General features: G+C 69.2%; 52 protein-coding genes, 1 tRNA gene and 3 pseudogenes (2 of these 56 cut by a window edge). 25 read left to right on the plus strand and 31 right to left on the minus strand.

The annotated features are described in order from the left end of the window. Both AB0H56_RS11860 and AB0H56_RS11865 read right to left on the minus strand, forming a co-directional pair. On the minus strand, positions 1-2,983 hold the 5' portion of the coding sequence (locus AB0H56_RS11860; RefSeq protein WP_357160886.1) for an amino acid adenylation domain-containing protein. Its footprint begins 2,807 nt before the window's first position; 2,983 of the gene's 5,790 nt are visible here — the first part of the coding sequence; the start codon lies at positions 2,981-2,983; its stop codon lies beyond the left edge, outside the window. 76 nt (positions 2,984-3,059) lie between these two features. Next, the gene (locus AB0H56_RS11865) at positions 3,060-3,752 is read right to left on the minus strand and encodes an alpha/beta hydrolase (RefSeq protein ID WP_357160889.1); all 693 of its coding nucleotides are present in this window, start codon (positions 3,750-3,752) and stop codon (positions 3,060-3,062) included. 82 nt (positions 3,753-3,834) lie between these two features. Here AB0H56_RS11865 and AB0H56_RS11870 point away from each other — a divergent pair, with 82 nt between their 5' ends. Next, the gene (locus tag AB0H56_RS11870) at positions 3,835-4,785 is read left to right on the plus strand and encodes an AraC family transcriptional regulator (protein ID WP_357160892.1); all 951 of its coding nucleotides are present in this window, start codon (positions 3,835-3,837) and stop codon (positions 4,783-4,785) included. Positions 4,786-4,842: 57 nt separating this feature from the next. Here AB0H56_RS11870 and nrdF read toward each other — a convergent pair whose 3' ends face one another. After that, the gene (gene nrdF, locus AB0H56_RS11875; protein ID WP_280307919.1) at positions 4,843-5,805 is read right to left on the minus strand and encodes a class 1b ribonucleoside-diphosphate reductase subunit beta; all 963 of its coding nucleotides are present in this window, start codon (positions 5,803-5,805) and stop codon (positions 4,843-4,845) included. Positions 5,806-5,885: 80 nt separating this feature from the next. On the opposite strand from nrdF, the gene AB0H56_RS11880 reads away from it, so the two are divergent. From AB0H56_RS11880 to AB0H56_RS11890, 3 genes are all read left to right on the plus strand, one after another. Then, positions 5,886-6,968 (plus strand): hypothetical protein, encoded by a 1,083-nt coding sequence (locus AB0H56_RS11880; protein WP_357160896.1) that lies wholly within the window; start codon positions 5,886-5,888, stop codon positions 6,966-6,968. A 16-nt stretch (positions 6,969-6,984) separates the two neighbouring features. Then, a complete protein-coding gene (locus tag AB0H56_RS11885) occupies positions 6,985-7,929 on the plus strand; it encodes a hypothetical protein (protein WP_357160899.1) in 945 nt (314 codons plus the stop codon). Between the two features lie 96 nt (positions 7,930-8,025). Then, positions 8,026-8,997 carry a peptidase gene (locus AB0H56_RS11890; RefSeq protein ID WP_357160902.1) on the plus strand — a complete coding sequence of 324 codons (972 nt, stop codon included), beginning with the start codon at positions 8,026-8,028 and terminating at the stop codon, positions 8,995-8,997. 9 nt (positions 8,998-9,006) lie between these two features. Here AB0H56_RS11890 and mgtE read toward each other — a convergent pair whose 3' ends face one another. Together mgtE and AB0H56_RS11900 are read right to left on the minus strand one after the other, a co-directional pair. After that, positions 9,007-10,452: a magnesium transporter gene (mgtE, locus tag AB0H56_RS11895; protein ID WP_244198095.1), complete on the minus strand. Its 1,446-nt coding sequence runs from the start codon at positions 10,450-10,452 to the stop codon at positions 9,007-9,009. Positions 10,453-10,805: 353 nt separating this feature from the next. Then, positions 10,806-11,387, minus strand: a complete 582-nt coding sequence (locus tag AB0H56_RS11900; RefSeq protein WP_357160906.1) for a TetR/AcrR family transcriptional regulator — start codon at positions 11,385-11,387, stop codon at positions 10,806-10,808. Positions 11,388-11,468: 81 nt separating this feature from the next. On the opposite strand from AB0H56_RS11900, the gene AB0H56_RS11905 reads away from it, so the two are divergent. The 4 genes from AB0H56_RS11905 (at position 11,469) to AB0H56_RS11920 (ending at position 15,652) form a co-directional block, all read left to right on the plus strand. Then, entirely contained in the window at positions 11,469-12,155 is a 687-nt protein-coding gene (locus AB0H56_RS11905) for a DUF899 family protein (protein WP_357160909.1), read from the plus strand. A gap of 228 nt (positions 12,156-12,383) precedes the next feature. Further along, complete coding sequence (locus AB0H56_RS11910) at positions 12,384-13,376, plus strand: LLM class F420-dependent oxidoreductase (RefSeq protein ID WP_357160913.1); 993 nt, start codon at positions 12,384-12,386, stop codon at positions 13,374-13,376. Between the two features lie 220 nt (positions 13,377-13,596). Further along, positions 13,597-15,066 carry a cellulase family glycosylhydrolase gene (locus AB0H56_RS11915; protein ID WP_357160916.1) on the plus strand — a complete coding sequence of 490 codons (1,470 nt, stop codon included), beginning with the start codon at positions 13,597-13,599 and terminating at the stop codon, positions 15,064-15,066. A gap of 133 nt (positions 15,067-15,199) precedes the next feature. After that, positions 15,200-15,652, plus strand: coding sequence for an RDD family protein (locus AB0H56_RS11920; RefSeq protein WP_357160919.1), 453 nt, complete (start codon positions 15,200-15,202; stop codon positions 15,650-15,652). Between the two features lie 52 nt (positions 15,653-15,704). On the opposite strand, the gene nrdE is transcribed toward AB0H56_RS11920, so the two are convergent. The 4 genes from nrdE to AB0H56_RS11940 all read right to left on the minus strand — a co-directional run bounded on the left by nrdE (position 15,705) and on the right by AB0H56_RS11940 (position 19,528). Next, a complete protein-coding gene (gene nrdE / locus AB0H56_RS11925; RefSeq protein WP_357161266.1) occupies positions 15,705-17,786 on the minus strand; it encodes a class 1b ribonucleoside-diphosphate reductase subunit alpha in 2,082 nt (693 codons plus the stop codon). 59 nt (positions 17,787-17,845) lie between these two features. After that, positions 17,846-18,316, minus strand: a complete 471-nt coding sequence (gene nrdI, locus AB0H56_RS11930) for a class Ib ribonucleoside-diphosphate reductase assembly flavoprotein NrdI (RefSeq protein ID WP_186817447.1) — start codon at positions 18,314-18,316, stop codon at positions 17,846-17,848. 22 nt (positions 18,317-18,338) lie between these two features. Continuing rightward, positions 18,339-18,572 carry a glutaredoxin-like protein NrdH gene (gene nrdH / locus AB0H56_RS11935; protein WP_110036239.1) on the minus strand — a complete coding sequence of 78 codons (234 nt, stop codon included), beginning with the start codon at positions 18,570-18,572 and terminating at the stop codon, positions 18,339-18,341. A 386-nt stretch (positions 18,573-18,958) separates the two neighbouring features. Continuing rightward, positions 18,959-19,528 carry an NADPH-dependent FMN reductase gene (locus AB0H56_RS11940; protein ID WP_357160923.1) on the minus strand — a complete coding sequence of 190 codons (570 nt, stop codon included), beginning with the start codon at positions 19,526-19,528 and terminating at the stop codon, positions 18,959-18,961. Positions 19,529-19,614: 86 nt separating this feature from the next. Between AB0H56_RS11940 and AB0H56_RS11945 the strand changes: the two genes are divergently transcribed. Further along, the gene (locus AB0H56_RS11945) at positions 19,615-20,271 is read left to right on the plus strand and encodes a helix-turn-helix domain-containing protein (RefSeq protein WP_357160926.1); all 657 of its coding nucleotides are present in this window, start codon (positions 19,615-19,617) and stop codon (positions 20,269-20,271) included. A gap of 6 nt (positions 20,272-20,277) precedes the next feature. After that, positions 20,278-21,102, plus strand: a complete 825-nt coding sequence (nadE, locus tag AB0H56_RS11950) for an ammonia-dependent NAD(+) synthetase (RefSeq protein WP_357160929.1) — start codon at positions 20,278-20,280, stop codon at positions 21,100-21,102. A gap of 2 nt (positions 21,103-21,104) precedes the next feature. Here nadE and AB0H56_RS11955 read toward each other — a convergent pair whose 3' ends face one another. From AB0H56_RS11955 to moaA, 3 genes are read right to left on the minus strand one after another with little or no spacing between them, the layout of a single operon-like run. Beyond that, positions 21,105-21,473, minus strand: coding sequence for a DUF1801 domain-containing protein (locus AB0H56_RS11955; protein ID WP_357160932.1), 369 nt, complete (start codon positions 21,471-21,473; stop codon positions 21,105-21,107). Positions 21,474-21,478: 5 nt separating this feature from the next. Next, complete coding sequence (locus AB0H56_RS11960) at positions 21,479-21,721, minus strand: MoaD/ThiS family protein (protein ID WP_357160935.1); 243 nt, start codon at positions 21,719-21,721, stop codon at positions 21,479-21,481. Further along, positions 21,714-22,772, minus strand: a complete 1,059-nt coding sequence (moaA, locus tag AB0H56_RS11965) for a GTP 3',8-cyclase MoaA (RefSeq protein ID WP_357160938.1) — start codon at positions 22,770-22,772, stop codon at positions 21,714-21,716. Before moaA ends, AB0H56_RS11960 begins: the two co-directional genes overlap by 8 nt. Positions 22,773-22,913: 141 nt before the next feature. On the opposite strand from moaA, the gene glp reads away from it, so the two are divergent. From glp to AB0H56_RS11980, 3 genes are read left to right on the plus strand one after another with little or no spacing between them, the layout of a single operon-like run. Then, positions 22,914-24,119 carry a gephyrin-like molybdotransferase Glp gene (gene glp, locus AB0H56_RS11970; protein ID WP_357160941.1) on the plus strand — a complete coding sequence of 402 codons (1,206 nt, stop codon included), beginning with the start codon at positions 22,914-22,916 and terminating at the stop codon, positions 24,117-24,119. Positions 24,120-24,177: 58 nt separating this feature from the next. Beyond that, positions 24,178-25,275 carry a bifunctional molybdenum cofactor biosynthesis protein MoaC/MoaB gene (gene moaCB / locus AB0H56_RS11975; RefSeq protein ID WP_357160944.1) on the plus strand — a complete coding sequence of 366 codons (1,098 nt, stop codon included), beginning with the start codon at positions 24,178-24,180 and terminating at the stop codon, positions 25,273-25,275. After that, positions 25,268-25,699 carry a molybdenum cofactor biosynthesis protein MoaE gene (locus tag AB0H56_RS11980; RefSeq protein WP_357160947.1) on the plus strand — a complete coding sequence of 144 codons (432 nt, stop codon included), beginning with the start codon at positions 25,268-25,270 and terminating at the stop codon, positions 25,697-25,699. The genes moaCB and AB0H56_RS11980 overlap by 8 nt, the downstream gene beginning before the upstream one ends. Before the next feature lie 4 nt (positions 25,700-25,703). Here the strand turns inward: AB0H56_RS11980 and AB0H56_RS11985 are convergent, their stop codons facing one another. The 3 genes and pseudogenes from AB0H56_RS11985 to AB0H56_RS11995 form a co-directional block, all read right to left on the minus strand. Beyond that, a complete protein-coding gene (locus tag AB0H56_RS11985) occupies positions 25,704-26,741 on the minus strand; it encodes a CobW family GTP-binding protein (protein WP_357160949.1) in 1,038 nt (345 codons plus the stop codon). A 1,306-nt stretch (positions 26,742-28,047) separates the two neighbouring features. Then, positions 28,048-28,959: pseudogene (locus tag AB0H56_RS11990) on the minus strand (N-acetylmuramoyl-L-alanine amidase); the annotation flags it as partial. A 191-nt stretch (positions 28,960-29,150) separates the two neighbouring features. Continuing rightward, on the minus strand, positions 29,151-29,678 hold the full coding sequence (locus AB0H56_RS11995; protein WP_110036250.1) for a sigma-70 family RNA polymerase sigma factor: 528 nt from the start codon (positions 29,676-29,678) through the stop codon (positions 29,151-29,153). 218 nt (positions 29,679-29,896) lie between these two features. On the opposite strand from AB0H56_RS11995, the gene AB0H56_RS12000 reads away from it, so the two are divergent. Beyond that, positions 29,897-30,223, plus strand: coding sequence for a hypothetical protein (locus AB0H56_RS12000; protein ID WP_357160953.1), 327 nt, complete (start codon positions 29,897-29,899; stop codon positions 30,221-30,223). Between the two features lie 15 nt (positions 30,224-30,238). Here the strand turns inward: AB0H56_RS12000 and AB0H56_RS12005 are convergent, their stop codons facing one another. Next, the gene (locus tag AB0H56_RS12005) at positions 30,239-30,934 is read right to left on the minus strand and encodes a helix-turn-helix transcriptional regulator (protein ID WP_357160956.1); all 696 of its coding nucleotides are present in this window, start codon (positions 30,932-30,934) and stop codon (positions 30,239-30,241) included. A gap of 197 nt (positions 30,935-31,131) precedes the next feature. Beyond that, positions 31,132-35,493 (minus strand): hypothetical protein, encoded by a 4,362-nt coding sequence (locus AB0H56_RS12010; protein ID WP_357160959.1) that lies wholly within the window; start codon positions 35,491-35,493, stop codon positions 31,132-31,134. A 301-nt stretch (positions 35,494-35,794) separates the two neighbouring features. On the opposite strand from AB0H56_RS12010, the pseudogene AB0H56_RS12015 reads away from it, so the two are divergent. Next, positions 35,795-35,992: pseudogene (locus AB0H56_RS12015) on the plus strand (leucine zipper domain-containing protein); the annotation flags it as partial. A gap of 24 nt (positions 35,993-36,016) precedes the next feature. Here the strand turns inward: AB0H56_RS12015 and AB0H56_RS12020 are convergent. Beyond that, complete coding sequence (locus tag AB0H56_RS12020; RefSeq protein WP_195126659.1) at positions 36,017-36,904, minus strand: hypothetical protein; 888 nt, start codon at positions 36,902-36,904, stop codon at positions 36,017-36,019. 305 nt (positions 36,905-37,209) lie between these two features. Continuing rightward, positions 37,210-37,365, minus strand: a pseudogene (locus tag AB0H56_RS12025) (XRE family transcriptional regulator); the annotation flags it as partial. Between the two features lie 134 nt (positions 37,366-37,499). On the opposite strand from AB0H56_RS12025, the gene AB0H56_RS12030 reads away from it, so the two are divergent. Continuing rightward, positions 37,500-38,387, plus strand: coding sequence for an NmrA/HSCARG family protein (locus AB0H56_RS12030; RefSeq protein ID WP_357160963.1), 888 nt, complete (start codon positions 37,500-37,502; stop codon positions 38,385-38,387). 187 nt (positions 38,388-38,574) lie between these two features. Further along, a complete protein-coding gene (locus tag AB0H56_RS12035) occupies positions 38,575-39,552 on the plus strand; it encodes a cation diffusion facilitator family transporter (protein WP_357160966.1) in 978 nt (325 codons plus the stop codon). Positions 39,553-40,022: 470 nt separating this feature from the next. Here AB0H56_RS12035 and AB0H56_RS12040 read toward each other — a convergent pair whose 3' ends face one another. Both AB0H56_RS12040 and AB0H56_RS12045 read right to left on the minus strand, forming a co-directional pair. Then, the gene (locus AB0H56_RS12040; RefSeq protein ID WP_357160969.1) at positions 40,023-41,345 is read right to left on the minus strand and encodes a lipase family protein; all 1,323 of its coding nucleotides are present in this window, start codon (positions 41,343-41,345) and stop codon (positions 40,023-40,025) included. Then, positions 41,342-42,502, minus strand: a complete 1,161-nt coding sequence (locus tag AB0H56_RS12045) for an alpha/beta fold hydrolase (protein WP_357160972.1) — start codon at positions 42,500-42,502, stop codon at positions 41,342-41,344. The genes AB0H56_RS12040 and AB0H56_RS12045 overlap by 4 nt, the downstream gene beginning before the upstream one ends. Before the next feature lie 191 nt (positions 42,503-42,693). Between AB0H56_RS12045 and AB0H56_RS12050 the strand changes: the two genes are divergently transcribed. Next, positions 42,694-43,935 (plus strand): helix-turn-helix domain-containing protein, encoded by a 1,242-nt coding sequence (locus tag AB0H56_RS12050; RefSeq protein WP_357160975.1) that lies wholly within the window; start codon positions 42,694-42,696, stop codon positions 43,933-43,935. Here the strand turns inward: AB0H56_RS12050 and AB0H56_RS12055 are convergent. After that, the gene (locus AB0H56_RS12055; RefSeq protein ID WP_357160978.1) at positions 43,932-44,384 is read right to left on the minus strand and encodes a MarR family transcriptional regulator; all 453 of its coding nucleotides are present in this window, start codon (positions 44,382-44,384) and stop codon (positions 43,932-43,934) included. The genes AB0H56_RS12050 and AB0H56_RS12055 overlap by 4 nt on opposite strands. Positions 44,385-44,488: 104 nt before the next feature. Here AB0H56_RS12055 and AB0H56_RS12060 point away from each other — a divergent pair, with 104 nt between their 5' ends. Then, positions 44,489-45,241 carry a class III extradiol ring-cleavage dioxygenase gene (locus AB0H56_RS12060; RefSeq protein ID WP_357161269.1) on the plus strand — a complete coding sequence of 251 codons (753 nt, stop codon included), beginning with the start codon at positions 44,489-44,491 and terminating at the stop codon, positions 45,239-45,241. 24 nt (positions 45,242-45,265) lie between these two features. Beyond that, positions 45,266-45,760 (plus strand): DoxX family protein, encoded by a 495-nt coding sequence (locus tag AB0H56_RS12065; RefSeq protein ID WP_357160980.1) that lies wholly within the window; start codon positions 45,266-45,268, stop codon positions 45,758-45,760. Positions 45,761-45,850: 90 nt separating this feature from the next. Here AB0H56_RS12065 and AB0H56_RS12070 read toward each other — a convergent pair whose 3' ends face one another. Then, a complete protein-coding gene (locus AB0H56_RS12070; RefSeq protein ID WP_110036257.1) occupies positions 45,851-46,177 on the minus strand; it encodes a transglycosylase family protein in 327 nt (108 codons plus the stop codon). A gap of 417 nt (positions 46,178-46,594) precedes the next feature. On the opposite strand from AB0H56_RS12070, the gene AB0H56_RS12075 reads away from it, so the two are divergent. Further along, positions 46,595-47,101: a DM13 domain-containing protein gene (locus tag AB0H56_RS12075; RefSeq protein ID WP_357160984.1), complete on the plus strand. Its 507-nt coding sequence runs from the start codon at positions 46,595-46,597 to the stop codon at positions 47,099-47,101. Positions 47,102-47,111: 10 nt separating this feature from the next. Here the strand turns inward: AB0H56_RS12075 and AB0H56_RS12080 are convergent, their stop codons facing one another. From AB0H56_RS12080 to AB0H56_RS12090, 3 genes are all read right to left on the minus strand, one after another. Beyond that, the gene (locus AB0H56_RS12080; protein WP_357160987.1) at positions 47,112-47,345 is read right to left on the minus strand and encodes a zf-HC2 domain-containing protein; all 234 of its coding nucleotides are present in this window, start codon (positions 47,343-47,345) and stop codon (positions 47,112-47,114) included. Positions 47,346-47,428: 83 nt separating this feature from the next. After that, positions 47,429-48,061 carry a response regulator transcription factor gene (locus AB0H56_RS12085; RefSeq protein WP_357160990.1) on the minus strand — a complete coding sequence of 211 codons (633 nt, stop codon included), beginning with the start codon at positions 48,059-48,061 and terminating at the stop codon, positions 47,429-47,431. A gap of 43 nt (positions 48,062-48,104) precedes the next feature. Then, positions 48,105-49,274, minus strand: a complete 1,170-nt coding sequence (locus tag AB0H56_RS12090) for a sensor histidine kinase (protein WP_357160993.1) — start codon at positions 49,272-49,274, stop codon at positions 48,105-48,107. A gap of 218 nt (positions 49,275-49,492) precedes the next feature. On the opposite strand from AB0H56_RS12090, the gene AB0H56_RS12095 reads away from it, so the two are divergent. Both AB0H56_RS12095 and AB0H56_RS12100 read left to right on the plus strand, forming a co-directional pair. Further along, a complete protein-coding gene (locus AB0H56_RS12095) occupies positions 49,493-50,053 on the plus strand; it encodes a heme-binding protein (protein ID WP_357160996.1) in 561 nt (186 codons plus the stop codon). 133 nt (positions 50,054-50,186) lie between these two features. Beyond that, entirely contained in the window at positions 50,187-50,591 is a 405-nt protein-coding gene (locus tag AB0H56_RS12100) for a DUF302 domain-containing protein (RefSeq protein ID WP_357160999.1), read from the plus strand. Positions 50,592-50,653: 62 nt separating this feature from the next. Here the strand turns inward: AB0H56_RS12100 and AB0H56_RS12105 are convergent, their stop codons facing one another. From AB0H56_RS12105 to AB0H56_RS12125, 5 genes are all read right to left on the minus strand, one after another. Beyond that, complete coding sequence (locus AB0H56_RS12105) at positions 50,654-50,932, minus strand: hypothetical protein (protein WP_357161002.1); 279 nt, start codon at positions 50,930-50,932, stop codon at positions 50,654-50,656. A 161-nt stretch (positions 50,933-51,093) separates the two neighbouring features. Next, positions 51,094-52,050 (minus strand): ATP-dependent DNA ligase, encoded by a 957-nt coding sequence (locus tag AB0H56_RS12110; RefSeq protein WP_357161005.1) that lies wholly within the window; start codon positions 52,048-52,050, stop codon positions 51,094-51,096. 110 nt (positions 52,051-52,160) lie between these two features. Continuing rightward, the gene (locus tag AB0H56_RS12115; protein WP_357161008.1) at positions 52,161-53,330 is read right to left on the minus strand and encodes an LLM class flavin-dependent oxidoreductase; all 1,170 of its coding nucleotides are present in this window, start codon (positions 53,328-53,330) and stop codon (positions 52,161-52,163) included. After that, entirely contained in the window at positions 53,327-54,490 is a 1,164-nt protein-coding gene (locus AB0H56_RS12120) for a hemerythrin domain-containing protein (protein WP_357161011.1), read from the minus strand. The genes AB0H56_RS12115 and AB0H56_RS12120 overlap by 4 nt, the downstream gene beginning before the upstream one ends. After that, the gene (locus AB0H56_RS12125; RefSeq protein WP_357161014.1) at positions 54,456-55,127 is read right to left on the minus strand and encodes a helix-turn-helix domain-containing protein; all 672 of its coding nucleotides are present in this window, start codon (positions 55,125-55,127) and stop codon (positions 54,456-54,458) included. The genes AB0H56_RS12120 and AB0H56_RS12125 overlap by 35 nt, the downstream gene beginning before the upstream one ends. A gap of 164 nt (positions 55,128-55,291) precedes the next feature. Here AB0H56_RS12125 and AB0H56_RS12130 point away from each other — a divergent pair. Then, a tRNA-Glu gene (locus AB0H56_RS12130) sits at positions 55,292-55,367 on the plus strand. A gap of 113 nt (positions 55,368-55,480) precedes the next feature. Next, positions 55,481-55,817, plus strand: partial view of a QsdR family transcriptional regulator gene (locus AB0H56_RS12135; RefSeq protein WP_357161017.1) — the 5' portion only. Its footprint extends 269 nt past the window's final position; the window shows 337 of its 606 coding nt (coding positions 1-337); its start codon is at positions 55,481-55,483; the stop codon falls past the right edge of the window.

Here is a 55,817-nt window from a genome sequence, read left to right on the forward strand (position 1 = left end):
ACAGGTCGGTCGCATAGGTGATCGCCAGCGCGATGGTGTCGGCGGCGGGGTCCGACATCGTCAGCTGGAGGTCGAATTTCGCGGGCGTGAGCGAGGATTCGACAGGCTCGACGACCAGATCGGCGGCGGTGGTGTCGACGGGGGCGGCGGCGGTGAGCACCACCTGGAACAGCGGATGGTACGCGCGGGTGCGCGGCGGATCGATCGCCTCGACGACCTGTTCGAACGGCAGGTCCGCGTTGGCGAGCGCGCCCAGGTCGATGTCGCGGACGCGGGTGAGCACGCCGGTGAACGAGTCGGCGGGGTCGACGGTCGCGCGCAGCACCACCATGTTCACGAACATGCCGACCAGCTCGTCCAGCTCCGCCCCGCCACGACCGGCCACCGGGGTGCCGATGGCGATGTCGCTTCCGGCCCCCGAGCGCGACAGCGCCACGGCGAGGATCGCGTGCAGCACCATGAACTGGGTCGCGCCGTGCCCCAAAGCGATCCGGCGCAGGGTCGTAGCGAGGTCGGGACCGAATTCGACGGTGAGCACCGCGCCCGTGCCCGACGCCACGGCCGGAAGGGGCCGGTCGACGGGGAGGTCGATGCGGGGAGCGAGCCCGGCGAGCCTGGCCCGCCAGTACCGCAACTGGCCGTCCAGGTCGGCCGCACCGGTCCGGTCGGCCAGCCGGTCACGGTGGGCCAGCGCGTAATCGGCGTAGGTGACCGGCAGCGGCTCGAAGTCGGGTGCGCCGCCGTGGCGCCGGGTCGCGTACGCGCGGAACAGATCGCGCGCCAGCGGGCCGAGCGACCAGCCGTCGGCACTGATGTGATGGACGATCACGGCCAGCACGTGCTCGTCCGGGCCGACCGCGAACACCCGCGCCCGCAGCGGCAGCTCGGACGTGAGATCGAAACCCGCGCCGCCGAATTCGTTCAGCGCCGCGGCGAGCCCGGCGGGTTCGACGGCGACCAGATCGAGTGCGGCGCGCGCGGCTTCGACCGGCAGCACGCGCTGAACACCGACGCCGTCGACCTCGGGATACAGCGTGCGCAGCGGCTCGTGCCGATCGATCACGTCGTCGAGCGCGGACCGCAGCGCCGCGACCGACAGCGAGCCACGCACGCGCACCGCCAGGGCGATGTTGTCCGCGGGCGAGCGGTGGTCGATCCGGTTCAGCACCCACAGGCGCCGCTGGGCGGGCGCCAGCGGCAGGGTGTCCGGGCGTTCGCGGCGGGTCACCGGTGGTCGCGGCGCCGTCCGCGAGAGCTCGCGGATCGCCGCGGCCAGCAGTGCCGCGGTCGGTGCGTCGAAGACGGCGCGCACCGGGACCTGTTTCCCGGTCGCGGCGCCGAGCCGCGCGCCGAGTTGTGCCGCGAGCAGCGAGTTTCCGCCGAGAGCGAAGAAGTCGTCGTGCGCGCCCACCGGGGTGCCGAGCAGTCCGGCCATCACCGTGCTCACCAGGCGTTCGACCGAATCGGACGGCTCGGCGCCGGCGCCTTTGGCGAAAGTGGGCGCGGGCAGGGCGGCCCGGTCGACCTTGCCGACCGGGGTCAGCGGCAAGTCGTCGAGCACGACCACGGCCGCGGGCACCGCGTGCGCGGCGAGCCGCTCGCGGGCGAAGGCCAGCAGGCCGGGGATGTCCACCGCGTGGCCCGATTCGGCGGTCACATAGCTCACCGGAACCAGCGCACCCGCGGGAGTGCGGCAGCCGGTCGTCACCGCGGCACGGACGTCGGCGTGTGCGGTCAGCACGGCATCGATCTCGCCGGGCTCCAAGCGGATGCCGAGGACCTTGAGCTGAAAGTCCGTGCGGCCGAGGAACTCCAGATTCCCCTCGGCATCCGAACGGACGAGGTCGCCGGTGCGGTACATCCGTGTGCCGGACGGCCCGGCGACGAACCGCGCCGCCGTCGCGCCCGGAGCGCGCCGGTAGCCGCGTGCCACGCCCGGACCCGACAGGTACAGCTCGCCGGGCGTGCCCGCGGGCACCGGGCGCAGGCGTTCGTCGAGAACCCATGGGGTCCAGCCGTCGAACACGCCGCCCAGCACGACCGGCTCACCGGCGGCCAAGCGCCGGGCGGTGACGAAGACCGTCGTCTCCGTCGGGCCGTAGCCGTTCACGTAGGTCCGGCCCGGCGCCCACCGCGCGACCAGCGCCGGATCCGAGGCGTCACCACCGACCAGCAGCCCGCGCAGCGTGGTGTGCCTGCGCGGGTCGAGGGTCGCGAGCACGGCGGGGGTGATGATCGCGTGCGTCACCGCCTGTCCGGCGATGAGCTCGTCGAGTTCGCCGCCGGCGGTGATCTCCGGCGGCACGATCACCAGCGTCGCGCCGTGCGCGAAGGCCAGCAGGAGTTCGTTGACGAAGAGGTCGAAACCCGGCGAGGCGATCTGCAGGACGCGCGCGTCGTCCAGCGGTCCGAGGGCGGCCGACACCTCGGCGAGCAGTGTGCCGAGCCCGCGATGGGTCACCGCGACGGCCTTCGGCGGGCCGGTCGAGCCGGAGGTGTAGAGGACGTACGCGAGCTGGTCGAGCCGGATCGGGGCCAGGCGGTCGGCATCGGTGAGCGGCGCCGGATCGTGCTCGGCGCATCGGCGCCGGAGGTCCTCGTCGTCGAGCACGATCCAGGTGATCCAGCTCGGCAGCCCCGGCAGCACGGCCCTGGTGGTGATGCCGATCCGGGCGCCCGCCTCGGCCAGCAGGTGCCTGCGCCTGCTCGGCGGCTGCCGCAGGTCGATCGGGAGGACCGCGGCGCCGCTCGCCGCGACGGCCCACACCGCGCGCACCAGCTCCACCGACCGCGGCACCGCCACCAGCACCACCGTCTCCGGCCCCGCCCCACGCGCCACCAGCTCGCGGGCGAGCCGGTGCGAGGCGTCGGCGAGCGCCCCGTGGGTCCAGCTTTGCCCACCGTCCACCACGGCGACACGCTCCCCCGCCCCACCACGACCGAGGAGCTCACCGAACGTGCCCAACTGCCGGATCGCGGTCATCCCCCGATTAGACCGACAACCGCACGCTTCCGAAAAGCCCGATTTCCATGGGCAACCCGCCGCCGCGGCGCAGCGCTCAGCCGGCCGAGCCGACCGCCTCCTCGATCAGGTCGACCACCGGCCCGGGCTGCGAGGCCAGGGAGGCGTGGCTCGCCGCGAGTTCGACGATCTTGCGCGGGTTCATGCGCTCGGCCATTCGACGCTCGTTGTCCGGGTGGATCATCCGGTCCTCGGTCGAGACCTGATACCAGGTGGGCTTCACCTTCCAGGCGGGCGCGCTCACCGTGTCGCCGAAGGTCGAGCCGAGGGGAGCCTTCTGCGTCACCGCCATCACCAGCGCCTCGTCGGCGGTCAGGTCCTGGCAGAAGCTGTCGTGGAACTTGTCCTGCGCGATCCACAGGTAGCCGTCCGAGTCCGGGGCGATCGCGGCGACCGCGGCGGGCGGCTGCTGTTCGGTGATCGCGCCGGGGCTCTCCCCCGCGTCGGGCGCGAAGGCCGCGATATAGACCAGACCGACGACATTGGGCAGGTCACCGGCCTCGGTGATCACCGCGCCACCGTAGGAGTGCCCGACGAGCACGACCGGCCCGTCGACCTGAGCCACCATTTTCCTCGTCCGCTCGGCGTCGTCGGCGAGCGAGGTGAGCGGATTCTCCACCGCGCGCACGGAGGTGAAACCACGCCGGTTCAACTCGACGATCACCTTCGACCAGTGGGCGGCGCCGCCCCAGAAACCGTGCACCAGAACGATTGTCGGCTTCACAGCCATGAGATGCCTTCTCTCGGGTCGGGTTCACCGTCGTTGACACGACGGCCACTAGCCACGATATTTGGATGATGAGGCAAATACCATGACCGAAAGGCCGGAAAAGTTTGCCGAACAACCGGCCGCGACCGACCCGCTGGCACCCGGCAAAGAGCTCGACGCGCTCTCGGACATCCTGCACGCCGTACGGCTGCGCGGCGACCGGCTCGTTCGCTGCGCCCCCGCGCCGCCGTTCGCCATCGCGATCCCCGCCGGGATCCGGCTGCTCCACATCGCCGAGCGCGGCGAGCTCGCCGTCCGGGTCGACGGTGCGGTCATCGCGCTGCGCGAGGGCGACATGGTCCTGCTCGCGCGCGGTGATCGCCACGTGATCGGATCGGGCGACGCCGTCGAACGCGAACTCACCGCGGCCGACACTCTGCACCGCCTCGAGGAACTCCCGGATCCGGCCACGCCGCGCTGGGTCACCGGCACGTTCCGGGTGGAGGAGGTGATCGCCGAGCCGCTGCTGTCGGTGCTGCCCGCGACCGTGGTGATCCGCGCCGACGCCGAACGCGATTGGCTGACGCTCAGTTCGCGACTACTCGTCGCCGAGCTCACCGACGCCAGACCCGGTGCGGGCGTGATGATCTCGCGCATCCTCGACCTGTTGTTCGTGCACGCCCTGCGCGCCTGGGCCGGCGAGGGCGACACCGCGCCCGGTTGGCTCACCGCGGCGTTGGATCCCGCACTCGGACCGGTTCTCACCGCGATCCACAACAGCCCCGACCGGGCGTGGCCGGTGGCCGAGCTCGCGGCGCTGGCCAGGTTGTCGCGCTCGGCGTTCACCGAACGCTTCGCCCGGCTGCTCGGCCGCTCACCCGGCGCCTACGTCACCGACCGTCGCCTCGAACACGCCGCCCACCTGCTCGGCTCGACCACCGAACCGGTCGGCCACATCGCCGGCGCCGTCGGCTATCAGTCCGAGGCCGCCTTCAATCGCGCCTTCCACCGTCGCTACGGCATGCCGCCCCTGCGCTGGCGCAAGCGCGCGTGATGCGCGACGGCGGCGCACCCGGGCAGGTGCGCCGCCGTCGACACGGTCCCGGTTCGGTCAGAACTCCCAGTCCTCGTCCTCGGTGTTGACCGCCTTGCCGATGACGTAGCTCGAGCCGGAGCCGGAGAAGAAGTCGTGGTTCTCGTCGGCGTTGGGCGACAGGGCCGACAGGATGGCCGGGTTCACCTCGCACTCGTCCTTCGGGAACAGGCCCTCGTAGCCGAGGTTCATCAGCGCCTTGTTGGCGTTGTAGCGCAGGAACTTCTTGACGTCCTCGGTGAGGCCGACCTCGTCGTAGAGGTCCTGGGTGTAGTCGACCTCGTTGTCGTAGAGCTCGAACAGCAGCTCGAAGGTGTAGTTCTTGAGCTCGTCGCGCTCGGCCTGGGTGACCAGCTCGAGGCCCTTCTGGTACTTGTAGCCGATGTAGTACCCGTGCACGGCCTCGTCGCGGATGATCAGCCGGATCATGTCGGCGGTGTTGGTGAGCTTGGCCCGCGAGGACCAGTGCATCGGCAGGTAGAAGCCGGAGTAGAACAGGAAGCTCTCCAGCAGCGTGGAGGCCACCTTGCGCTTGAGCGGGTCGTCGCCGTTGTAGTACGAGAGGACGATCTCGGCCTTGCGCTGCAGGTTGCGGTTCTCCTCCGACCAGCGGAACGCCTCGTCGATCTCCTTGGTGGAGCACAGGGTGGAGAAGATGGAGCTGTAGCTCTTGGCGTGCACCGACTCCATGAACGCGATGTTGGTGTACACCGCCTCCTCGTGCGGGGTGAGCGCGTCGGGGATCAGCGAGACCGCGCCGACGGTGCCCTGGATGGTGTCGAGCAGCGTCAGGCCGGTGAAGACCCGCATGGTGAGCTGCTTCTCGTCGGTGGTCAGGGTGTTCCAGGAGGGGATGTCGTTGGACACCGGGACCTTCTCCGGCAGCCAGAAGTTGCCGGTCAGGCGATCCCAGACCTCGGCGTCCTTCTCATCGGGCACCCGATTCCAGTTGATGGCATGTACCCGATCGATGAGCTTCATTCCGCCTCCACACCTTTCCGCCAGACCGTTTACCCGCACCGCCGCCGTGCGCGAGCCCGTTCACCTGAACACTACTCGTAGTGGGTGACAACGCCAGTAAGCACAACAGCTTGTGTTGCGGCGTGGCGCACCCGGCCAGGACGACCACACCGGCGCACCACACACGCGGCCCCTATTGTGCGCCACGACCGCCGCCACGCCACCATCGCATCGCCAGAGATTCGCCACATGCGCCCGCCGGCGCGTTGCCGCGTGAAGCCGGCCACTCGGTCCGTCGCCGCCCTTTGCTTTCTCCTCGCGCACCCGGCAAACTGCGGCTCGCGCTGTCCACCACCGGACCGCAATGTCCAGGGGGATCACTCATGCCGCGCCATGTCACCCGAGCCGCTGTACCGCTGGCCCTGCCACACGGGCCGGGGGCCGAGACCAAGCAGTCGCCGACACGGCAACGCTTCGGGTGGAAAACCCCTGCGCGACAACTCGTTCTGGCCGCCGCGGCCGTGGTGATGGCCGGGTGCGGAACTGCCGAGTCGTCGCGCGCAGCCGAACCGCCCGCCTTGCCGCCGGTGTCAACGGACTGGTGGCACACCGTTCCGCAGACCGACGAGCAGAAGGCCGAGGTCGCCGCGCGGTCCCGGCAGATCGATGTCTGTGCGCTGGTCCCGCGCTCGGAGCTGGCCGCGCTCGGCAGGGTACGCACGGTCGACAACGACCAAACCGATTCCTGCCGGGTCGCATTCGCGTCGAACGGAGCGGTGGACAAGCTGAGCTGGACGTCGCCACCGCAGGGCACTTCCCCCGATACGCGGCGCACGGCCCTGCACGGCGCGGACCCGTGTGCCGTGCGGGCCCGCCTCGACGGCACCGGCGACTTCGGTGTGCCGACCATCACCGGCTGCGGGTTCACCTATCGCGGCGCGGATGTCGTCATCTCGTACAAGCTGCTCGAGCGCGCGTTCCTGAGCAAGACCGAGCAGAACATCGACGGGCGGACCGTGTACGCGCGCGACACCAGCTTGGTCGCCGTCGTCGGTCCGGAGCTGCCGCCTGGCCCGACCGGGTTCGGCGGTAACGTGGTTCCGGTGGTCGACGTTTTCGCCGATACCGAGGATGTCGCGAAAGACGTGATGCGACAGCTTCTGCCGCTGTTCCCCGCGGCCTGATCCGAAAGGACCCGCCGTGCGACGGACACTCCCGCTCATCGCGGCGGCCCTGCTGCTGGCCGCCTGCCAGGGCGAGTCGGTGGACGACTCCATGCCGCGAGGTGGGTTCTGGTCCACCGCGCCGGTGTCGGACCAGGACCGCGCGGGGGTCTTGCGCAAGGTGCGCGCACTCGATGTGTGCGGGCTGCTGCCGCGGGTGCGGCTGGGCACGCTGGGCAAGGTCAGGGATGTCGAGAACGTGCATCCCCAGCAGTGCAGGCTCAACATCGGCGTCGAGGGGCATCTCACCGGGATCGACGCGACCTGGAGCACCGGCGTGATGTTCTCCGGGGAACCGTCGATGGACCTGCCGGTGCGCGAGCGGTCCATGGGTGATGTGCGGGTGCTGTTCCACGACGAGCCGTCCGGCTCCGACGATCCCCAGGTGCGTGGGAGCTGTCAGGCGTGGGCGCGCTTCATCTCCGGCGCCGATCTGTCGATGAGCGTGCGCGCGCCCGAGGACGCCTGCGCGACCGCGGAGGCGCTGATGCGGATCGCGCTGATCGCGTGGCGCGCCGAACCGGCGCAGGGCAGCTCCCCCGATTCGGACCGGACGGTGGTCACCGGGGCCGATCCGTGCGCCGTCGCCCCGCTGCTCGGGATCACCGTGCCGGTGGCCGACCAGGGCGTCACCACCTGCCGGCTCACCCTCGACGGGCACTCCGCGGTCGTCACCTACGACTACAACGAGGAACGCTCGATCGTCGACGACACCCCGGCCTTCACCGTCGGCACCCGGCAGGTGTACCGCTTCGACGGAACGCAGTCCGAGGTCACCGCGCTGTCGGTGATCGTCGGCCCGCGCATGGCGCCCGGCCCGACCGACGCCCTGCTCGGTCCCCGGGTGCCGACCGTCGCGGTGACCGCCGACTCGGCCGTCGCCGAGCGGGTCATGCGCGAAACCCTGGCCGTGTTTCCCTGAGCAGGGTCACAACATTCCGGGCACGATGTTTGCGGCCCGATTGCCACCCGGGCAGACTCGGTGAGCGGGCCGGTTCCACCGAGGACAGGGGTGCTGATGAATCGTCGGATGGTACTGGCCGCCGCGGTGTTGCTGTGCTGTGCCGCCTGCGGTGACGACGAGGCGAGCGAATCCGCCACGGAAGCCGCGCCGCCCGCGCCGGTGATCCCCGCGCCACCGCCCGAATTCTGGTCGCAGCCCGCCACGACCGAGCAGCAGCGCGCGACCGTCGCCCAGGCGACCAGGCAGATCGACGTGTGCGCGCTGATTCCGCGCGACACCCTCTCGACGCTGGCCGAGATCCACGACATCACCGTCGGCCTCGACTCGTGCCGCGCGGTACTCGGCTCGGCGGCCCCTGGCGAGGGCACCACCCTCACCTGGCACGCGACACTGCTGCCCGACCTGACTCCGGGCCGCGGTGTCAGCAAGAACCTCGGCGACGTGCAGATCCGCCTGGTCCCCGACCGTGACGCGGGCCTGCCCCGCTCGTGCGGCGCCACCGCCCACTTCCCGGCGGGCGCCGCCTTCTACCTCGGCCTCACCACCCCACCCGGACAGGATCCCTGCGCGGTCGCCGACGGCCTGCTGCCCGGCATGCTCGACCGCTGGCGGGCCGCGCCGCCGCAGGGCACCTCCCCCGACACCGTCGCGACCGTACTGCTCGGCGCCGACCCGTGCGCCGTCCGCGCGAAACTGCCCGACACCGCACCCAGCGACGACCAACGCTTGACCCAGTGCCTGTTCGGCTACCGCGGCGAGAAGATCACCGTCGGCTACGAGTACCGCGTTCCCGCCTACCTGGCCGCCAACAGCACCGAGGAGCACCTCGACGGCCGCACCGTGCACCGCTCGGTCTCGGTCTACGACAGCAGGATTCCGATCTACACCGCCGCCGTCGGGCCGGAGCTGCCCGCCGAATCGACCGCGTTCGGCCGCCGGGTGCCCATCGTCGAGGTCGTGGCGAGCACCGACGACGTCGCCAAGGACGTGATGGCGCGTGTCCTCACCCTGTTTCCCCCTGGCTGACCCGCCGGGTCAGATCCCGAGGACCAGCTTCGCCGTCGTGAAGTAGATGATCAGCCCGGTCGCGTCGACCAGGGTGGTCACCATCGGCGCCGACACCACGGCCGGGTCGATGCGGAACTTCTTGGCCAGCAACGGCATCGTGCCGCCGATGGTGGCCGCCCAGCCGCAGATGAGCACCAGGGTGATCGCCACGACGACCGCGATCTTCGGGCCGACGAACAGGGTGCCGATCAGCAGCCCCGCCGCCGCGAGCATGCTGCCGAGCACCAGCCCGACCCGGCACTCCCGCCAGATCACCTTGAACAGGTCCGAGACCCGCACCTCGCCCACGGCCAGCGCGCGCACACACGCGGTGGCGGCCTGCGCGCCCGCGTTGCCGCCCGCGCCGATCAGCAGCGGGATGAACAGGGCCAGGCTGGCCGCCTGCTCGAGGGTCGTCGAGAACACGTCGGTGACGCTCACGGTCAGCGTGGCCGCGAACAGCAGCAGCATCAGCCACAGCGCCCGGTAGCGCGCCAGCTGGAACACCTTGGCGGCCATGTAGTGGCCCTCCCACGGCGCCGAACCGGCCTGCTTGGCCACGTCCTCGCTGTCGGCGGCCTCGAGCACCTCCATCGCGTCGTCGATGGTGAGCAGGCCGACGACCCGGTCCTCGCTGTCGACGACGACCAGGTTGATGTCGTTGGTCGAGCTCATCAGGCGCGCGGCCTTCTCGGCGGAATCGGTGGCGCGCACGAAAGCCGGTTCGGTGACCACCAATTCGGACACCATGGCCTCGGGCGCGTGCAGCACCAGCTCGCGCAGCTCGACGATGCCGGTGAGCTTGCGACCGCAGTCGACCACGGGCAGCGTGTACACCGTCTCGGCGTTGGCGCCCTTGGCGCGCACCCAGCTCAGCGCCTGGGCGACGGTCAGATTGTCGGGCAGCGCAACGACTTCCGGCGTCATGTACTGCCCGACCGAGCCCTCGGGGTAGCCGAGCAGCGCGGCGGTCATCCGGCGCTCGCGCGGGCTGAGTCCGGCCAGGACCTTCTTGGCCACCTTCGCCGGCGCCTCGTGCAGCATGCGGGCGCGGTCGTCGGGGTCCATCGCCTCGACGAGATCGCGGAAGCTCTTCTCCCGCAGGCCCTGCAGGATCTGCTGCTGGTCGACCGGCTCGAGCTCCTCGAACACGGTGATCGCGCGGTCCTTGTCGAGCAGCCGGAACACGACCCCGGCCTGCACGGCGTCCATGCGGGCGAGCGCGTCGGCGATGACGTGCGGCGGGCGGTTGTCGAGCCAGTCCATGGCGCCGTCGACCCGGTGGGTCTCGACGATGTCGCGCACCGACTCCGACAGGATCTCCAGCGCTTCGGTCACCGAATGATCTTCGGCGACAACAGGAGTCGGCTCGGGGCGCGGCGAATCCGCGTCGGGGGTGACGTGACGTGCTTCGATGAGATCGATCTGCGACATGGGAGAGTCCTCTGGCGCGAGTGCGCGCACACCCACGACGAGGTCGCGGGAATGCTACGAGAGTGGATCGGGAAACGGTGTGGCACACCGCGGGCGTCGACCACCACGACCGTGTCGCACAGCCGATCTCACCGGCCGGGAATCAGTGCGAGGACGAAGGGGCGACGCCGCGCGGCCTTCGACTGGGGGGTTCGCTGCGCATCGCAACACCACCTCCTCGCCGTCGCTGCAGGCCATCGCCGATGCAGATCGCTTGGAGTACCCACGCGGGCACACCCTTCCACCTGCAGAATACATGCGGTGGTCCCCTGTTTCATCTTTACCGGACGTACCACTGGTCACAGTGATCCGCGTCACAGTGGATGCGGCAGCCCGGCGACGACCGTCTCGACCGCCCGCTCGGCCAGCGGCCACAGTTCGGCCCGGTCCAGATGGCGCAGCGGGCCACGCAGGGCGAGTTCGGCGAAGCCGTGCACCGTCGACCAGCAGCTCCACGTGGCGGTGGCCCGGGCGGCGGGATCGAGGTCGCCGACGTGGACCATCATGTCCAGCGCGTCGGTCAGCGCGAGGTAGGCGGGCGAGTCACGGACCGATTCGGGCGAGGTGTCTCCCGCGCCGAAGAAGGCCACGGCGAACCACCCCGGCTCCGCGAGCGCGAAACCGATGTAGCCGCGCCCGACCGCGCGCAGCCGGGCGCGCGGGCTGTCGGGCACCTGCTCGGCGGCCATACCAGCCGCCATCGCGGCCTCGATCGCGGCCGACACCGCGCGCAACAGCGCCTGCCGATCGGGAAAGTGCCGGTAGGCGGCATTGGGCGTCACCCCGACGCGCCGGGTGGCCGCCCGGATCGTGAGCGCCTCGGGTCCGCCCGACCTGGTGAGCTCCAGGCCCGCCTCGACCAGGGCGGCGGCGAGGTCGCCGTGATGGTAGGCCAACCCTTGACGCTCCTCTCCGGCGAAGTCTACGGTGTGAACATATCAAATGTGCACACCGTAGACATTGAAGGGTGGTCCACCATGACCGCATTGCCGACGATCGTCGACCACGACACCTGGCAGGCCGAGCTCGACAAGCTCCGCGTGCGGGAGAAGGCAGCGACCCGCGAACTCGACGCCGTCGCGGCGCAGCGGCGCCGCCTGCCCGCCGTCGAGCTGCCGCCGTACACGCTGACAGCCGAGGACGGCAGCGACGTCTCGCTGGCCGAGGTCTTCGACGGGCACTCGCAGCTGATCACCTACCACCACATGTGGACCGACGGGAACACCTGGCAGTGCCCCGGCTGCACCGGCCTGACCGCCCAGTACGCGCGGCTGGACTTCCTCGCCGCCTACGACGCGCGCTTCGTGATCGTCACCCAGGGGCCGATCGACGAGGTGCTGACCTACAAGCGCCGGGTGGGCAACACGATGACCTGGTATTCGACCCACGACAGCCCCTTCGGCGCCGACATGGGCGCGGGCCCCGGCGCGGGCTTCGCGGTGAACACCTTCCTGCGCGACGGCGACACCGTCTACCGCAGCTGGCACACCGACGGCCGCGGCACCGAACAGCTCGCCTACACCTTCGGCCTCGTCGACGCGCTGCCCTACGGCAGGCAGGAGGAATGGCAGGACAGCCCCGAGGGCTGGCCGCAGTCCCCCACCTACAGCCGCTGGCCCAGCTCCAAGGACATCGCCGCCTCCTACGGCGACCCGAACGCCTGACCCGCGAGGTCAGCGCCGATCACCCGCTCGACAGCGCGCCAGTCGAGCGTCGGGACCACCCAGCCGTCGAAGCGGTCCACCAGACGCCTGGTTTCGGTGGGTGCGCCAAGCGAATAACGGCCGGTCCAGGATTCGGCGCGCCCCGCGCCCAATAGTTGCGCCGGTGCGCGAGGGTGGGAAAAGTGGGCGGGGCAGTTCACGTCAGATCCACACACCGAGGAGAAACTCGTGCGCTTCGGCATCTTCGTCCCCCAGGGTTGGCGGCTCGACCTGGTCGGCATCGAACCGGCGGACCAGTGGGCGGTGATGCGTGAGCTGGCGCAGCGCTTCGACGCGGGCTCGGATTGGGAATCGATCTGGGTGTACGACCATTTCCACACGGTGCCGGTGCCGACGAACGAGGCCACCCACGAGGCGTGGACCCTCATGTCGGCGTTCGCGGCGAGCACCTCCCGGGTTCGGCTCGGCCAGATGTGTACCGCCATGAGCTACCGCAACCCCGCCTACCTGGCCAAGGTGGCCGCCACCGTCGACCTGATCTCCGGCGGCCGGGTGGAGATGGGCATCGGCGGCGGCTGGTACGAACACGAATGGCGCGCTTACGGTTACGGCTTCCCCTCCGCCGGTGAGCGGCTGGGCAGGCTCGACGAGGGCGTCCAGATCTTCCGCCAGGCCTGGCAGACCGGCCGTGCCACCCTGAACGGGAAGTACTACCAGGTCGACGACGCCATCGTGCACCCGAAGCCGCTGCAGGAGAACGGCATCCCGATCTGGATCGCCGGCGGCGGCGAGAAGAAGACGCTGCGCATCGCCGCGACCCACGCGAACTACACCAACTTCTCCGGCGAGCCCGCCGAATTCACCCGCAAGTCCGACATCCTGCGCGCGCATTGCGCCGAGGTGGGCACCGATTTCGCCGCCATCACCCGCAGCTCCAACTTCAACGCGATCGTCGGCAGCACCGAATCCGAAGTCCAGGAACGACTCTCGACCGTGATCGACCGCTACACCCCGTTCCTCGGCGCCGACGAGGCCAAGATCCGCGTGCACGAACTGTTCGACAACAGCGCCGCCGTCGGCACGCCCGAGCAGATCGTCGAACGCCTCACCACCGTCAAGGATCTCGGCCTCGCCTACGCCATCCTCAACTTCCCCGAAGCCGCCTACGACACCTCCGGCATCGAGCTCTTCGAACGCGAGGTCATCCCGGCGCTGCGCTGACATCGCGTTCCCCGAACTCACCGGCCGGGAGAGCTGGCACACTCCCGGGCCGAGGGTGTGGTCTTGACCACATCAGCCGGTGGCGGCTATGGTCTCTCGCCAACGGAACTGGACGATCGTTCAATTGAACGGTCGTCCATCCGAGGATCGAGGGAATTGCGTGGCGGACAAGGGTATTCGTCGGACATGGCGACCGCTGTGGCTCGGACGGTTGACGGTGGTGGCGGCACTGGTGGCCGGGGTCGCGGCCGGAAGCGGCGCAACGGTCGGTGCGGACCCGGCGCCGAACCTGCCGACGTTGCGGGCGCAAGGGGCGTCCCTGGTCGACAGCCACGGCCGGACGGTCTTGCTGCACGGGGTGAACAATGTCGACAAGGACGCCCCGTACCTGATGCCCGGCGACGGGTTCACCCTCACCGATTCCGCCGCCGCGATCCTCGCCCGGCACGGGTTCAACACCGTGCGGCTGGGCGTGTCGTTCGACGGCTTGATGCCCACCGAAGGCGTGGTCGACACCGCCTATCTGGAGCGCGTCGAGCAGGTGGTGGACACCCTCGCGGCGCACGGCATCTACACGCTGCTCGACAATCACCAGGACGGACTGTCGGAAATCTGGGGCGGAAACGGCTTCCCGGAGTGGGCGATTCGGGCGCGACCCGGCGCGGACGAACCGAACCCCGGCTTTCCCCTGTACTACCTGATGCCGAGCATGAACGCGGGCTGGGACGAGGTGTGGAACAACACCCACGGCGTGCTCGACCACCTCGGAAACGCGCTCGGCGCGCTCGCCGAGCGGATGGACGGCCGCCCGAGTGTCCTCGGCATCGAACTGCTCAACGAACCATGGCCCGGCTCACCGTTTCTCACCTGCTTCCCCCACGGCTGCCCCGAGTTCGACGCGAAATACCAACGGGCACTGCAACGATTGACCGACGCGGTCCGCGCCCGCTCCGCCTCGGTGCCGGTGTTCTGGGAACCGAACGTCACCTGGAACGAGACCATGCCCAGCCATCTCGGCAAGAACCCGCCGATCACGAGCCCGAATATCGTGTTCTCGCCGCATGACTACTGCATTCCGAGCCAGCTCGCCATCTACCTCGGTCTGCCCGAGGAACTGCGCGCGGTGTGTTCGGTACAGCAGGACAAGACCTGGGCCAATATCGACGCCTTCACCGCGCGCACCGACATCCCCACCCTCGTCACCGAATTCGGCGACGGCGATCCGACCGTCCTGCGCAACACCACCACCCGCGCCGACGAGCGGTTCGTCGGCTGGCACTACTGGCACTACAGCTCCGGCGAGGGCGATCCGTTCCGCGGCGACCTCGGCCGCGAGCTGGTCCGCACCTATCCGCGAGCCACGGCAGGTACACCCGAGGCGATGGTGTTCGATTCCGGCACAGGAGATTTCGCCTACCGCTACCGTCCACGTACCGCTGCGGCGCCGACCGAGATCTATGTCTCCGACCTGGCGCATCCCGAGACCTACGAGGTGCAGGTCATCGGCGGCCGGGTCACCTCGCCGGCGGGCGCGCGAATCGTCACCGTGGAGGCCGACGGCACCGAGCCGGTCACCGTCCGCATCCACCGGCCGGGATCGGCCGGTGCGGACCTGCCGACCGGCGGAACCGGTTCCGGCGGAAGCGGATCGGCGTCCGGATTCCCCTGGTCGACCGGCTCGGCGGGCTGAGCGACTCGTTCCGGCGCCGACTGTCTCCGACTGTGTTCGTATTACGAGCGGGCTTGGGTGCACAGCGCGATCGCGGTGCCACACAAGGTCGACACCGGGTGTTCGTTAAGCGGAGTACCGCACGCTGACTCCCATGACCTACGCAGCACCGCCCCGACGCGCGACGAGGACCGGCGCCTACGAGCGCGACGCCGAAGGCCACCTGAGGTACGTCGCCGCCGAGAGCGCCGAGCCCACCCCGCCGAAGGACGAATTCATCCGCACCGGAACCACTTCCGACGGGTCCGAGACCGGCGTCATCCCCGCCTTCCTCATCGACATGGCACTGCACGCCGCGATCGGTCTGACCGCGTGGTACATCGCCACCGGCACCACCGCCGTCCTCTACGGCCTCGCGGCCTGGCTCGGTGCGTCCTTCCTGCACCGCACAGCGGTCCAGCGCTACACCCGCACGACGATCGGTAAGTGCTCGTTCGGCCTGCGACTGCGCAACGCCGACGGCACCTACCCGTCACTGTGGCAGCTGATCGTCCAGTGGTTCCGCGGCGGCTGGTCCTGCTTCGACCTCTTCGGCACCTTCAGCTGACGCGAAAAAGGGCGGCCCCCAAGGGGACCGCCCTTTTCGACGGGTTTTCAGCTCACAGCATGCAGGACACGCAGCCCTCGACCTCGGTGCCCTCCAGGGCCATCTGGCGCAGGCGGATGTAGTAGAGCGTCTTGATGCCCTTGCGCCAGGCGTAGATCTGGGCCTTGTTCAGGTCGCGGGTGGTGACGGTGTCCTTGAAGAACAGAGTCAGCGACAGGCCCTGGTCCACGTGCTGGGTGGCCGCGGCGTAGGTGTCGATGATCTTCTCGTAGCCGATCTCGTAGGCGTCCTCGTAGTACTCGAGGTTGTCGTTGGTGAGATACGGGGCCGGGTAGTAGACGCGGCCGATCTTGCCTTCCTTGCGGATCTCGATCTTCGACGCCACCGGGTGGATCGAGCTGGTGGAGTGGTTGATGTAGGAGATCGAACCGGTCGGCGGGACGGCCTGCAGGTTCTGGTTGTAGATGCCGAACTCCTGCACCTTCGCCTTCAGCTCACGCCAATCGTCCTGGGTGGGGATGTGCACGCCCGCGTCGGCGAAGAGCTGACGCACCTTCTCCGTCTTGGGCTCCCACACCTGGTCGGTGTACTTGTCGAAGTACTCGCCGCTGGCGTACTTGGACTCGGCGAAGCCGCCGAACGCGGTGCCGCGCTCCTTCGCAATCAGGTTCGAGGCCCGGATCGCGTGGTAGACGACGGTGTAGAAGTACATGTTGGTGAAGTCGATGCCCTCTTCGGACCCGTAGTGCACCCGCTCGCGCGCCAGGTACCCGTGCAGGTTCATCTGGCCGAGGCCGATGGCATGGGACTCGTTGTTGCCCTGCTCGATCGAGGGCACCGAGTAGATGTGGGTCTGGTCCGACACCGCGGTCAGGGCGCGGATCGAGGTCTCGATGGTCTGGCCGAAGTCCGGGGAGTCCATCGCCTTGGCGATGTTGAGCGACCCCAGGTTGCAGGAGATGTCCTTGCCGACCTTCGAGTAGGACAGGTCGTCGTTGAACTCCGAGGGCGTGGAGACCTGCAGGATCTCCGAGCACAGGTTCGAGTGGGTGATCTTGCCCTTGATCGGGTTGGCCCGGTTCACCGTGTCCTCGAACATGATGTACGGGTAGCCCGACTCGAACTGCAGCTCGGCGATGGTCTGGAAGAACTCGCGCGCCTTGATCTTCGACTTGCGGATGCGCTTGTCGTCGACCATCTCGTAGTACTTCTCGGTGACGTCGACATCGGCGAACGGCTTGCCGTAGATGCGCTCGACATCGTACGGCGAGAACAGGTACATGTCCTCGTTCTTCTTCGCCAGCTCGAAGGTGATGTCGGGGATCACCACGCCCAGCGAGAGCGTCTTGATGCGGATCTTCTCGTCCGCGTTCTCCCGCTTGGTGTCGAGGAAGCGGTAGATGTCGGGGTGGTGCGCGTGCAGGTACACCGCGCCGGCACCCTGGCGCGCGCCCAGCTGGTTGGCGTAGGAGAACGAGTCCTCGAGCAGCTTCATGATCGGGATGACACCCGAGCTCTGGTTCTCGATCTTCTTGATCGGCGCGCCGTGCTCACGGATGTTGCTGAGCAGCAATGCGACACCGCCGCCGCGCTTGGACAGCTGCAGCGCGGAGTTGATCGAGCGGCCGATCGACTCCATGTTGTCCTCGATGCGCAGCAGGAAGCAGGACACGGGCTCGCCGCGCTGCTTCTTGCCGGAGTTGAGGAAGGTGGGGGTGGCGGGCTGGAAGCGGCCGTCGATGATCTCGTCGACCAGCTTGCTCGCCAGCGTCTCGTCGCCGGCGGCCAGCGTCAGCGCGACCATGACGACGCGGTCCTCGAACCGCTCCAGGTAGCGCTTGCCGTCGAAGGTCTTGAGCGTGTACGAGGTGTAGTACTTGAACGCGCCGAGGAAGGTCGGGAACCGGAACTTCTTGGCGTAGGCCTGCTGGAACAGAGCCTTGATGTACTCGCGGGAGTACTGGTCGAGCACCTCGGTCTCGTAGTAGTTCTCCTTGACCAGGTAGTCCAGCTTCTCGTCGAGATTGTGGAAGAAGACCGTGTTCTGGTTGACGTGCTGCAGGAAGTACTGGTGCGCGGCCTCGCGGTCCTTGTCGAACTGGATCTCGCCGTTCGGGCCGTACAGGTTCAGCATCGCGTTGAGAGCGTGGTAGTCCAGAACCTCGACCGCCTCGCCGCGGGCGGCGGACTGCTCTAGGCGGGCTGTCTTGCCTGCCGGTGCTGTGGTTGCTGTTGCCAAAACAATCCCAATCCCTCTCGGACGCGCGCGACGTCCTCAGCGGTTCCCATGAGTTCGAAGCGATACAGGTACGGCACCCCGCATTTGCGCGAGATGATGTCGCCCGCAGCGCAATAGGTATCGCCGAAGTTCGTGTTGCCGGCCGCGATCACCCCGCGCAGCAGGGCGCGGTTGTGCGGGTCGTTGAGGAACTTGGCGACCTGCCGCGGTACGAGGTCCTTGTCGGACCGTTGTCCCCCCATGACGTGCCGACCACCCCCGTAGGTGGGAGTGATCAGCACGTAGGGTTCGTCGACGCGCAGCGAATCAGCGGTGTGCAGTGGTAGCCGAGTAGCCGGGAGACCCAGCTTCTCGACGAAACGACGAGTGTTCTCCGAAGCGCTGGAGAAGTAGACCAGCCCGCCCGGAGTGATCCGCTCGGGCATGACGCCTCCTTCCGGCGAAGTCCTAGGCGGCCGCGACCGCGAGCGACTTGATGCGATCGGGACGGAAGCCCGACCAGTGATCGTCACCGGCGACGACGACCGGCGCCTGCAGGTAGCCGAGGGCCATGACGTAGTCGCGCGCCTCGTCGTTCTCGGAGATGTCGATGACGTCGTAATCCACCCCGGCCTTGTCGAGCGCCTTGTAGGTGGCGTTGCACTGGACGCAAGCGGGCTTGGTGTACACGGTGATGGTCATCTGAAGTCCCTCTCTCCTATGCCTGATCCACAGCCTGTGATCCGTATGCAATGCACGAACGGTGATGCTGCGCAAACTCCTGGATCTGGCGAAGAAAGCCCTGCTCGTAACCCCTTCCCTTGGGCCCGATCAGTGGTGGCTCGACACCGTGTTCCAGTACCGAAGACACTACACCTAGTGGCCGACAGATTGGAACAACACAAGGTGTTGCGAGTCGCACAGATGTAATTTCGACGCGGTAAGTCCCAGGACGCGCCATCGACACGCTGGGGAAACAGTGGCCCAGATCACGATTTTGCATCCCGGCGAGTCTTCAGCAAACTCCACGGACAGCACAGGGGCGCCGCACCCGCGAAGGATGCGACGCCCCTGGTCGAGAAGGCAGCTTACGCCGAGACGAGCTTGCCGTCAGCGGCGGCGACCAGTTCGTGCACGGTCGCGCCGAGCTGGGTCAGGGCCTCGGCATCCTCGGTGGGGTGGGTCTGGCCGAAACGCTCGCCGATCGTGCCGAAGCGCGCGTGCGCCGCCTCGACGACGACGCCGCCGGCGACACCGACGGACTTCACCGCGTCACCATGGGCCCACTCGGCCGCGCGGGGGCTGATCGAGGCGCTCACGACCGCGACCGGCTTGCCCTTGATCGCACCGGCGCCGTACGGGCGCGAGGCCCAGTCGATGGCGTTCTTCAGCACGGCGGGCAGGGTGCCGTTGTACTCGGGGGTGACCAGGAGGACGGCGTCGGCCGCGGCGACGGCGGCGCGCAGCGCCTCGGCCTGCGCGGGCACCGAACCGGGGACGTCCAGGTCCTCGTTGTAGAAGGGGATCTCGCCGAGCCCCTCGTAGATGCTGATGTCGACACCGGCGGGGGCGGTCTTCACGGCGGTCTCGGCCAGCTGGCGGTTGATCGAGCCCGCGCGCAGGCTGCCGACCAGGGTGAGGATGCGGGTCTCGGCCATTATCGACTCCTTGTGTGTTCAATGGGATGATCGGAAGTTCAATCACCATAACCGGACCGCAGTCCGATTACTTCCCCGGAGGACGAGTGAGCGGCGTGAGGTACAGCACACCCCGGCCGGACGGCGCGCCCCTGCTGCGCATCGGGCCGACGCAGCCCGCCGTCGCCGAGCCGAGCGAACGGGCCGACGCCGCCCGCAACCGGGCCCTGCTGCTCGACGCCGCCCAGCAGCTCGTGCGTGAACACGGCGCGAGCGGGCTGACCATGGACGCGGTCGCCAAGCGCGCCGGCGTCGGCAAGGGCACGGTCTTCCGCCGCTTCGGCAATCGCACCGGGCTGATGCTGGCGCTGCTCGACCACTCCGAACAGAAGTTCCAGGCGGCGTTCATGTTCGGACCGCCCCCACTCGGCCCCGAGGCGAGCCCGGTAGAGCGGCTGATCGCCTTCGGCCGCACCCGACTGCTCGACATCGAGGTCGAGGGCGACCTGCACCGGGCGGCCGAGGAGAAGGGCCGCTTCGGGGCCGGGCCCTACGCCCTGCACAAGGCGCACATCACGCTGTTGCTGCGCGGCGCCGAGGTCGACGGCGACCTCTCGCTGATCGCCGACACGCTCATGGCGACCCTGTCGGCGGCACTGGTCATTCACCAGATCGACATCCTCGGCTACTCGCCCGCTCAGATCGGCGACAACTGGGAATGGCTCGTTCGCCGGGTCGTTTCCCCTGCCGCGCAAGTAGAGTGAGACGGCATGGGGACACTGCGTGAACAGATCATCGCCGAGTTGGGCGTGCTGCCGGAGATCGAGCCGAAGCAGGAGGTCCGCCGTCGCGTCGACTTCCTCAAGGACTATCTGCGCACGACCCCGGCCAAGGGCTTCGTGCTCGGCATCAGCGGCGGCCAGGACAGCTCGCTGGCAGGCAGACTGTGCCAGCTCGCCGCCGAGGAACTGCGCGCCGAGGGCGCCGAGGCGACCTTCCTCGCGGTGCGGCTGCCCTACGGCGTGCAGGCCGACGAGCACGACGCGCAGGTCGCCCTGAACTTCGTCGACCCCGACCGGACGGTCGTGGTGAACGTGCGGCCGGGCGCCGACGCGGTCGCGGCCGAGGTGGCCGGCGCGCTCGATCACGAGCGGCTGCGCGATTTCGTGCGCGGCAACATCAAGGCGCGCGAGCGCATGGTCGCCCAGTACGCCCTGGCCGGACAGGAGAACCTGCTCGTCGTCGGCACCGATCACGCGGCCGAGGCGGTCACCGGGTTCTTCACCAAGTTCGGCGACGGCGGCGTCGACCTGACCCCGCTGACCGGCCTCACCAAGCGCCAGGGCGCGGCCCTGCTGCAGGAACTCGGTGCGCCGTCGAGCGTCTGGTCCAAGGTCCCCACCGCCGACCTCGAGGACGACCGCCCGGCGCTGCCCGACGAGGAGGCCCTCGGCCTGCGCTACGCCGAGATCGACGACTATCTCGAGGGCAAGGACGTCACCGACGAGGTGGCCGCCCGCCTCGAGTCGATCTTCACCAACACCCGCCACAAGCGCACGGTGCCGGTGACCCCGCACGACACCTGGTGGCGCTGAGCTCAGCAGATGACGGCGCCGTCACCGGAAGCGGTGGCGCGCAAGAGGTCTCGTAACAGGTCGTAGTCGACCTGCGCCGGGTCGCGGAAGCGCAGGCAGCCCTTGCCCATGTCGTGGTGGGCAAGGCGGTCGGCGAAGGCGGCGCGCACGTCGGAGCGCAGCAGATAGAAGGAGATGTACTGCTTCTGGCTCGCGAAGGCGATCTCGCCGATGCCGTCGCGTTCGTAATTCGGCATGCCGTAGGCCATGACCTCGGTGAAGCCGGGCAGCTCGGCGCGGCACAGGTCGCGGACGCGGGTCAGCGCCGCACGGCGCTCGTCCGGCAGTTCGGCGAGGTAGGTGTCGACATCGGGTGCCGCGCTCCGCACCATCGCTGCTAGCCGCCCGCGAACGGGGGCAGCACGTCGACGCGGTCACGCAGCATGGCGGCCGGGTCGCGGGTGAGCTCGTCGCCGATCAGGAAGGCGCAGACCCCGACCAGCGTGTCGATCTCGGAGCCGTAGGTGGCGGCGAGGGTCGCGCGCAGGTCGGCGACCGTCGCGCCGGGTGGCAGGTCGAGTGATTCGGTGTTCTTGCCGACCGCGTCGGCGATCGCGGCGAAGTAGCGGACCTCAACCACCGATGGCTCCCATCGTGCGTTCCGGCGGGACGAAACCCGCGGCGTCGATGCCGTGACCGGCCCATTTCTGCCACATCGCACCGCGCCACAGCTCGGCGACCTCGTCGTCGTCCGCGCCTGCGCGCAACGCCGTCCGCACGTCGAACTCCTGGTCGCTGAACAGGCACGAGCGCAGCATGCCGTCGGCGGTGAGGCGGGTGCGGTCGCAGCTGTCGCAGAACTTGCGGGTGACGGTCGCGATGATGCCGACCGTGGCCGGACCACCGTCGACGAGCCACTTCTCGGCGGGTGCCGAGGGATCGGACCGGCCCGCCTCGGTGAGGGTGAACCGCTCGCCGAGCACGTCGAGCAGGTCGGCGGCCGTCACCATGTTGGCGCGGGCCCATTCGTGGTCGGCGTCGAGCGGCATCTCCTCGATGAACCGCAGTTCGCACTCCTCGGCCAGACACCACGCGAGCAGGTCTGCGGCGCCGTCGAGGTTCTGGCGCATCAGCACCGCGTTCACCTTCACCGGGGCCAGCCCGGCGTCCCGGGCGGCGCGGATGCCGTTGAGCACCGATTCGAGCCGGTCGCGGCGGGTCAGGCGGGCGAAATCGAGCCGGTCGACCGTGTCGAGGGAGACGTTCACCCGGCTCAGCCCGGCCTTCGCCAGGGCGCGCGCCCGGTGTTCGAGGCCGACGCCGTTGGTCGTCATCGCCAGCGGGGTCTCGGGCACCGCGGCGTGACAGCCCGCGATGATCTCCTCGAGCTCCCGCCGCATCAGCGGTTCACCGCCGGTGAAGCGCACCTCGCGCACGCCCAGCTCCCGTACGGCGAGGGTGACCAGCCGGATGATCTCGTCGGCGCTGAGCAGTTCCTCGCGCGGGATCGGCGGCAGCCCCTCCTCGGGCATGCAGTAGGTGCAGCGCAGCGAGCACTTCTCGGTGATGGAGACGCGCAGGTCGCGGGCGACCCGGCCGAAGCGGTCGACGAGGAGCGGCGTCTCGGGCCGGCCGTCCAGGGATGGCCGCTCCGATCGCACAGCGGGTATCCCCATTTGGACCAGCGTCATTCCTTCAGTATGCCCCGTGGGGGCGAGCGGGAACGGCCCGGAGCGCCGAACCGTCACGATCTCGTCGCTCACCGGATCCGGGCCCGCGCGGTGAGGCGTCCGGCACGTTCGCGCCGGTCCCTGGGCGATTAGGCTGACAGCATGACTTCCCGGCCCGCCACCGCGTCGGCGCGCAGCGTCGACGAGTACCGCGACACCGTCGCCGCGCTGCTGGCCCCCCTCGCCGATCGCCGCGACGACACGGTGCCGGTGCCCGACGCGCTCGGCCGGGTGCTGTCGGCCGACGTGCTGTCCCCGATCGATCTGCCGGTGTTCCGCAACTCCGCGATGGACGGGTACGCGGTGCGCGCCGCCGACGTCGCCGTCACGCCCGTCACCCTGCCGGTGGCCGGGGTGATCGCGGCGGGCAAGCCGGGTACCACGCCGCTGCCCGGCGGCGCGGCGCTGAAGGTGATGACCGGCGCGCCGATCCCGCCCGGCGCGGACTGCGTGGTCCCCGTGGAGGACGTGCGGGCGGACGGCGACCGGATCGTGGTCGAGCGCGGCCGCGGCCAGGGCGAGTTCGTGCGCGAGGCGGGCACCGATGTGCGCGCCGGTGACCTCGTGGCCCGCGCCGGGACCGTGCTCGCGCCCCGCCATATCGCCGCGCTGGCGGCGGTCGGGCTGCCGAGTGTGCCCGTGCTGCGGCGCCTGCGCGCGGTGTGCGTCACCACCGGCGACGAGCTCCGGCCCGCCGGGACCGCGCTGGCGCCGGGACAGATCTACAACTCGAACGGGATCGCCCTGGCCGCGGCGCTGCGGGCCGACGGGGTCGAGGTGCTCGAGGTGGCGCACAGCTCCGACGACGCCGCCGAGTTCACCGCCGTCCTGCGCGCCGCGGTGGCCACCGCCGATCTGGTCTGTACCTCCGGCGGGGTGTCCAAGGGCGACTTCGAGGTCGTCAAGGAGGTGTTGCAGCCGCTGGGCGGGGTGTTCGGGTCGGTCGCCGTGCAGCCGGGCGGGCCGCAGGGGTACACCGTGGTCGACGGCGTTCCGGTGCTGAGTTTCCCGGGTAATCCGGTGAGCACCATGGTGTCCTACGTGGTCTTCGCCCGCGACGTCGTGCGCGAGCTGGGCGGGCTGCCCCCGGCAGGCACCGCCGAGACCACGCTGCTCACCCCGGTGCGCTCCCCCAGCGGCAGGCGCCAGTACCTGCGCGGGCTGCGGACCGACGACGGCGTCGAGGTGATCTCCGGGCCAGGTTCCCATCTCATCGCGGGCATGGCGTGGGCCGATGTGCTCGTCGAGGTGCCCGCCGAGGTCACCGCGCTGCCCGCGGGCGCCACTGTGCGAATCTTGACGTTGTGAGGAAGCCGAGCATGGGTATCTGGGCCGGGCAGGAGCCGAGCGGCGGGGTGGTGCGGGCGTGAGCGAGTTGTCGCATGTCGACCGCACCGGGCGGGCGCGCATGGTCGATGTCAGCGCCAAGGCCGACACCACCCGGATCGCCGTGGCCGCGGGCGAATTGCGCACGACGCCGGAGGTGATCGCCCTGGTGCGCGCCGACGACATGCCGAAGGCCGACGTCCTCTCGACGGCGCGGCTGGCCGGGATCTCCGGCGCCAAGAAGACCTCGGAGCTGATCCCGCTGTGCCATCAGCTGGCGTTGTCGTCGGTGAAGGTGGACTTCGGGTTCACCGACGACGCCATCACCATCGAGGCGAGCGCCAAGACGACCGGGCCGACCGGGGTGGAGATGGAGGCGCTCACGGCGGTCGCCGTCGCCGGGCTCACGCTGCACGACATGGTGAAGGCTGTCGACCCCGCCGCGGTGCTGACGAATGTCCGGCTGCTCACCAAAGAGGGTGGCAAGCACGGACTGTGGGTGCGACCGGAAACAGGCGCCGACGCGCCGGCCACGGTCGGCTCGGTCCAGCCCGACACCGCCGACGCGGAGGTTCCCGGGCCCAGCGGCGGGCACTCCGCCGATGCGCGTGCGGAGCAGGTTTCCGGTGCGGTGGCCGCCGATGCCGCTGTCGCCCAGGATGTTTCGCGGCGCGCGGTCGTCGTGGTGGCCTCCACCGGCGCCGCCGCAGGCACGCGCGTGGACACCACCGGACCCGTGCTCGCCGATTGGCTGACGGCCAGGGGCTTCTCGGTGCGCGGTCCCCTGGTGTACGCCGACGCCGACATCGAGGCAGCCCTCGCCGACGCCCTGCTCGGCGGACCGGCACTGGTGATCACCACCGGCGGCACCGGCGCCTCCCCGACCGATGCCACCCCCGAGGCCACCAGGGCCGTGCTCGACCGGGAGCTGCCCGGCGTCGCCGACGCGATCCGGCAGCGCGGCACCGCGAAGTTCCCGCTGGCCGCGCTCAGCCGCGGGGTCGCGGGGCTGGCCGGACACACCGTGGTGGTCAATCTGCCGGGGTCGCCCGGCGGGGTGAAGGACGGGATCGCCGTCCTGGAACCACTGCTCGATCACCTGCTCGCGCAAGTAGCCGGAGGCGGCGCTCATGAATGACCACGGCACGGTCCGGCTGACCGCGATCAGTGACCAGGACCTCGATCCCGTCGCCGTCGAAAAGGCCGTCGACGGACCGGAATTCGGCGCCGTTGTGGTGTTCACCGGCAAGGTCCGCAATCACGACGGCGGGCAGGCCGTCACGGCGCTGGAGTACTCGGCGCATCCGCAGGCCGAGCGTTTCCTGCACACGATCTGCGCCGAAGTCGCGGCCGCGCACGGGCTTCCGGTGGCGGCGACGCACCGGATCGGGTCGCTCACCATAGGCGATCTGGCGATCGTCGTCGCGGTCGCCGCGCCGCACCGGGCCGAGGCGTTCACCGTGTGCGCCGAACTGGTCGACCGGATCAAGCACGAGGTACCAATCTGGAAGCGGCAGCTTTTCGCCGACGGGCTCTCGGAATGGGTCAACGCCTGCGGCTGAACCGCTAACGCGGGGTGTAGCGCCAGACACCGAGCATCGTCTGGTCGTCGAGCGGCTCGTCGCCGTCGAACACGGTGGCGTGCAGGCGATCCAGAGCCGCCTCGGTGTCCAGACCCGCGCCGATCAGCACGAGGTTCGACACGCGTTCCTCGCCGCGCGCCCAGGTACCCGGCGTGAACACGACGTGCCTGCCGACGACGTGCAGCTCGAACTTGCGGCGCTCCCCCACCACGGCGAAGGCGACACAGCCCTTGGCGCGGAACAGGCCGGGCGGCGGATCCTCCAGGAAGGCGACCAGGGCGCGCGGGTCCAGCGCCCGCTTGCTGGTGAACGACACCGAGACGTAGTCGTCGTGCAGGTGCCGGTGGTCGGGATCGTCGTGGTCGTGGTCGTGATCGTCGAGCAGCGCGTCGAAGCTCAACTGCTGCGCCACTTTCGGTTCCTCGCGCACCCGCTCGTCGAACAGCAGGCCGGGGTCGACGCGACCCCGCGTCGTCGCGTAGACCGGCACCTGGCCCACCCACTCGGTGATCCGCGCGCGCAGCGCGGCCAGCGCGTCGGGCTCGACGCGGTCGGCCTTGTTCACCAGCACCAGATCGGCCAGCCGCAGATGCGTCAGCAGTTCCGGATGCAGGGCGCTGGTGGTGTCGAACTGTTCGGCGTCGACGACCTCGACCAGGCCGCCGTAGGCGATGCGCGGGTTCGGGTTGGCGATCACCATCCGGATCAGGTTGCGCGGCTCGGCCAGCCCGCTCGCCTCGACGACGATCACGTCGACCGCGCTGCGCGGCTGCGCCAGGCGACCGAACAGGTCGTCGAGTTCGGAGACGTCGACGGCACAGCACACGCACCCGTTCCCGAGCGACACCATGGCGTCGACCTGGCCCGCGACGAGCATGGCGTCGATGTTCACCGCGCCGAAGTCGTTGACCACCACGCCGATCCGGGTGCCCCGGTTGTTGCGCAACAGATGGTTCAGCAGGGTCGTCTTCCCCGAGCCAAGGAACCCCGCGACGATCACAACAGGAATCACTGTTCTCATCTTGCCGCGCCGGTCCGACGCGGCGGCAAGGCCCCCTCGCGTCGAGACCGACCGCGGCGGCCGCCGTCCCGGGTGTGCGGGACGGCGGCCGCCGCGGTGGTCGCTGCTACTTGGTGGGGCCGAAGACCATGCCGACCAGGGTGTAGGCCAGGTTGATGAGCTGGTTGGTGATCATGGTGTTGTCCATGCCGAGGGACTGGGCCAGCGGCATCAGCATGTCCATGACCTTCAGGATCGGGCCGCCGAGGGCGCTCAGATCGGGCAGCTCCTCCTCGGGAGTCGCCTGGGTCTTCGGCGTGGTCTCCCGCTTGCGCGGGCTGGGCGCGGCGGGCGCGGCAGGCTCGCCGGGGGCCGCGGTGCGCACCTGGGTGCCGGTGCCCGCGCGGGCGGGCGCCGGGCTGGGCGGTACCGCCAGCTGACCGCCGGAGCCACTCGGCGGCCGTCCCTCGTTGCCACCGGGGACCTGGAAGTGGCCGCTGGATCCGGCGGGTGGCTTCGGGGCCGCCGAGACCGGACGGGCCGGGGCGGCGACGGTGGTGGTCGGCGCGGTACCGGTCGACTGCGGCTGCCCTGGTGTGGGCTCGTCGGCGGCCGGCGCCGACGTAGTCGTGGGCGGCGGGGTCGTGGTCGACACGGCTCCGTCCTGCGCGGGCTCCTCCGGGAGGTCTGTCGGGTTCGCGCCCGCGTCCGTGGGTTCGGCTCCGGTGGAGCCCGGCGTCGAACCGGCCTGTCCGGCCGAAGCGGGTGCGCTGGTCGTCGTCGGCGCGGCGGGGCCGGACGGGTCCGCCGCGTCGGCGCGTGCCGGGGGCGTCGTGGTGTCGGACGGGTCTGCGGCGCCGGCGGGCGCGCTCGGTGTAGTGGTGCCGCGCGCCGGGTTCGTGGGGGTGGGCGTCGCGGTGTCGGACGGATCGGCCGCGTCGGCGGGCACGCTCGGCGTCGAGGTCGGCGCCGGCGCTGCGGCTTCGGGCCGGTCGGCGGCCGAGCCCGAATCGGCCGGAGCCGGAGCGCTCTTGGTCGTGGTCACCGTGTCGGACGGGTCGGCAGCCTCGGCCGGAGTCGAGGTGGGGACGCCGGTCGAAACCGGGACGCGGGCCGGGAAGTACGCCGCGGGACGGTCGGACGCGGAGCCCGAATCCGCCGGAGCCGGAGCGCTTTTCGTCGTGGTCACGGTTTCGGACGGCGTGCTCGGATCCGCCGCGTCGGCGGGCGCGCTCTTCGTCGTCGTTGGCGTGCCCGAGGTGCCGGGCGCGCTCTTGGTGGTGGTGCCGCCCGCGGCCGGTTCGGTCGCGGGATCGGCGGGCGCTCCCGTGGTCGGTGCCGCACTACCGGACGGCTCGGCGGCGCCGGGCGCGGGCTTGCCCGTCGCGGTCGCGCTCGGGTCCGCCGAGGTCGAGACCGGGACGCGGGCGGGAGCCGGGCTGAAGGCGGCCGGGGTCGCGGTGACCGGCTTGTCCAGCAGGTAGCCGACCACACCGGTGGCGATGGCGACGGCGTGTTTGAGCTGACCCTCGCGGGATTCGAGGAGCGCGGCGTCCTCGGGGTTGGCCCCGTTGCCCATCTCCACGAACACCATCGGCACCTGGGTCAGCGCCGGACCGGCGATGTCGTCCCTGGTCTGCAGCCCGTTGTCGACGCCGGCGTAGGTGGCGGCGGGGAAACCGGAGGCGAGATAGGCGTCGCGCACGACCGTCGAGACGGCCCGGCCCGGCCCGGATTGCGCCCGGTCGGCGGCGGGATCGGGGATCGGCAACGCGGGCACGATCAGATGGAAGCCGCGCTGGTCGGCGGGCGCGCTGTCGGCGTGGATGCTCACCGCGACCTCCGCACCGGACGCGTTGGCGGCGCGGGCGCGATCGTCGACGCAGCCGCCCCAGCCTGCGTCGTCGGCGCGACTGAGCACGACCTCGGCGCCGAGGGCCTCCAGCGAGGCCTGCACGAGCTGGGCGACCTGCCAGTTGATGGTGTGCTCGGGGATGCCGTTGAGACTGGTCATCCCGGTGGTCTGGCAGTCCTTGGTGCCGCCGCGACCGTTGTCGACCTGGCGGGACAGATTCTCCGAGTGCGCGGACCCCTGATGACCCGGGTCGAGGAAGATCGTCTTGCCGGCGAGCTGATCGCTCACCGCCGGTTCGGGCGTCGCATTGGCCTGCACGGGCACCAGCCCGGTCAGCGAGACCACGACCGCGGCGGACACAGTGGAGCAGAGACCGGCCTTCATGATGTTTGGTTGCATGTTCGGTCGGCACCCCGGAACGGAGCACCCCTCCCTTCCCATAGGTAACACCAAACCCAGTGGTTCACTCTTGCAACACGAGCAACCACAGAGCAAGCACCGTTACCGAAATGTGACAGGCGGGAATGCCCAGATCAGCGCTGGTCAGACGCCCAAAACCGGCCCCGACGGGGCGATCAGGCGACGTCGGGCAATTGGCGCAGCGAACGCAACGCGTAGTGCACGCGTGTCTTGACCGTGCCGACCGGAATGCCGAGGTCCGCGGCCACCTCCCGGTACCCGCGATCACGCAGGATCACCTCGACGACCGCCGCGCGCTGCGGCTCGGGCAGGTGCGCGAGCAGCTGGTCGACCAGCAACCCGTCGACGAGCCCGTCGGCGAAATCGCGACAGGCCACGTCGGTGACGTCGTCCCAGCCCACATCGCCGGGGCGGGCGGCGCGCGCCCGCACGATGTCGACGACGACATTGCGCTCGATGGCCAGCAGCCAGGTCCGCACGCTCCCCTTGCTCGCGTCGAAGTCACGACACGCGCGCCAACCGCGCAGCAGCGTCTCCTGGACGGCATGCTCGGCCAGACCCGGATCGCCCAATCCGCGCAGCGCCCGCCAGTGCAGGAGTCCACGGTCGGCGGCCAGCACCTCGGCCAGGCCTTCGGAGGTACACAGGCGCGCGCAGTGGGCACCGCAGGGTTCGTCGGTCATATCCGGTTATCGCCGCGAGCGGCGGCGATGACAACGCCTTAAGCGACTCTTCAGGATCCTGCTGGCCCGCCACGCGACACTCTTTTCGCGAGCCCGGGCAGGGCCTGCTCCAGGAGGGGGGAGCAGGGCCACCGGGCTCGTTCTTTGTCCACATCCGGCCGATCCCGCGACACAACCGGCCGTCGAGGACGACAATCGCGGCGAGGGGAGCGAGAAACGTGGACATCCATGCATACCCGACCGACGCCAGGACGCCGGTCGATCAGACCGAGGCCACCCGCATCGCGGAGGCCCGGCTCCCGGCGCCGGAGCCGGGCACCGAGCGGCACGTCGTCGAGTTCGACGACGGATTCATCGTCCTCGCCGTGCGGCCGATCGCCACACCCGCCGGCCGAGCACGGCCGGTGGGCGGTTCGGTGCACGTCATCGACAGGGAGACCGGCGCGGTGTCGTACTGGCCCACCTATCCGTACGAGCTGATCGCCCCGCTCTACGCGACGGGCCGGTTGATCGTCGAGGACGGGTGGCCGGATCAGCAGGAGTGACTCCTCGACTCCCGCCTACGCGTCGAGCCGGGCGCTGATCCGGGCGCGGTCGTCCTCGGTCGCCGGGAGCTGGACGACGAGCAGCAGTTCCGGATTCTCCACCACGCGCAGCTGGAACAGCTCCAGATCGATCCGGCCCACCTCCGGATGGTCGATGCCGATGACCGAGGGCCGGAAGTCCTGGAGCGGGTACTCCGACCACCAGGCGCGGAATTCCGGACTGTCCGCGCTCAATTCACTGACCAGGCGGGTGAGGCGGGGGTCGCCCGGGTTGTTGCCGACCAGCACGCGGAACTGACTGAGCAGGGCGCGGGCGGCCGCCTCCCAGTTCCGCATCACGGCGCGATTGCGCTCGTCGGTGTACATCCACCACAGCAGATTGCGGCGACCGGGCGCCAGCGCGGCGGGGTCGGTGCGCACCAGCGCGAACGCGTCGTTCCAGACCACGAAGTCGAAGCAGCCGTCGTGGACCGCGGCCGGAGCCGGGGACATCGCGTCGACCAGCCGTCGCAGGCGCGAGAGCTCCTCGTCGAGACGAGCGGGCACCACCGGATCAGCCAGGCCCGCGAGCCTGCGCAACTGCCGGTGCTGCACGGGATCCAGGCGCAGCGCGCGAGCCAGCGCGTCGATCACCTGGGTGCTGGCCGTGATCTTGCGCCCCTGCTCCAGCCACGTGTACCAGGTGAGACTCACCCCGGCGACTGTCGCCATTTAGGCACTACGTGGCCTCGCACCAGGAGGTATAACCGGTGCTCAGAGCGCCGGGATCGACTCGATCAGGAATCGGGCCACCTCCCAGCCCACCCTTGTCCCTATCGAACTCGAATCACATACGACGAATCATGTCAATTCGGGTAGGTACCGCAGTTGGGCGATCCTGCGCCGGCTGGCCTCGGGTTTGTCCCGCATCAGTCGATGGGACGACTTCTGATTGCTATTCTGGTATCACAGATTTTTCGTTTCCCGCTTCCATAGAGAACGGCGGTGGTGTTGATCTCGATCCAATCCCCGTACAGTTCTAGACGGGCAGGGTCTGCGGGAATGAGCTGTTTTTCGCCGAGCCGACCGAAAACGACCGACCACGAGTTCTCCGCGAGAACTCGTATCAGCCAATCGGATCTGACGAGCAGCGCACGATGATCGGCTGTTTCCCGATATTCGGCGACAACCTGGTTGTTCGAGTCGCTCCATCGCCTGGTATACGGTATCCACCGTAGCTGCCCGGCCTGGAACAACTCCAGCGCCGGCATCCACGCATGAACGGCTTCATCAATCGAGCAGTCCCGGGTACCGCTCTCCCAAACGTACTCGTTCCAGGCGGGATAGACAGCGCAGGGAGCGACCCGGCCTGTTTCGCCACGCTCCCATTGTTGTGGATATTCGTTAGCGGACACCGCCCAGGGCATCTCACCGAGGTAGACAGTACTGGTGGAGCTGCGCCCTTCCGGCATCCATCTTCCGAACAGTGAGTTTTCCCCGAGGTGGTTTACAAGCTTGGCGGTGTCCCGACGTTGAACCAGCCAGCCGAAGATGTGGCTCCATTGCTCCCGGCGGGATCGGCTCGTGACGAAGTTGTCCGGGTTCTGCTCTTTCCATTCGTCCTGGGAGTGCAAGACGATCCACTCCGATCCGTCCTGGGCGAACCGTCTCAGGAGGGGTTCCATCTCGACGACGTCATCGCCGCAGGTGACCCAGTCGTCGGGCACTATGGGATCGGTGAGCAGGTAGGTGGGTCCGGGCGGTACCCACCACGCGTCGCGTGGCTCGGCCTGGAATGGAGGCCCGAACTGAGCCGATGAAGCACGCGTCCCGGGATCGGGCAGGACAACTGCCGGTTGCAGTGTCGGATCGATGTCACGCTCGTGGAACTGCCAGGGACCCAGATACCGCCGCGGCGGCTCGCCCCATTCGGGTCGCATATGATAGTTGTCCGCGATACGAGCGAGAAGCTCGTGCAGCGCGATCCATTGATATTTCTTGCCGAATCGTTCGGGTTTATGTGCCTCCCGGCCCACGGCGGGCACCGTGGCATCGAAGTCCGCGAACAGATCCGGTGTCCACCCCAGTTCGATGACACGCCGAAAAATCCACACACGGGCACGCGCTGCCGGGAACCGATCAGGATTGTCGCCGGTCTCGGTCGGGCCGGCGACACCGCTCTCCTGCACGGGGTCCTCGACTCGGTCGCCACCGGTGGCGGTGCCCGCCAGCATCTGCTCCAGCTCGGCCTCGTCGAGCGACAGCAGCTCCACGATTTTGCTCACGTCGATGACGCCAAGCGGCGATGCGGTTTCCACTGCGGTGGGATACGGCTCGTCGATGGGGTGGAAGCTGAAAGTTCCGACGTCGGAGTCGACGACCTTGATGCCGAAGTCGCCCAATCCGAAGATCGAGTGCAGAAGCGTTCTGTAACCGGGTGCTGCCGATCCAGTGTCCGATCCGTATGCCTCCCGGATCTGCTCTTCGGTATCGCTGGGAAGGTCGAGTCCGGTTCGGGGCATGACCGACAGCGCTTCAGTGAGCTCTGCGTCGATGAACCCTCGGCGTTCGCATGTTTCGAGGCTGCCCCGCAACGCATCATCGACGAGAAGGTCCGGCGTAGGCCGTCGACGTCGGACATGTTCAGCAAGCGTCCGGACAGCCTGTGCCGCGGCATCGGCGGCGTCGGAATCGGCTGCGATCAGCGCGCCGTGAGTGATCACACACAGCCGCTGGAAGATATAGGGATCGTCGATCTCGGCGAACCGTGTCAGAAGTTCCTCCAGAACCAACAGTCGAGGTGTCAGCAGTTTCACCAGGACCTTGGTGACGTGGTCACGCGTGGGCCGGTGCGGAGTACTCAGCGTCCACGCTAGGACAATCGCTGCTCGCCGCGCTGCGTCTACGTCATGACCTGCGGGGTCGTCGAGCCCGGCCCAGCGGATCAGCGCGGCGAGCGGACCGTGCTGGAAGCCGCCGTAGATGGCGATTCCCCACGTCGCGTCGCGCTGTGGCATAGCCAGCGCCGCAAGATCGCGATGCAGGTATTCGACATCGAGGAGATGACCCGGGCGGACCGCCAATTCGACGAGCGCCGCGGCTGAACGGGCGAACAGCCCGGCGGCGGTGGCACGGATTTCTTCGAACAGCGCCACGGTGTTCGCGGTGATGGCGCTCGATCCACGGTTCGGCAGGCTGTCGACGAACGCTCGCTGCCACCGCACGCGGTGCTGGTCGCCCAGTTCCCACGGCGCGGCAGGGAGCAATTCGACATCGAACTTCTCGGGAACCAGCACCGACAGAGCCTCGATCACACCGGCTGACGCATCTGCGATCCGGGCACGGGTCGCCTCGGCGCCGGGCGCGGCCAGTGCGATGCCATCGGAGATAGGCTCCAGAAGATGTTCGGCGATCTTGTAGTCGGCGAACCTCTGGTAGGCGAACCGCACGACGTCGACCGGGACGCTCCGATCGCCGGTTCGGGCAACATCGGTGATGATCAGCCCCTCGGACCGCAATTGCTCGAACAACGTCTTCGGCCACTGGGTTAGATGCGGGGCGAGACTCGTGATGTACTGCTTGGCCGACGGCCTGTCGACCCACTCCTTGCCGGACCCGGCGAACTCCGATGCCAGATACGCAACACAGGAGTGCACGAGGCGGTCTGCAGGATCCAGCTGCAGGGTCTTACAGACCGCCTTGTTGACGGTGCTGACAAAGCTGTCGAATACGGCACTGACGTGGGCTTTCTCGGCCGCGGAGGCCGACAGGAATCCGCTAGCACGGCTCTTGCAATACAGGGTGAGAAACAGCGGGTTGGACATCGCCTCACCGATCGGCGGCGTCCGCGGCACCCCCAATCCGTAATGCGTGAAGAACGCTTCCACCGCCGCAGCCTCCCTACCCGCGAACCCTTCGTGCACGACGTGGGGGCTGATCGGGACAACCTCGGGCAGGGCGACGTCGAGGTAGGTGCTGCGAATCGATGCTCCGATCACCACCCACGGTGAATATCGACCGACCTCACCAACCACCGCCGGAAACTCCTCACGCCAGCGAGTCGGCTCGTCCGCTTCGTTAAGCGCATCGATCAACAGCACGAACGGCCGACCATAGGCTTCGCCCGCCGCCGCCATCGCGCCCAGCATGGCGTCCCAGTTGTTGCTGCCGATACTCGTCTCGGCGATCTCACCCAGAGCGTTGCGCCCAGACAATCGCCCACCCATGATCACCACCGCCGGGTGTCCGGCAGTTACCAATCCATCGGCAACCTCGATGAACAGATGGGTCTTTCCCTGCCCGGCCTGCCCGGACACCAACAACGTGCCGCTTTCGGCTGCCTCGGCAGCCTCGGACGTGATGAACTTTTCCAATTCCGAGAGGCGTGCGGTTATGCTCCACACCGCAGGCGACGGATCCTCCGTGCGCAGGCGCGGGTTCAGCGCTGCAAAGCATGCGCTCAACACAGAATGTAGTGCCTTCGGCACCGTCGCGAACTTCGACCCGGCATAGCCACTGAGCTGAGCGCAGGCGGCCTCGACCGCGGTAATCGCTGCCGTGTCGGGATCCGGCGAGGTGTCTTGGGTGCGGAAATAGCTGCGGGCCGCGGCGACGACCGCGTCGCACAGCCGGGCGGCACCTGTCTCGAACTGCTCGCTGCGGGCCAGTCCGGCGAGGGTGTCCGCGATCGGCAACTCGACATTGAGATTCTCGGTATAGCGGGGCCCGGCCACCTTTTTGGCAATGTCGAGCTTCTCGCGGCACCACGCTAACGTCAAGACGTTCTCGTCCCAGAAGAACCACGCCCGGCCGCGGTTGTCCGGAGTGTTCAACCGCCTCAGCAGATCGCCAGCAGACCACAGCTGGATTTCGATACTCTCTGACCCCGGAACTCTGGTTCCGCGCTGCTCCTTCCATTTTTCGTATTTTTCCCATGCCGACGATCCAGTACGCACACCACTCTTCTTGGGCACGACATCCGGCAGGTCGAAGGGAATGCAGTAGGTCAGCCGTTCGCAGTTCGGACGCTCGGCGACAACAGTGCGCAGAGTCTCCTCGGCCAGTTTCAGAAACTCGTCGATCGTAAACGTGTATTTCGCCTGCCAGCCCCACTCCCGGCCATCGGAGTGCAACTCGTACCATTCGTATCCGCGGTCCGGATTGCCCGTCTTCCGAAGCTCAGCGCCAGCCGTCACCGGATCGCGCAACTGATAGCACAGCTCCTCGAAGGCATTGTTCTGCGAACCGTTCCAAGATCGGATCGTCTTGAAACTATCAGTGGTCAGAGCCACGCCAAGCTCCCCGCAGACGACCGCCCCTGCTGTGGGCTGTGCCCCGCCGTCGCCGACCCGTTGCCAGTACTCACGCGACAAATGGTAGTCCGTAGATCCCGTTCTCGGACAACGCTGTCGCGTCGCCGAACGACGGCTCCGCCCGCCCGGGTGCAGTTATGGTTGCCTTCGGAGGAACTTGCTGTTGTGGGTCGTGACGTTGGCGACGCGGGGCGTGGGGTGAGCTGAAAGGGGCGCGGTTCTTTCAGCGGCAGGATGTGAAGCGCCAACTCACACATCAGCCACAAGCGAAAGAACCGCCGTGTCCCACCGTAATGCCCCGCTCACCGTCGATGGTCGCCACCGGCTCGTCCAGCGCTGCCAGGCCCGCCCGATCGCCCACGTCGCCGCGGAAATGGGCATCTCCCGGCAATGCGCGTCGAAGTGGGTCAACCGATTCCGCCGCCACGGCGAACTCGGACTACTCGACCGGTCCAGCGCCCCGCACCGGTCACCGACTGCGATTTCGGTGCAGCTAGTTGACCTAGACCGCTTCGTTCCACACGTCAAACAGGGTCGTCGCCACACCCCAGGTCGCATACATGACGTGCTGGGCATTGCGCCGCTTCAGGCGAACTGCAACCGAATGCCCGTGTCCGCGGCCAACCTTGTTCCGCAGCTGGGCAACCATCGCTATCGCGTTCGATAACCCCTTGGCCTCGAACTCGCTGCACTTCGGACTGGACGGAACCAAGATGTTGGTCAGGTCGAGTTCGTCTCGGATCTTGGCGTAAAGCTCAGTCATGCCGTCCGAGGGGGTATAAGAAACTCTCCGTTCATCGAGGATGAGCTTCATCAGCGTCTCGAGCAAGTCCTTGCAGCCAGTCACCACACCGTCGTACTTGGCGCCGATCAGGTCCTGCTCGATATGGGTCAGGTGGACATCCAGGCTGGAACGATCACTCAACTTCAGCGGTGTCACGCGCACCGATGGGGGCACGGGCGGTTTGAAACCAATCTTCTGGCAGACATACTTGCCGGTCGAAACCAGATCCAGCACATAGCCATCCGTTGCCAACAGCTTATTCAACTCCCCAGCGAGCAGGGGGCCGGTCGCGCCCGGCCGGGCGCGACCGCTCACCACCAACTCCAAGAACTCGCCGAACTGCTGATCGGAGCATCCGTACAGATCGAACCGAGGGTCGGCGAACACCCACCCCGGGCCATCCCAGTCGTCGTTGTACGCCCGGTGCTTCTCGATGTCGAGGTATGCGGTGTTGAACTCCCGCCTCGAGTCGGTGCTCGGCATCCGGTGGAGGTCGTAGAGCTCATTGAGGAACCCGTGCTCACTCATCGCGCCGTTCCAGCGGTATTGAAGGGTCAGCACCTCAGCGATAGCGCGACGGTTCGACCGTGTGATCTTGAGACTCATGCCCGCGCCGCCGACTGACGGCCTTGTAGTCATAACCGCGCAGTATTCCAGCCGAGCCGACACCAATACCAGTGATTTCTTACGGTGACGAGACGCCTACCATGTTGCCTGCTCGGTGCTCACCGTAGCCATTGCCGCATCCACGACGATGAAGTGTGCTGCGGAACCGCGGTTCGCTCGTTCCCCTGCGCCCACCAGCACAGTCGTGAAGACCAGCTTCGGCGGCATCTCCAGCACCTGACTGGACTCCAGACGTTGTCTCCCTCCCAGTACGCTGGCATTTGAGGAGTGTGTAACCGATATCTCACCCCGGCCAGGTCGGCGACCTCCTCCCGGCGCAGGCCCGGGGTGCGGCGCCGGCCCGGGACCAGGTCGGCCGGGAGACCGACGTCGGCAGGCTGGAGCCGCGAGCGGTGCGCGCGGAGGAATCCGGCCAGTTCGGTGCGGCGATTCTCGCTCATGTCGCTCCCGGTGTCTTCATGAACACGGATGTTCTGGGTAGCAGTATCGGTGCCAGGACCGATGTGCGCCCGGCACTTAACGTCGTGGACACGAGGTGATCGCGAAAGGTCATCCGCGACAAGGGAGTACGACGATGGGGAACCACAGCGGGCCGGTGCTGGTGATCGGAGCCACCGGACAGCAGGGGCGGGCGACGGCGAGGGCGCTGCTCGAACAGGGCAGGCGGGTCCACGCTTTCGTGCGCGACCCGGAATCGGCGGGCGCGCGGGCGCTGCGCACCGAGGGCGCCGAGCTGGTGGTGGGCGATCTCGACGATCCGGGCAGTGTGAAGGCCGCGCTGGACGGCAGCGAGAGCGTGTTCCTGATGCTGACCATGATGGAGGGGGTCCACATCACCGCCGCCGGGATCGCCGCCGAGCAGCGCCGTGGTGAACAGGTGATCGACCTGGCCCGCGACAGCGGGATCGAGCACCTGGTGTACAGCTCGCTGCGCGGCGCCGGGCAGAACTCGGGCGTGGAGTACTACGCCGCCAAGGAACACCTCGAGGCCTACCTCACCGCCCAGGGCGTGCCCGCGACGATCCTGCGGCCGGTGTTCTTCATGGACAACTTCCAGGCCTTCAACCGGCCGGTGCTCGACGACAGCGGAACGCTGACGGTGAACCTCGCGGTGCGCCCGGAGATCCCGATCTCGCTGATCTCGGTCCGCGACATCGGCGCCTTCGCGGCGCTGGCGCTCACGCACCGCGACGAGTACCTCGGCCGCACGCTGTCGATCGCCGGCGACCGGCTCACCCCGCCGCAGATCGCCGCGACCTTCGGTGCGGCCGCCTGCGTGCCCGCGCGGCACGTGGAAGTGCCGATCGAGGCGGTGCGCGCCTTCGACGAGCAGGTGGCCAAGATGTTCGCCTTCTTCAACGCGGCGCCCGACGAGGGTGTCGACCTCGCCGCGCTGCGGGCGGCGCACCCCGGCCTGCAGGACCTGCCGACGTGGCTGCGAGCCACCGGCTGGCGGCCGTGACGGGAGGAGCTCCCCCACGACGGCCGTCGCGGGCCTAGGCTGGATTCCGACCGGATGATCGCCCGGCCCGCAGGCCGATGACCAGCGCGGATCACTCCTCCGGGACGCACGGATCAAGAACGAATTGCACACATAGCGATGTGTGCATATGATTGCGACCGATCGAACCGCACGGAGGGATGACGCGATGGGCGCAGGACACGGGCACGACCACCACAAGGTCTCGGCCGACAGCGATCGACGCTGGCTGGCCGGCGCGCTGGCGGTGATCGTCACCTTCCTCATCGGCGAGGTGATCGTCGGCATCGTGGCCGATTCGCTGGCCCTGCTGTCCGACGCGGCGCACATGACCACCGACGCCGCCTCCATCGTGCTGGCGCTGCTCGCGATCCGGCTCGCGGCGCGGCCCGCGACCGGCCGGATGACGTTCGGCTGGAAGCGCGTGGAGATCCTGTCGGCCCAGGCCAACGGCCTGACCCTGCTCCTGCTGGCGGCCTGGCTCGGCTACGAGGCGATCCGCAGGCTGTTCGAGCCGCCCGAGGTGCACGGCACGCTGGTGCTGGTCACCGCGCTGGTCGGCGTGGCGGTCAACGTGCTGGCCACCTGGATGATCAGCAGGGCCGACCGGTCCAGCCTCAATGTCGAGGGCGCCTACCAGCACATCCTCAACGACCTGTTCGCCTTCATCGCGACAGCCGTCGCGGGTCTGGTCATCATCCTGACCGGCTGGGTACAGGCCGACGTGATCGCCACCCTGATCGTGGTGGCGCTGATGATCAAGGCCGGCATCGGGCTGATCCGCGCGTCGAGCCGGATCTTCCTCGAGGCCGCGCCGGACTACCTCGATCCGGAGCGGGTCGGCCGCGACATGGCCGCCAGGGACGGCGTCACCGAGGTGCACGACCTGCACATCTGGGAGATCACCTCCGGCTCCCCCGCGCTGTCGGCGCACGTGCTGGTCGAGCCGGGCCACGACTGCCATGCCGTGCGCGAGGACATCGCGCACATGCTCGACCACGAGCACCACATCGAGCACGTCACCCTGCAGGTCGACCACGCGCGCCCGACGGTGATCGGCATCGGCGCCGACGACAGCGACAGCCACTGCGGCGAGGCGCACGGGCCCCGGCACGTGCCGAGCGGCAAGCCCGCGCACTCGCACTGACCCGAGACGACGGAAGGGCCCCACACCTGTCCAGGTGCGGGGCCCTTCTCATCGGTCACGCCAGGGGCGGACCCGGCCGTCTCATCGACCGAGGGAGCTTGTTCAGCCGCCGAAGGAACCGGTCCACAGGGTGTCGACCAGGCCGTGGAGGGCGGCGCCCAGGGTGTCGAAGAGGCCGTTCAGAGCGGCGCTACCGGTGTCGATGATAACGGGGATCATAATAATTCCTCTGTTCTCTTCCGTCCCAGCCGCAGCTGGCTTACAGAGGGCGTATCGACACCCGAACGCCGCGAGTTACGAAATTCCAGAATTAGTGACGGCGCTAACAGGTTGATGGGTAAACCTATCACCACCTGCAGTTATGCTCCGATACCTCACGTTTCTGAGGGGAATATGAGAACTCCGTGAGAGTCGTGTTGCGGCATCCGATAAGTCCGAATTTCCGATGCCACAAGAAATAGGGGCACCAATCACGAATTGATAATGAGACTTACGGTCTCACCTACTTTCCCGCCGCGGACCGGTCGTCCGCCGAGCATGGTGGCCACCAGGGTGAGGAAGTCCAGATGACCGCGCAGCGCCGTCAGGCCACGGGCCACCGACACCACGGTGCTGGTGCCCGACCGCGCCGGGCGGCCGGCGAAACGGTCGGTCAGCCAGGCCAGCACCACCGGGACGACGAGGAACTCCAGCGGCAGATGCGAGCCGCGCCGCACCCGCAGGTACTCGACGGTGGCACCGGCCGCCCGGTATCGGGCGACATGGCCGTCGATGTCGGCGACCGCGATCACCTCGTCCCGCACGCCCTGCACGACCAGCATCGGGGCGGCGGGAGCCCGGGTACCCGGCTCGATGTCGGCCAGGATGCGGCGCAGCGCCGGTTCGGCGAGCAACCCGGCCACCCCGTCGCGCAGGTGCCGGGCGACATCGCGGCGGGCGAACCGCAGCAGCAGGGCGAAGGTGGGGCGTTCCTCGGCCTCGCCGAGCAGGGCTCGGTAGGCCGCGTCGACGTGATCGTCCAGCACGGCGTCGAGGTCGGGATAGGCGCGGCGCAGCCCGGCGACGAAGGCAGCGGGAAAACCGGCGAACCACCCGCCGTTGAGCCGCACGAAGGCCGCGGCGGGATCACCGACTGGCGATCCCGCCGCCGCCCCGACGATGTTCAGTTCCGGCGCGTATTCGGCCGCCAGTTCCGCGGCCCACGCCGTCGCCAGTCCCCCGCCCGAATACCCCCACAGCGCGACCGGATCCGCCGGGCTCAGCCCCAGTGGCGCGAAACCCACCGCCGCCCTGATCCCGTCCAGCGCCCGGTATCCCGGCTCGCGTGCCGCGCCGAACCGGCCGCCGAGCCCCTCGTGATCGGGCACCGACACCGCCCACCCCTGCCGCAGCGCCATCGCGATGATCGGCAACTCCAGCGGCGCGATCGATCCCACCGTCCGCGCGCCCCGGCGCAGCGCGTAGGAGGGAAAGCACCGGGGCGCGACGGCGTCGATGGCGCACTGGAACGACACCAGCGGCCGGGACACGGCCGGATCGGCGTCCCACGGCAGGAGCACCGTGGTGACCGAGACCTCCGGCGCACCGTCGAGGTCGCAGGTGCGGTAGAGCAGCTGCCACGCGGAGATCCGTTGCGGGACAAGGCCGAACAGCGCGAGCTCCACCGGCCGGGTGCGCACCACCGTGCCGGGGGCGAGGCAGGCCAGGTCGGGCGGGGCGAGGTAGAACGGGTCGTCGGGCGGCAGCAGCGGGCCGTTGGCCCACTGCGTCAGCGCCGGGGCGGCGAGGGTCATAGGCTGCCGCCACCCCCGAAGAACCAGGGGTTGAACGTGCACGCCAGGGCGGGACTGCCCGCCGGGTCGAGAGCGCGCAGTGCGAGCGAGACCGCGCGCGGGGAGTACATCATGGTCAGGTGGTCGGAGACGTCCTGTTCGCAGCCGTCCTGCAGGGTGATGTTGTCGACGGTCGCGTCGGGCCCGGCTCGCAGGAAGGTCAGGTCGAGCGGGTTCATCACCTCGTCGTAGCGGGACCCGACGACGGTGTAGGCGACGCCGGGCACGGTGTCGCCCGCGGCGTTGAGGGTGGTGTAGAACGGCGAGCCAACGGCCTGCTCGACATTGGAGACCCCGATGATCGGCCGGTAGAAGCCGAGAATGTCGATGCCCGCGTTGTTGATCAGCCTGCCGAGGCTGGCGATGCCCATCAGCGAGGTGCCGTGATGGGTGGCGCCGAAGGTGACCAGCTTGCCGACCTTGCCCTGCCCGCCCTCGAACTTGAGGTAGTGGTTGGCGATGGTGCCGCCCTGGGAGTGGCCGACGATGTCGACCTGCTCGGCGCCGGTCGCGGCGCGGACCCGCTCGATGAACGCGGCCGCCTGCCGCGAGGAGTCGGCCATCGGCCCCACCCCGTAGCGGCCGGGCAGTACCGCGCCGAGCCCGCCGCCCTCGAGCAGCGCGGACTTGCCGAAGTTCAGGGTGAACACGCAGTGCCCGGCCTTCGCCAGGCGCGGCGAGAGATAGGAGAAGGTGTCGTAGGCGTTGAGCCAGGTGCCGTGCAGCAGGACCACCGGGCGCGGATGCTCGGCAGTGGGCTTGCAGTCCCAGCGGTTGGCGCCGGGCGGGGCCGCGTCCGGATGGAGCAGGCCGTAGGCGAAAGCGGGGAGGTAGGCCGACATCTCGGGCCCTTCGCCGACCGCGTCGGAGGATCGGCTCACCGCCGAACCCGAGCCGCTGCCCGAGGCGCTGCCGGTGTCGGCGACGGCCGTCGGCCTGCGGCCGTCCGGCGTCGCGGTGACCGTGGCGTCGAGGTAGGCGGCCAGCGACTCGACGGTGGGTTCGAGCCGGGGTTCCGCGCCGGCGGGGCCGCTGCCGAGGACCGCCGCCGCGGCCAGGCCCGCGGCGATGCCGAGGCCGCACAGCGTGCGGCGCAGGGAATGCGTCGTTGCAATCATCAATTCACTTCCGTAGAACCGCGTCGACGAGCGGTGGCCCGGACGCGCTCTGCGAATCTATGACCGGCGCCACAGTGCTGTCACTGCACCGTGCACCGAGAAAACGCGGGATCAGTTGGCGCGGAAACCAAGTTCTGTGCGTTCTCGACCGGAGCGGCCCACACTGCCCTGTCGTCGGACACAATCGGGTCATGCTCGCCGAACACCCCGTTTCCGCACCACCCGCACTGACGACTCGCCTGCTGACCCGCTGGCCCCAGATCGCCGAACGCATGCTCGCCGACGGACTCGGCGCCACCGCGCCCGCGGACCTGCCGCCCGGCCACTTCACCGCGGAGGTGCTGCCCACCATCTACGCGTGTGGGCGGGCCGTGCTGGAGGCGATCGCGGCCGACCGCGAATTCACCCAGGCCGAGGTCGCGGCCTTCGTCGCGCCGGTGGCCGAGCGGCACGCCGAGGACCGGCTGCCGCTGCCGATGCTGATGGGTGCCATCCACGGTTCGGCGCAGTCGGTGCTGGCCGAGGCGTTCGCGCTGTCGGAACCCGACGAGTTCGCGGAGATGGGCCTGGTCGGCACGCGGCTGCTGGAGTTGCTGCGCCACATCAACATGACCGTCGTGGAGACCTACATCGAGGTCGAGCAGTCGATCTATCACGCCGAGCGCGAAGCCAGGCGGGAACTGTGTTCGGCCCTGGTGCGCGGGCTACCCGCCGAGGAACTCGCCGCGCGCGCCGACACCGTGCTCGCCGAGCACTACACGGTGCTGGCGATCCATCTCAACGAGCCGCCACGCACGGGCAGCGCCGCCAATCTCGTGACCCGACGCCGGATCCGGGTGCTGCAGCGCGCGCTCGACGAGCTGACCGGTACCACCACCCCGGCCACCTTCGACGGGGCGAGCGGCATCGCGTTGCTGAGCCACAGCGCCGAGGACGACGCCGTTGACCCGCGCCGCTTCGACGACCTGGCCGCCCGCCTCGCCGAGCGGTTCGACGTTCCGGTGTATCTGGCCGAATTCTCCGGTGTCGCACGGGAAGCCATCCCGGCCGCGGCGAAGGACGCCACCGAACTGACCGAGCTGGCGCGGCTGCGCGGGCGGCCGGGCGGCTGCTACCGCCTCGACGATCTCCTGCTCGAATATCAGCTCACCCGGCCCGGCCCGGCCCGGGAACGGCTGGCGCAGCGCGTGATTCCGCTGCTCGGCAGCCCGCACCTGCTCGAGGCGCTGGAGGCGCACCTGCGGCACGGCGCCGACCGCAAGACCGCATCACGGCGAATCCACGTGCACCCCAACACCTTCACCTACCGGTTGCGCCGGATCGCCGAGCTCACCGGGCTCGATCCGGCCGATCCCACGGATTCGCGGATGCTGGCCGCGGCGCTCACCGTGTACCGCCTCGATTCGGCGGGCAGGCCCGAGGACCAGGGCTAGCGCGTCAGCCGCTCGGCCACCGCGCCGAGGCCGTCGGCGATGGCGGCGCGCTGGGCCGGGTCGAGCACGTCGAGGAACACCCGGCGCACGACGTCGACGTGGCCGGGCGCCACGGCGGCCAGCCGGGCGCGGCCCGCGTCGGTGAGCACCGCGTTCACGCCGCGGACGTCGGCGTCGTCGTCGACCCGGCGCACCAGCCCGGCCCCCTCCAGTTTGCCGATCTGATAGGTGAGGCCGCTCTTGGACGTGTAGAGCGCGGCGGCGAGGTCGCTCATCCGCATGGCCGAGCCGGGCGCCTCGGCGAGCCGGACCAGCACCTCGTACTGGGTGTGGGTGAGGCCCTCCTCCTTCAGATGCTGGTCCACCGCGCGGTCGACCAGCGCGCCTGCGGCCAGGAACCCCATCCACGTCCGCATCTCCTCGGCATCGAGCCACCTCGGTTCTCCCATGCGCTGCACCCTAATCATCGCGGGTGGAATAGCCGCTCATCCGGTATCGTTCAAATTTGAACAACTAATGTTCACGCGATCCGAAGGAGCAGCCCGTGACCACGATGCCGGTGCTCTACCTCTCCCACGGCGCCCCGCCGCTGATCGACCACGCCACCTGGCCCGCCGAACTGGCCGCCTGGTCGGCCGAACTGCCACGACCGCGGGCGATCCTGATCGTCTCCGCGCACTGGGAGTCCGCGCCGATCACCCTCGGCGCGACCAGCACCGTTCCCCTGGTCTACGACTTCTCCGGCTTCGACGCCCGCTACTACCAGCAGCGCTACCCGGCGCCCGGCGCACCCGAACTGGCCGCCAGGGTCCGCGCCCTGCTCGGCGGCGCCGTCGCCGACGCCCCGGAACGCGGCCTTGACCACGGCGCCTACGTGCCGCTCAGCCAGATGTTCCCGGCGGCCGATGTGCCGGTGCTGCAACTGTCGATCCCTACACTGGATCCGCAGGACCTGATGAAGTACGGCCGCTCGCTCGCCCCGCTGCGCGCCGAAGGCATCCTCATCGTCGGCAGCGGGTTCTTCACCCACAACCTGCGCGCGATCACCGCCGACGACCACACCGTCCACTCGTTCACCGCCGAGTTCGACGACTGGGGCCGCCGGGCGATCGACGACCGCGACGTCGACGCGCTGCTCGACTTCGAGCACACCGCGCCCGCGGCGCGGCTGGCCCATCCGCGCACCGAGCACTTCGCTCCGCTGTTCCTCACCCTCGGCGCGGGCGCCGACGACCTCGACTCCCTGCGGACCGTCATCGACGGCTACTGGTTCGGGATGGCACGACGCTCGGTTCAGATCGGCTGACCGGCTCCAACGAAAGGAATCGCCATGACCACGACGACCACCCCCACCGACGCGGGCCTGCTGGTCCTGCGCCTCGGCGTCGGCGCGACGATGGCCGCGCACGGCACGCAGAAACTGTTCGGCTGGTTCGACGGCGGCGGCCTCGACGGCACCGACCGCTTCTTCACCGCCAGCGGCTATCCGTCCGGGAAGTTCTTCCCCGTACTCGCCGCGCTGAGCGAGACCCTGGGCGGCATCGGGCTGATCCTCGGACTGCTCACGCCGCTGGCCGCGGCGGCGATCCTGGGCACGATGCTCAACGCGATCTCGGTGAAGTGGGGCGGGTTCTTCGCGCCCAAAGGTGTCGAATTCGAGATGATTCTCGCGGTGGCCGCGGCGAGCCTGGCCCTCACCGGCGCAGGCGGTTTCGCGCTGGACCGCTTCGTCCCCGGCCTGCGCGATTACAAGCTCGCGTACGGCGTCGGCGCCATTGTTCTGGCATTCGTCGCGGCCGGTGTGACACTGCTCATCCGTAATTGAGAAGACAACGAAAAGACCCGCTATTCGACGTGTGCTTCGAATAGCGGGTCATTCGTTTCCCGACAAAGGAAAGTCTTACATCAGCGCGCTTTACAGGTAGGCGCTGCAGGTCGGCCAGGCGCCGGGGCCCTGGGCCGCGAGCACGTTCTCGGCGACGCGGATCTGCTCTTCGCGGCTGGCGTTGTCGGCCGTGCCGGTGCCACCGTAGGCCTCCCAGGTGCTCTGCGAGAACTGCAGGCCGCCGTAGTAGCCGTTACCGGTGTTGATGTTCCAGTTGCCGCTGCTCTCGCACTGCGCCACGGCGTCCCAGTTGTTCGCGGAGGCGGTCGCGGTGGTCAGACCGGCCGGAACGGCGATCATCGCGCCGGCGACAGCGGCGAAACCGAGGGTACGGGTGAACTTGCGGTTGAAAGACATACGCTTTTCCTGCCTGCGCCCACCGGCACGGGAATCGAATCTTCCGTGTCCCTGCCCCTCAGGAATGTCGGGGATCCTCGAATCGCGGGGCAGGCTTTCCGGTGTTCTGCGATTCGATTCGGCTCGGGTTGTTGTTCAAGCCGTGACCGAATGTAGCCGGGATGCCAGCTGAGATCACGTCATGATCACGAGCCGTTCTGTAGCGACCTTTGTCCAAAAGAACACTGTTCCGCCCAGGTCTGCCGTTACAAATCCGTAATGACATCCGTGTCGTTACACCCTCGTGATGTGACCGGTATCACCGCGATATAGAGACCCCGGTCACGTTTCGTTCCCGGCAATTCCGGCAACCCGCGCCCGTGTAACGCCGTGGCGGGGTGGGGGAACGGTGTGTGCATGGCAGCGAAGGAGACAACCATGGCACCGCGTCGTACCCGCCGGATCGTGCTCGGACTACTGGCGACGGGGCTGGTGGCCGCCGTCGTCGTCGGCCTGTACCTGTTCCAGCCGTGGCGGCTGTTCACCACGACGACCGTCGACGAGGCGCCCGTCGCGACGGCGGTGGACGGCGCTCCGGCGCCGGTGCTGGTGACCGGCCGATTCCAGTCCCACGAGCACGAGACATCCGGTACCGCGCAGATCCAGCGCACGCCCGAGGGCACCCTGGTGTTGCGGATCAGCGACCTGCGCACCTCCGACGGGCCCGCGCTGCGAGTGTGGCTGACCGATCAGCCGGTGATCGCCGACGACTGGCACAACTTCGACGACGGCGAGCACGTGGACCTGGGCGCGCTCAAAGGCAACGAGGGCAACCAGAACTACGAGCTGCCCGCGGGCACCGACCTGTCGACGCTGACATCGGTGAGCATCTGGTGCGCGCGCTTCCACGTGTCGTTCGGCGCGGCCACCCTCACCCCGGCCTGACCCCGGGGGCTCAGCCGCGCTCGTGCCAGTCGCGGAACGCCGTCAGCAACGTGGCGCGGGCCGGCCCGGACAGCTGTTCGGGCTCGAGTGTGCCTACGTCACGGATGGTGCGACGGATCTGCTCGAGGTAGATCTCGCAGCCCTCGCAGACGGCGAGGTGGTCGCGGAAGCGCCACTCGGTGTCGGCGTCGAGAGCGCCGTCGAGGAACCGGGTGACCAGCTCGACGAATTCGTCGCAGTCCATGCCGCGAAGCTCCTCTCGTTCGCTCGGCGATGCTGTCGGTGACGTTGTTCAGAGCCCCGGGCCGCCGGATCGTTACAGCGCGGTCAGGCCAGCAGCCTGCGCTCGGTCGCCACCGCGACCGCCGCGGCCCTGGTGTCGACGCCGAGCTTGTCGTAGATGCGGCCGAGGTGGGTCTTCACCGTGGCCTCGCTGATGTGCAGCGCCTTGGCGATCTCGCGATTGCCGAGGCCCTGGGCGAGCTGGCCGAGGATGTCGCATTCCCTGGCGGTGAGCGTCGGGCCAGGATTGCGCATCTTGGCCATCACCTTCGCCGCGACCGGCGCCGACAGGGTGGTCTGCCCGCTCGCGGCGGCGTGGATGGCGGCGAAGAGTTCCTCGGGGCGCTCGGCCTTGAGCAGGTAGCCCGTGGCGCCCGCCTCGATCGCCCTGGTGATGTCGGCGTCGGTGTCGTAGGTGGTGAGCACCAGGACGTGCGGCGCCGGGGCGGGCTGAGCGGTGATGTGCCTGGTCGCGGCCACGCCGTCCATGTCGGCGCCCAGCTGCAGATCCATGAGCACCACATCCGGGCGCAGGCTCGCGGCGAGCGCGACCGCGGCCGGGCCGTCGGCGGCCTCCCCGATCACCTCGATATCGGGCGCGCTCGACAACAGCGCCCGCAGTCCGGCGCGGACGACGGCGTGATCGTCGCAGATCAACAGGCGCACGGGGGGATTCACAAGTGCCGATGCTAGCGCGGTGCCGGGCGCTCGGCCGAACGCCTCAGCCCACCGCCAGCGGGATCGCGACCGAGAGAACGGTGCCGTCGCCCGGCGCCGATTCGATCGCCCAGCTCCCGCCGAGCTGACGCACCCGCGCGCGGATCGCGGGCAGCCCGTGGCCGCGGTGTTCGGCCGGATCGGCCAGGTCGTCGGGGTCGAAGCCGCGGCCGTCGTCGGCCACGTCGAGCACGATCTGATCGTCGAGACTCGTCAGCGTGATGGTCGCGGTCGTGGCGCCCGCGTGCTCGCGGACATTGGCCAGCGCGCCCTGCGCCACGCGCAACAGGGTGGCCTCCACCCGCTGCGGCAGCGGCCCCGGCGTCCCCTCCAGATGACAGCGCACCGTCAGCTGGGCGGTGGTCTCGCGCTCGGCGAGCGCGGTCAGGGCGGCGGCGAGCGAACCGCCTGCGGCCAGGTCGGCGGGCGCGAGGTCGTGCACGAAGCGGCGGGCTTCGGTGAGGTCGCGTTCGGCGATCTCGGCGGCGGTGCGCAGGTGGGCGCGCGCGAGGGCCGGATCGGTGTCCCACACCAGGTCGGCGGCCTGCAGGAGCATGCGCTGGCTGGACAGTCCCTGCGCGAGGGTGTCGTGGATCTCCATCGCCAGCCGTTCCCGTTCGGCGAGGGTGCCCTCGCGGCGCTCGGTCTCGGCCAGTTCCGCTCTGGTGCGCACCAGATCGTCGATGAGCGCGGCCTGCTGTTCGGTGTGTCTGCGCATGCCGACGAACAGCACCGTCGTCACCGCGGCCACCGCGGGCGGGGCGAGCACGAGGTTCGGGTCGAGCCAGCCTGCTATCCGCACCTGGCTGACCACCACGAGCGCGGTGAGCGCGACGACCAGCGTCACCGCGATCCGCACCGACAGGATGCGCAGCCCGGTGTAGACCAGCGGCACCGCGCACCAGGCGAAGCTCGGCGCGAGGACGACCAGCACCGACCAGGTGGCCACCAGCAGCGCGAACCACACCACCCGGTGCGAGTTCCGCAGCTCGCTCATCGCGTACAGCACCGCGAGCAGCACGGCGAGCGTGACGACCAGCGGCGTCGAGCGGGTCTCGCTGTGCCGGATCAGCCAGCGCATCAGCGAGGCGGCGAGCAGCACATAGAACGCGCTGTACACGATGACGGTGAGCAGCCGCGTATCGTCGCTCTGGTCGCCGAGCGTGCTCCGCATCGGTACCTCCGTCCGTGACGCGCGGGTGGGCAAACTCCTCCATTCTCCCCCGCCGATCCGGCCCCCCGGGTCAACCGATCGGTTGACCCCGGTGTCGCCCGATCCGGCCGCGCAAGTACAGCCACTTCGTCGATTCGCGCGGGGCGCCGGGCGAACAGGATGGATATCAACAGGCCACGGCACCGAGCCGGCAGGCCGAGATCCGATCAGGAGCAGCCATGACCGCCAAGTCCAGCACCCGCAACCGCCTCATCGTCGCCGGCGCCGCCGCCGGTGTGATCGCCGCCGGTGTGGTCGGTGTCGTGACCGTGCAGGCCCAGGATCAGGACCCGGCCACCCGCACCCCGGTCGTGGCCGACGCCGCCGACGCCAACCTGACCCAGTCGACCCACCTGTCGATCGCGGCCGCCACCAAGGCCGCGCAGACCGCACTCGACGCCGCGGCCAAGGAGAACCAGCGGGTCAGCGTCGCGGTCGTCGACCGCAACGGCAATGTCATCGTCACCCTGCGCGGCGACGGCGCGGGCCCGCAGTCCTACGACGCCGCCCAGCAGAAGGCCTTCACCGCCGTCTCCTGGAACGCGCCGACCACCGAGCTGGCCAAGCGCCTCGAGTCCGCTCCCCACCTGGCCGACATCGACGGCACCCTCTTCCTCGGCGGCGGCGCGCCGGTGAAGGCCGGCAACGCCCCGATCGCCGGCATCGGCGTGGCCGGCGCCCCCAGCGGCGACCTGGACGAGAAGTTCGCCCAGGCCGGCGTCGCCGCCCTCGGCAAGTAAGTACCGCTCCGCCTAAACGGCCCGATGACCTCCCGACGGTCATCGGGCCGTTGTCGTCCGCCTGCGCCTACCCTGGCGCTCGGACCGCCCGCGCGACCGGCCCGCACCACCCCGTCCACCCGAAGGAGCGACCATGACCGACCTCGCCCTGGCCACCACCTTGACCACGGACTTCGACGACGCCGTCGAGCGCACCAGAGCGGCGCTGGCGGCGCAGGGTTTCGGCGTGCTCACCGAGATCGACATGCGCGCCACGCTGCACGCCAAACTCGGCCACGAGATGGAGGACTACCGCATCCTGGGCGCCTGCAATCCGCCCCTGGCACACCGCGCCGTCGAGGTCGACCGGCAGATCGGGCTGCTGCTGCCCTGCAATGTGGTCGTGCGCCGCTCCCGCGACACCGCGGGCGAGGTCATCGTCGAAGCGATGAATCCCGAACTCATGGTGCAGGTCAGCGCCGACCCGGCGCTGAAACCCGTTGCCGCGGAAGCCGCCACGAAACTTCAGGCGGCCATCGACGCGCTGTCGGCCGGCTGAGCGCGACACGCGCCGAGCCACCGGGCTGGTTCCCGGTGGCTCGGCGCGCGGTGGTGTCCGGGCTACTTCCAAGGCAGGCAGCCCGCGGCGCGCAGGCGAGTGGCCAGGCCGGTGTCGACGCTGCTGCTCGAGCCGGTCGCGGAACCTGTGGTGGCTCCGGTGAACGCGGCGGCGAGTTCGCCACCGAGCCCGGCGCCGATGGAGCAGCCGAGCACGTTGAGGTCGACGGTGATGATCTCGTTGGGCTCGGCGGGGTTGTCAGCGGCGGTGGCTGGGCCGGCGAGGCAGGCGAGGGTGGCGGCGACGGCGGCCGCGACGGCACCGACAGTGACGGAACGCATGATTCTCCTGGCTGTTGATTCGACGAGGTTCCGGCGCCGATCAGCCAGGGACGACCGTCGGCACCGTGGCAGTGCGGCCCGACCGGTCACAGCGGGGCAACTCCCCTGACCTGACTACCCACCGCCCCCGCTGTCGAAAACCCGTCTCCGGAGACCGGGGGCTAGTTCGCGTCGCGGCGGGCGCGTGCCCGCCGCTTCCCCTCGTGCATGGCCTGCACCCTGGCCACCGGAATGGTGTGCCCCTCCTCGACGAGATCCGCGGGAAGTTGTTGTGGCTCGGGCATTTCCGACTGCCAGGGATCGTCCTCGCCGAGCAGGTCCGGCACGGTGCGCAGGGTGAAGTCGGCCGGCGTCACGTCGTCGAGATCACGCCAGCGCAGCGGGAACGACACGGTGACGCCGGGCCGGATCCGCGGGCTGTAGGCCGCGGCCACCGTGGCGCCGCCGGCACGCGTGGCGTCGAGGAACACCTTGCCGTGGCGGTCCTCCCGGATGAACGCCGTCGTCCCCACCGCCGGGTCGATCCGCTCGGCCCGCGCCGCGACCGCCCTGGTCGCCGCGGCCGCGTCCTCCACGTCGACCCCGGGCGCCAGCGGAACGAACACGTGCAGCCCTTTGGAACCACTCGTCTTCACCGCGCCCGCCAGCCCGTCGGCTTCCAGGGCGTCCCGGATCAGCCGCGCCCCCGCCACCGCGTCGGCGAAGGTCTGACCGGGCGAGGGATCGAGATCGAGCACCAGGTGGGTGGGTGCGGGCGCGGACTCCGCGAGGAACAGGGTCGGGTGATACTCGACCGCGCGCTGATTGCCGAACCAGATCAGGGTCCGCAGGTCGTCGGCCAGCGCGTAGGTGATCTCGCGCCGCGAGCTCTCCGCCCACACCGTCGTCCGTGGCACCCAGTCCGGCGTGTACTTCGGCAGATTCTTCTGCATGAACGGCTCCTGCCCCGGCCGCACCCGCACGACCGACAGCGGCCGCCCGCGCAGCACCCGCAGCAACCGCTCCCCGACGAACTCCAGGTAGTCCACCAAGTCGCGCTTGGTCGCCTCGGCGCCGTCGAACAACGGCTGATCGAGATTGGACAGTTCGACCCCGTGCCGCAGCTCGCCTCCAGCCATCGCTCTACAGTCCCCGGCCACCGACCCGGCGTCAACCATCTCTCGTGCGAGCGGCTAGTAGTAAGGCCCCATCGGCGGCCGGAGAAGCATTTTCGCGTTATCGGCAATCACTACAACCGGCGAACACCACGGACAACCTTCGCGAACGACGCCGCCGTGCGCAGTCCCGCACTCAGGCGCGGATGACAGGCCCCGAGGTCGATCATCACGACGTAGGTCAGCCCGTGCTCGCGCCGTTCGGCAAGCTGGTCGAGCACCTCCGCGGGCGTTCCGACGAGCAACCAGTCACGAATCAGCGCGTCCGGTACGCGTCGGCCGTACTCCAGCGCGGTGGCTTCGTCGATGGTCTGCGGGAGGATGTCCTGCGCACCGGAGAACGTCGGACCCAACGGATGGTCCACGCCGTGGCGCGCCCATGCCCGCGCCGACGCGGCGAGCGAGTAGGCCCGGATCACCGGCGAGCCGAGAAGCTCGTCGACGATCGCGGGCGTCCTGGCCGTGACGACGAACATCCAGCCCGCGGCCCGGATCGAGGCAGGGTCGCGACCGGCGTCGGCGGCCGCGGACCGAATCACCGACAGTTTGTCGCCGTACTCGGCCGGGCTGCTCGGAAAGGCGGGCAACCACGCGTCGGCGTATCGCCCGGCGGCCCGCAACATCCGTGGCCCGTGCGCCCCCATCCAGATCTCGGGCCACGTGCCACGATGTGGCGGCAGCGCGAAGACCGCGTCGCGCAGGGGGAAGAACTCCGAATCGCGGGAGATCGGCTCACCTCTCGATGCCCACAGCGCCCGAATCGTCGCGACCGCCTCTTCGAACCGGGCCACCGGTCGGCTCCAGTCGACGCCGTAGGGCTCGTTGTTCTCGCGCTCCCCCGGCCCGATCCCGAGAATCGCCCGGCCACCGCTGAGATGGTGCAGCGTCGCCGCCGCCTGCGCGGTGACCGCGGGATGCCTGCGGCCCGCGTCGGTGACGCCGACGCCGAGCCGGAGCCGACGCCACCGGGTTCGCGCGGCCGCGTGGCCGAGCAGGGTCCACGGGTCGTAGTACGCGTCGGCGTGTGGCGCGATGCGAGCACCGCCGACACTCTCGGGCTTCCACACCGACGAGGGGAACAAGCCGATCAGATGATCGATGGTCCACAGCGAATCGGCGCCCGTGGCGGCCGCGAGGTATCGCGCATTGCGCTGGGTGAAGTCGGGCACGAACCGGCAGTGCAGGCTCGGGTCGACGACGCCGACCTCGACCCGGGGACGCCGGCGCGACAGTGCCGTCTTCACGGCAGCTCGGCTCCGGTGCGCTCGGCCGCTTCCGCGAGGCGAGCCAGGCGGGCCAGGTCGCCGTGCAGGGCGTCGCGGCGGTCGTGGTGGGCGGGGGTGCTCAGCCACGCGAGCCGGTCGAACCACAGCGGCATCGCCAGGACCCGATAGGTCTGGACGATGCGGGTGCCCGTGGCGGTGGGTTCCAGGGTGTACCGCCATTCCGTGTGGTCGCCGTAGACGCCGCCGTGGGTGGTCCACGCCAGCTCACGGCCGGGTCGCGCGACGGTGATCGTGCACTTGCGGCGCCAGCGCATGACGCCGGACTTGCTCGAACCGACGAAGCGGGCACCGACGACCGCGCCGTCCGCGCCGTCGAGCCAGCGCGCGCCACGGCACTCGTGACTCCATTCGCCGACCCGGGTGACATCGGCGAGCACATTCCAGACGGCGGCGGGCGAGGCCGCGGTCACCTCTTCCTGCCTGCCACGCAATGTCGTTCGCAGCGAGGAGAATTCGCGGCTGCGCCAGCGGCGGAAGGCCTGTCGCCGATAGCGGCGGATCATCAGGTGCAGGATGATCCAGCGCGGGATCGCGGGCACCAGCTCGGTGATCGCCGCGCGGTCGGCGCCGTCGAGTCCGTCGAGGATGAACAGGCCCTGATCGGAGAGTTCCAGCGGGCCGAGCGGTTTCACGTTGTAGCGGTCGTCCCACTCCCGCCATTCGGCCTCGGTGATCGTCTCCGACACGATCGGCATCATCCGCTCCTCCTCGCGCTCGAGATGCGGAAAGAGCAGCGCCCGAAGGTCTTCCAGTGCCCCGAGCAGCGCTTCGCGGGCATCGGCGGAGCGCCGGTAATCGGTGGCCGTCGAGGTCACCGCCGCCATCGCGGGCAGGATGGACCGATGGTCGGCGTCCATCCGGTCCAGCAGTGGCTGGACGGCTGGATTGCGGGCCCGCACGATCGGATAGAGATGCTCGTCCTCGGAATCGTGATGATGGTGCAGGAAGTCCATCATCCAGACGAGATGGTCGGCCACCGCGTGGCGTTGGTCGTCGAACGGGTACGGCCATTCGGCCAGCACCGCGTGCGCACGTCCGAGATCGCGCCGCAGCGCGGAGTGCACGATGCCCATGACCCTGGTGTCAGCCGGGCCCGCCGGATCGGTGTGGACTTTCATGATGGTCCCTCTTCTCGCGAAGATCGAGCAGCCGCACCACCGTCGCCGCCGCCCAGTCCTGGTACTGCTCGTGGGTCCAGCCGGATCGGCGCGTCAGCAACAGGTACATCTCGTTGCTGAACACGCCCTGGATCCCGTCGGCCTCCACCTCGGTGAGCGGTCGGCCCGCGAAGGCGGACACGATCGCGGTCCGTGAAATCCGCTCGTCCCGGCGGCATTTCGCGTCCAGTTCGCGCAATTCGGCATTGCCCTCGGCCGCGATGTCGAGAACGCGGCGCAGCGGCGCGGTGCGCCGGTAGATCGCCGCCACGAGCACCGCGAGTTCGGCGGCGCGCTCGTCGAGCGGGCGGTCCCCGTCCACGCCGAACCACGGGCGATCGGCGAGTGCCACCGCGGCATCGTCACCGACCACCGCCACATCGAGCAGCGCCTTCAACAGCGCTGCCTTGTTGCCGACCTTGGAGTACACCGTTTCCACCGAGCAGCCGGCCGCGCGGGCGATGTCGCGCATGGACGTGCCCTCCCACCCGCGCTCGACGAAGATCCGGCCTGCCGCCTCGAACACCGCGGCGCGCGTCCGGGCCGCCATGTCCTGACGCAGCGCGGAGTCGTATCGACGGGAAACCGCAGCACTCACAGCTCCAGTATGGAACCAGCATGTATTGAATACAAGCTTGTTTGCCAACGCTAATCTTCGGACGCGGGCCCGGCGCGCGGGTGGCCGACCAGCCGTTTTGGTCGATTGCCCGGTCGTCGGCTATCGTATGATCCGCGCGGTTCGCCCAGGTGAATCGTTGTTCTGGCCCCGTCGTCTAGCGGCCTAGGACGCCGCCCTCTCAAGGCGGTAGCGCGGGTTCAAATCCCGTCGGGGCTACCAGGAACTCCCCGGTCTTCGTGACCGGGGAGTTTTTTCATGCCCGGCACCATGCGACATATTGACAGATGTTGCACACCCCATACACTGAGGGAAATGTTGCACCGGGAGGTGACGTGACCGAACAGACCGCGCTGGGCAAACGCCTCGACGACCTCGCCGCGCGTCCCGACGCCATCACCGCCTTCAAGGCCGCCCGCTCGGGGTTCCTGGCGGGCCGTAGGCTCGAGATGAAGGAACTCGCCGACGAGCTCGGCGTGAACCGCGCGACGCTGTTCCGCTGGGTCGGCGGCCGCGACGAACTCCTGGCCGAGGTGATCTGGTCGGTCGCCGAGCCCACGTTGCGGCGCGCCGTCGCCGCGAACACCGGCCATGGCGCGCGCCGGATCGCCGGTGTCCTCGGCGATTTCGCGCTGGCGGTCAACACCTCCGATGCCTTCCGCCAGTTCCTGC

Source organism: Nocardia sp. NPDC050717 (assembly GCF_040654275.1).
GTDB lineage: Bacteria > Actinomycetota > Actinomycetes > Mycobacteriales > Mycobacteriaceae > Nocardia.

What these genes read in the sequence shown, in the direction of transcription:
- nrdE (WP_357161266.1), bottom strand. Translation starts at nt 17,786, where the DNA reads ATGCTGAACCTGTACGGCCCGAACGGCGAGATCCAGTTCGACAAGGAC.
- AB0H56_RS12070 (WP_110036257.1), bottom strand. Translation starts at nt 46,177, where the DNA reads ATGTCTTTCAACCGCAAGTTCACCCGTACCCTCGGTTTCGCCGCTGTC.
- AB0H56_RS11980 (WP_357160947.1), top strand. Translation starts at nt 25,268, where the DNA reads ATGAATGACCACGGCACGGTCCGGCTGACCGCGATCAGTGACCAGGAC.
- AB0H56_RS11865 (WP_357160889.1), bottom strand. Translation starts at nt 3,752, where the DNA reads ATGGCTGTGAAGCCGACAATCGTTCTGGTGCACGGTTTCTGGGGCGGC.
- AB0H56_RS11995 (WP_110036250.1), bottom strand. Translation starts at nt 29,678, where the DNA reads ATGACCGACGAACCCTGCGGTGCCCACTGCGCGCGCCTGTGTACCTCC.
- AB0H56_RS12005 (WP_357160956.1), bottom strand. Translation starts at nt 30,934, where the DNA reads ATGGCGACAGTCGCCGGGGTGAGTCTCACCTGGTACACGTGGCTGGAG.
- AB0H56_RS12090 (WP_357160993.1), bottom strand. Translation starts at nt 49,274, where the DNA reads ATGCGGAGCACGCTCGGCGACCAGAGCGACGATACGCGGCTGCTCACC.
- AB0H56_RS12060 (WP_357161269.1), top strand. Translation starts at nt 44,489, where the DNA reads ATGCCGGTGCTCTACCTCTCCCACGGCGCCCCGCCGCTGATCGACCAC.
- AB0H56_RS12110 (WP_357161005.1), bottom strand. Translation starts at nt 52,050, where the DNA reads ATGGCTGGAGGCGAGCTGCGGCACGGGGTCGAACTGTCCAATCTCGAT.
- AB0H56_RS12120 (WP_357161011.1), bottom strand. Translation starts at nt 54,490, where the DNA reads ATGAAAGTCCACACCGATCCGGCGGGCCCGGCTGACACCAGGGTCATG.
- AB0H56_RS11905 (WP_357160909.1), top strand. Translation starts at nt 11,469, where the DNA reads ATGACCGCATTGCCGACGATCGTCGACCACGACACCTGGCAGGCCGAG.
- AB0H56_RS11890 (WP_357160902.1), top strand. Translation starts at nt 8,026, where the DNA reads ATGAATCGTCGGATGGTACTGGCCGCCGCGGTGTTGCTGTGCTGTGCC.
- AB0H56_RS12035 (WP_357160966.1), top strand. Translation starts at nt 38,575, where the DNA reads ATGGGCGCAGGACACGGGCACGACCACCACAAGGTCTCGGCCGACAGC.
- AB0H56_RS12075 (WP_357160984.1), top strand. Translation starts at nt 46,595, where the DNA reads ATGGCACCGCGTCGTACCCGCCGGATCGTGCTCGGACTACTGGCGACG.
- AB0H56_RS12055 (WP_357160978.1), bottom strand. Translation starts at nt 44,384, where the DNA reads ATGGGAGAACCGAGGTGGCTCGATGCCGAGGAGATGCGGACGTGGATG.
- AB0H56_RS11870 (WP_357160892.1), top strand. Translation starts at nt 3,835, where the DNA reads ATGACCGAAAGGCCGGAAAAGTTTGCCGAACAACCGGCCGCGACCGAC.
- AB0H56_RS12100 (WP_357160999.1), top strand. Translation starts at nt 50,187, where the DNA reads ATGACCGACCTCGCCCTGGCCACCACCTTGACCACGGACTTCGACGAC.
- mgtE (WP_244198095.1), bottom strand. Translation starts at nt 10,452, where the DNA reads ATGTCGCAGATCGATCTCATCGAAGCACGTCACGTCACCCCCGACGCG.
- AB0H56_RS12020 (WP_195126659.1), bottom strand. Translation starts at nt 36,904, where the DNA reads ATGAGTCTCAAGATCACACGGTCGAACCGTCGCGCTATCGCTGAGGTG.
- moaA (WP_357160938.1), bottom strand. Translation starts at nt 22,772, where the DNA reads ATGACGCTGGTCCAAATGGGGATACCCGCTGTGCGATCGGAGCGGCCA.
- AB0H56_RS11920 (WP_357160919.1), top strand. Translation starts at nt 15,200, where the DNA reads ATGACCTACGCAGCACCGCCCCGACGCGCGACGAGGACCGGCGCCTAC.
- nadE (WP_357160929.1), top strand. Translation starts at nt 20,278, where the DNA reads ATGGGGACACTGCGTGAACAGATCATCGCCGAGTTGGGCGTGCTGCCG.
- AB0H56_RS12045 (WP_357160972.1), bottom strand. Translation starts at nt 42,502, where the DNA reads ATGATTGCAACGACGCATTCCCTGCGCCGCACGCTGTGCGGCCTCGGC.
- AB0H56_RS12080 (WP_357160987.1), bottom strand. Translation starts at nt 47,345, where the DNA reads ATGGACTGCGACGAATTCGTCGAGCTGGTCACCCGGTTCCTCGACGGC.
- AB0H56_RS12050 (WP_357160975.1), top strand. Translation starts at nt 42,694, where the DNA reads ATGCTCGCCGAACACCCCGTTTCCGCACCACCCGCACTGACGACTCGC.
- AB0H56_RS12095 (WP_357160996.1), top strand. Translation starts at nt 49,493, where the DNA reads ATGACCGCCAAGTCCAGCACCCGCAACCGCCTCATCGTCGCCGGCGCC.
- AB0H56_RS12065 (WP_357160980.1), top strand. Translation starts at nt 45,266, where the DNA reads ATGACCACGACGACCACCCCCACCGACGCGGGCCTGCTGGTCCTGCGC.
- nrdF (WP_280307919.1), bottom strand. Translation starts at nt 5,805, where the DNA reads ATGAAGCTCATCGATCGGGTACATGCCATCAACTGGAATCGGGTGCCC.
- AB0H56_RS12040 (WP_357160969.1), bottom strand. Translation starts at nt 41,345, where the DNA reads ATGACCCTCGCCGCCCCGGCGCTGACGCAGTGGGCCAACGGCCCGCTG.
- AB0H56_RS11955 (WP_357160932.1), bottom strand. Translation starts at nt 21,473, where the DNA reads ATGGTGCGGAGCGCGGCACCCGATGTCGACACCTACCTCGCCGAACTG.
- AB0H56_RS12030 (WP_357160963.1), top strand. Translation starts at nt 37,500, where the DNA reads ATGGGGAACCACAGCGGGCCGGTGCTGGTGATCGGAGCCACCGGACAG.
- AB0H56_RS12105 (WP_357161002.1), bottom strand. Translation starts at nt 50,932, where the DNA reads ATGCGTTCCGTCACTGTCGGTGCCGTCGCGGCCGCCGTCGCCGCCACC.
- nrdH (WP_110036239.1), bottom strand. Translation starts at nt 18,572, where the DNA reads ATGACCATCACCGTGTACACCAAGCCCGCTTGCGTCCAGTGCAACGCC.
- glp (WP_357160941.1), top strand. Translation starts at nt 22,914, where the DNA reads ATGACTTCCCGGCCCGCCACCGCGTCGGCGCGCAGCGTCGACGAGTAC.
- AB0H56_RS11985 (WP_357160949.1), bottom strand. Translation starts at nt 26,741, where the DNA reads ATGAGAACAGTGATTCCTGTTGTGATCGTCGCGGGGTTCCTTGGCTCG.
- nrdI (WP_186817447.1), bottom strand. Translation starts at nt 18,316, where the DNA reads ATGCCCGAGCGGATCACTCCGGGCGGGCTGGTCTACTTCTCCAGCGCT.
- AB0H56_RS11940 (WP_357160923.1), bottom strand. Translation starts at nt 19,528, where the DNA reads ATGGCCGAGACCCGCATCCTCACCCTGGTCGGCAGCCTGCGCGCGGGC.